The 56,937-nt window shown below is 70.5% G+C and carries 55 protein-coding genes and 1 pseudogene (1 of these 56 cut by a window edge); 27 read left to right on the top strand and 29 right to left on the bottom strand.

Annotated elements, in window-relative coordinates:
• Positions 1-146: 146 nt before the first annotated feature.
• From D1369_RS10030 to D1369_RS10040, 3 genes are all read right to left on the bottom strand, one after another.
• Positions 147-1,619 (bottom strand): FAD-dependent monooxygenase, encoded by a 1,473-nt coding sequence (locus D1369_RS10030; protein ID WP_007385270.1) that lies wholly within the window; start codon positions 1,617-1,619, stop codon positions 147-149.
• A 188-nt stretch (positions 1,620-1,807) separates the two neighbouring features.
• Complete coding sequence (locus D1369_RS10035; RefSeq protein ID WP_007385269.1) at positions 1,808-2,203, bottom strand: PPOX class F420-dependent oxidoreductase; 396 nt, start codon at positions 2,201-2,203, stop codon at positions 1,808-1,810.
• A 16-nt stretch (positions 2,204-2,219) separates the two neighbouring features.
• Positions 2,220-3,716 (bottom strand): MFS transporter, encoded by a 1,497-nt coding sequence (locus tag D1369_RS10040; RefSeq protein WP_007385268.1) that lies wholly within the window; start codon positions 3,714-3,716, stop codon positions 2,220-2,222.
• 189 nt (positions 3,717-3,905) lie between these two features.
• Here D1369_RS10040 and D1369_RS10045 point away from each other — a divergent pair, with 189 nt between their 5' ends.
• A complete protein-coding gene (locus tag D1369_RS10045) occupies positions 3,906-4,328 on the top strand; it encodes a helix-turn-helix domain-containing protein (RefSeq protein WP_007385267.1) in 423 nt (140 codons plus the stop codon).
• A gap of 19 nt (positions 4,329-4,347) precedes the next feature.
• Here the strand turns inward: D1369_RS10045 and D1369_RS10050 are convergent, their stop codons facing one another.
• Genes D1369_RS10050 through D1369_RS10060 form a run of 3 tightly spaced genes read right to left on the bottom strand, consistent with a single transcriptional unit; the run spans position 4,348 to position 6,663 of the window.
• Positions 4,348-4,899, bottom strand: a complete 552-nt coding sequence (locus D1369_RS10050) for a flavin reductase family protein (RefSeq protein WP_007385266.1) — start codon at positions 4,897-4,899, stop codon at positions 4,348-4,350.
• A 13-nt stretch (positions 4,900-4,912) separates the two neighbouring features.
• The gene (locus tag D1369_RS10055) at positions 4,913-6,223 is read right to left on the bottom strand and encodes a cation:proton antiporter (RefSeq protein WP_007385265.1); all 1,311 of its coding nucleotides are present in this window, start codon (positions 6,221-6,223) and stop codon (positions 4,913-4,915) included.
• Positions 6,220-6,663, bottom strand: a complete 444-nt coding sequence (locus tag D1369_RS10060) for a nuclear transport factor 2 family protein (protein WP_037901656.1) — start codon at positions 6,661-6,663, stop codon at positions 6,220-6,222. Before D1369_RS10060 ends, D1369_RS10055 begins: the two co-directional genes overlap by 4 nt.
• Before the next feature lie 231 nt (positions 6,664-6,894).
• Here D1369_RS10060 and D1369_RS10065 point away from each other — a divergent pair, with 231 nt between their 5' ends.
• Both D1369_RS10065 and D1369_RS10070 read left to right on the top strand, forming a co-directional pair.
• Positions 6,895-7,587, top strand: a complete 693-nt coding sequence (locus D1369_RS10065; RefSeq protein ID WP_007385263.1) for an antibiotic biosynthesis monooxygenase family protein — start codon at positions 6,895-6,897, stop codon at positions 7,585-7,587.
• A 63-nt stretch (positions 7,588-7,650) separates the two neighbouring features.
• Entirely contained in the window at positions 7,651-8,385 is a 735-nt protein-coding gene (locus tag D1369_RS10070) for a response regulator transcription factor (protein ID WP_106433539.1), read from the top strand.
• A gap of 1,060 nt (positions 8,386-9,445) precedes the next feature.
• Here D1369_RS10070 and D1369_RS10075 read toward each other — a convergent pair.
• Positions 9,446-10,252 carry a ScbR family autoregulator-binding transcription factor gene (locus D1369_RS10075; RefSeq protein ID WP_007385261.1) on the bottom strand — a complete coding sequence of 269 codons (807 nt, stop codon included), beginning with the start codon at positions 10,250-10,252 and terminating at the stop codon, positions 9,446-9,448.
• Positions 10,253-10,461: 209 nt separating this feature from the next.
• Here D1369_RS10075 and D1369_RS10080 point away from each other — a divergent pair, with 209 nt between their 5' ends.
• Both D1369_RS10080 and D1369_RS10085 read left to right on the top strand, forming a co-directional pair.
• On the top strand, positions 10,462-11,463 hold the full coding sequence (locus D1369_RS10080) for a ScbA/BarX family gamma-butyrolactone biosynthesis protein (RefSeq protein WP_240436065.1): 1,002 nt from the start codon (positions 10,462-10,464) through the stop codon (positions 11,461-11,463).
• Positions 11,460-12,500, top strand: a complete 1,041-nt coding sequence (locus D1369_RS10085) for an NAD-dependent epimerase/dehydratase family protein (protein ID WP_082319476.1) — start codon at positions 11,460-11,462, stop codon at positions 12,498-12,500. Before D1369_RS10080 ends, D1369_RS10085 begins: the two co-directional genes overlap by 4 nt.
• Here D1369_RS10085 and D1369_RS10090 read toward each other — a convergent pair.
• Positions 12,446-13,156: a ScbR family autoregulator-binding transcription factor gene (locus D1369_RS10090; RefSeq protein ID WP_158680167.1), complete on the bottom strand. Its 711-nt coding sequence runs from the start codon at positions 13,154-13,156 to the stop codon at positions 12,446-12,448. The two genes, D1369_RS10085 and D1369_RS10090, sit on opposite strands and share 55 nt — an antisense overlap.
• Positions 13,157-13,814: 658 nt before the next feature.
• Between D1369_RS10090 and D1369_RS10095 the strand changes: the two genes are divergently transcribed.
• From D1369_RS10095 to D1369_RS10165, 16 genes are all read left to right on the top strand, one after another.
• On the top strand, positions 13,815-14,459 hold the full coding sequence (locus tag D1369_RS10095) for a response regulator transcription factor (protein ID WP_276147336.1): 645 nt from the start codon (positions 13,815-13,817) through the stop codon (positions 14,457-14,459).
• Positions 14,460-14,826: 367 nt separating this feature from the next.
• A complete protein-coding gene (locus D1369_RS10100) occupies positions 14,827-16,599 on the top strand; it encodes a biotin carboxylase N-terminal domain-containing protein (protein ID WP_007385256.1) in 1,773 nt (590 codons plus the stop codon).
• 18 nt (positions 16,600-16,617) lie between these two features.
• Positions 16,618-16,761 carry a hypothetical protein gene (locus D1369_RS42855; protein ID WP_162951007.1) on the top strand — a complete coding sequence of 48 codons (144 nt, stop codon included), beginning with the start codon at positions 16,618-16,620 and terminating at the stop codon, positions 16,759-16,761.
• A gap of 66 nt (positions 16,762-16,827) precedes the next feature.
• A complete protein-coding gene (locus D1369_RS10105) occupies positions 16,828-17,157 on the top strand; it encodes a TcmI family type II polyketide cyclase (RefSeq protein ID WP_007385255.1) in 330 nt (109 codons plus the stop codon).
• Positions 17,154-18,425: a beta-ketoacyl-[acyl-carrier-protein] synthase family protein gene (locus D1369_RS10110; protein ID WP_007385254.1), complete on the top strand. Its 1,272-nt coding sequence runs from the start codon at positions 17,154-17,156 to the stop codon at positions 18,423-18,425. The genes D1369_RS10105 and D1369_RS10110 overlap by 4 nt, the downstream gene beginning before the upstream one ends.
• Positions 18,422-19,633 (top strand): ketosynthase chain-length factor, encoded by a 1,212-nt coding sequence (locus D1369_RS10115; RefSeq protein ID WP_007385253.1) that lies wholly within the window; start codon positions 18,422-18,424, stop codon positions 19,631-19,633. Before D1369_RS10110 ends, D1369_RS10115 begins: the two co-directional genes overlap by 4 nt.
• Before the next feature lie 58 nt (positions 19,634-19,691).
• The gene (locus tag D1369_RS10120; RefSeq protein WP_007385252.1) at positions 19,692-19,967 is read left to right on the top strand and encodes an acyl carrier protein; all 276 of its coding nucleotides are present in this window, start codon (positions 19,692-19,694) and stop codon (positions 19,965-19,967) included.
• A gap of 165 nt (positions 19,968-20,132) precedes the next feature.
• A complete protein-coding gene (gene fabG, locus D1369_RS10125; protein ID WP_007385251.1) occupies positions 20,133-20,921 on the top strand; it encodes a 3-oxoacyl-ACP reductase FabG in 789 nt (262 codons plus the stop codon).
• Between the two features lie 104 nt (positions 20,922-21,025).
• A complete protein-coding gene (locus tag D1369_RS10130; protein ID WP_118082416.1) occupies positions 21,026-21,976 on the top strand; it encodes an aromatase/cyclase in 951 nt (316 codons plus the stop codon).
• Between the two features lie 2 nt (positions 21,977-21,978).
• Positions 21,979-23,460 carry an FAD-dependent monooxygenase gene (locus tag D1369_RS10135; protein WP_118082417.1) on the top strand — a complete coding sequence of 494 codons (1,482 nt, stop codon included), beginning with the start codon at positions 21,979-21,981 and terminating at the stop codon, positions 23,458-23,460.
• A gap of 131 nt (positions 23,461-23,591) precedes the next feature.
• Positions 23,592-25,118: an FAD-dependent monooxygenase gene (locus D1369_RS10140; protein WP_240436176.1), complete on the top strand. Its 1,527-nt coding sequence runs from the start codon at positions 23,592-23,594 to the stop codon at positions 25,116-25,118.
• Between the two features lie 4 nt (positions 25,119-25,122).
• The gene (locus tag D1369_RS10145) at positions 25,123-26,001 is read left to right on the top strand and encodes an alpha/beta fold hydrolase (RefSeq protein ID WP_118082419.1); all 879 of its coding nucleotides are present in this window, start codon (positions 25,123-25,125) and stop codon (positions 25,999-26,001) included.
• Positions 25,998-27,314 (top strand): MFS transporter, encoded by a 1,317-nt coding sequence (locus D1369_RS10150; protein ID WP_118082420.1) that lies wholly within the window; start codon positions 25,998-26,000, stop codon positions 27,312-27,314. Before D1369_RS10145 ends, D1369_RS10150 begins: the two co-directional genes overlap by 4 nt.
• Positions 27,311-28,177 carry a 4'-phosphopantetheinyl transferase superfamily protein gene (locus D1369_RS10155; RefSeq protein ID WP_007385244.1) on the top strand — a complete coding sequence of 289 codons (867 nt, stop codon included), beginning with the start codon at positions 27,311-27,313 and terminating at the stop codon, positions 28,175-28,177. The genes D1369_RS10150 and D1369_RS10155 overlap by 4 nt, the downstream gene beginning before the upstream one ends.
• Positions 28,174-29,781: an acyl-CoA carboxylase subunit beta gene (locus tag D1369_RS10160; protein WP_082319473.1), complete on the top strand. Its 1,608-nt coding sequence runs from the start codon at positions 28,174-28,176 to the stop codon at positions 29,779-29,781. The genes D1369_RS10155 and D1369_RS10160 overlap by 4 nt, the downstream gene beginning before the upstream one ends.
• Before the next feature lie 8 nt (positions 29,782-29,789).
• On the top strand, positions 29,790-30,026 hold the full coding sequence (locus D1369_RS10165) for an acyl-CoA carboxylase subunit epsilon (RefSeq protein ID WP_007385242.1): 237 nt from the start codon (positions 29,790-29,792) through the stop codon (positions 30,024-30,026).
• Between the two features lie 4 nt (positions 30,027-30,030).
• On the opposite strand, the pseudogene D1369_RS10170 reads toward D1369_RS10165, so the two are convergent.
• The 4 genes and pseudogenes from D1369_RS10170 to D1369_RS10185 all read right to left on the bottom strand — a co-directional run bounded on the left by D1369_RS10170 (position 30,031) and on the right by D1369_RS10185 (position 33,365).
• Positions 30,031-30,599: pseudogene (locus D1369_RS10170) on the bottom strand (beta-ketoacyl synthase N-terminal-like domain-containing protein).
• Between the two features lie 88 nt (positions 30,600-30,687).
• Positions 30,688-31,251: an AfsR/SARP family transcriptional regulator gene (locus D1369_RS10175; RefSeq protein WP_082319472.1), complete on the bottom strand. Its 564-nt coding sequence runs from the start codon at positions 31,249-31,251 to the stop codon at positions 30,688-30,690.
• A 69-nt stretch (positions 31,252-31,320) separates the two neighbouring features.
• The gene (locus tag D1369_RS10180) at positions 31,321-32,601 is read right to left on the bottom strand and encodes an MFS transporter (protein ID WP_007385239.1); all 1,281 of its coding nucleotides are present in this window, start codon (positions 32,599-32,601) and stop codon (positions 31,321-31,323) included.
• 122 nt (positions 32,602-32,723) lie between these two features.
• A complete protein-coding gene (locus tag D1369_RS10185; protein ID WP_158680165.1) occupies positions 32,724-33,365 on the bottom strand; it encodes an alpha/beta fold hydrolase in 642 nt (213 codons plus the stop codon).
• 414 nt (positions 33,366-33,779) lie between these two features.
• On the opposite strand from D1369_RS10185, the gene D1369_RS10190 reads away from it, so the two are divergent.
• On the top strand, positions 33,780-35,030 hold the full coding sequence (locus D1369_RS10190; RefSeq protein ID WP_158680164.1) for a helix-turn-helix domain-containing protein: 1,251 nt from the start codon (positions 33,780-33,782) through the stop codon (positions 35,028-35,030).
• Positions 35,031-35,146: 116 nt separating this feature from the next.
• On the opposite strand, the gene D1369_RS10195 is transcribed toward D1369_RS10190, so the two are convergent.
• Both D1369_RS10195 and D1369_RS10200 read right to left on the bottom strand, forming a co-directional pair.
• On the bottom strand, positions 35,147-36,475 hold the full coding sequence (locus D1369_RS10195) for a class I SAM-dependent RNA methyltransferase (protein WP_007385235.1): 1,329 nt from the start codon (positions 36,473-36,475) through the stop codon (positions 35,147-35,149).
• Positions 36,476-36,544: 69 nt separating this feature from the next.
• On the bottom strand, positions 36,545-38,590 hold the full coding sequence (locus tag D1369_RS10200; RefSeq protein WP_007385234.1) for an APC family permease: 2,046 nt from the start codon (positions 38,588-38,590) through the stop codon (positions 36,545-36,547).
• Positions 38,591-38,971: 381 nt separating this feature from the next.
• On the opposite strand from D1369_RS10200, the gene D1369_RS10205 reads away from it, so the two are divergent.
• The gene (locus D1369_RS10205) at positions 38,972-39,643 is read left to right on the top strand and encodes a TrkA family potassium uptake protein (RefSeq protein WP_007385233.1); all 672 of its coding nucleotides are present in this window, start codon (positions 38,972-38,974) and stop codon (positions 39,641-39,643) included.
• The gene (locus D1369_RS10210) at positions 39,643-40,317 is read left to right on the top strand and encodes a TrkA family potassium uptake protein (RefSeq protein WP_037901645.1); all 675 of its coding nucleotides are present in this window, start codon (positions 39,643-39,645) and stop codon (positions 40,315-40,317) included. Before D1369_RS10205 ends, D1369_RS10210 begins: the two co-directional genes overlap by 1 nt.
• 62 nt (positions 40,318-40,379) lie before the next feature.
• Here D1369_RS10210 and D1369_RS10215 read toward each other — a convergent pair whose 3' ends face one another.
• The 9 genes from D1369_RS10215 to D1369_RS10260 form a co-directional block, all read right to left on the bottom strand.
• A complete protein-coding gene (locus D1369_RS10215; protein WP_007385231.1) occupies positions 40,380-41,144 on the bottom strand; it encodes a DUF3159 domain-containing protein in 765 nt (254 codons plus the stop codon).
• Positions 41,145-41,147: 3 nt separating this feature from the next.
• Positions 41,148-41,546, bottom strand: coding sequence for an OB-fold nucleic acid binding domain-containing protein (locus D1369_RS10220; protein ID WP_007385230.1), 399 nt, complete (start codon positions 41,544-41,546; stop codon positions 41,148-41,150).
• A 46-nt stretch (positions 41,547-41,592) separates the two neighbouring features.
• A complete protein-coding gene (locus D1369_RS10225) occupies positions 41,593-42,276 on the bottom strand; it encodes a response regulator (protein WP_007385229.1) in 684 nt (227 codons plus the stop codon).
• Positions 42,273-44,828: a sensor histidine kinase KdpD gene (locus D1369_RS10230; protein ID WP_007385228.1), complete on the bottom strand. Its 2,556-nt coding sequence runs from the start codon at positions 44,826-44,828 to the stop codon at positions 42,273-42,275. Before D1369_RS10230 ends, D1369_RS10225 begins: the two co-directional genes overlap by 4 nt.
• A gap of 710 nt (positions 44,829-45,538) precedes the next feature.
• Complete coding sequence (locus D1369_RS10240) at positions 45,539-46,231, bottom strand: ABC transporter ATP-binding protein (protein ID WP_007385227.1); 693 nt, start codon at positions 46,229-46,231, stop codon at positions 45,539-45,541.
• A gap of 92 nt (positions 46,232-46,323) precedes the next feature.
• Positions 46,324-47,490: an alginate lyase family protein gene (locus tag D1369_RS10245; protein ID WP_007385226.1), complete on the bottom strand. Its 1,167-nt coding sequence runs from the start codon at positions 47,488-47,490 to the stop codon at positions 46,324-46,326.
• A gap of 155 nt (positions 47,491-47,645) precedes the next feature.
• On the bottom strand, positions 47,646-48,404 hold the full coding sequence (locus D1369_RS10250; protein ID WP_007385225.1) for a DUF3710 domain-containing protein: 759 nt from the start codon (positions 48,402-48,404) through the stop codon (positions 47,646-47,648).
• A 1-nt stretch (position 48,405) separates the two neighbouring features.
• Positions 48,406-48,957 (bottom strand): dUTP diphosphatase, encoded by a 552-nt coding sequence (dut, locus tag D1369_RS10255; RefSeq protein ID WP_007385224.1) that lies wholly within the window; start codon positions 48,955-48,957, stop codon positions 48,406-48,408.
• Positions 48,954-49,538, bottom strand: a complete 585-nt coding sequence (locus D1369_RS10260; protein WP_007385223.1) for a PaaI family thioesterase — start codon at positions 49,536-49,538, stop codon at positions 48,954-48,956. Before D1369_RS10260 ends, dut begins: the two co-directional genes overlap by 4 nt.
• Positions 49,539-49,596: 58 nt before the next feature.
• Here D1369_RS10260 and D1369_RS10265 point away from each other — a divergent pair, with 58 nt between their 5' ends.
• A complete protein-coding gene (locus D1369_RS10265) occupies positions 49,597-50,061 on the top strand; it encodes a DUF3093 domain-containing protein (RefSeq protein ID WP_007385222.1) in 465 nt (154 codons plus the stop codon).
• A gap of 53 nt (positions 50,062-50,114) precedes the next feature.
• Here the strand turns inward: D1369_RS10265 and D1369_RS10270 are convergent, their stop codons facing one another.
• The 4 genes from D1369_RS10270 to D1369_RS10285 form a co-directional block, all read right to left on the bottom strand.
• Positions 50,115-51,011, bottom strand: coding sequence for a hypothetical protein (locus D1369_RS10270; RefSeq protein ID WP_007385221.1), 897 nt, complete (start codon positions 51,009-51,011; stop codon positions 50,115-50,117).
• Positions 51,012-51,024: 13 nt separating this feature from the next.
• Entirely contained in the window at positions 51,025-51,321 is a 297-nt protein-coding gene (locus D1369_RS10275; RefSeq protein ID WP_005481602.1) for a DUF4193 domain-containing protein, read from the bottom strand.
• Positions 51,322-51,725: 404 nt separating this feature from the next.
• Entirely contained in the window at positions 51,726-52,964 is a 1,239-nt protein-coding gene (locus tag D1369_RS10280; protein ID WP_007385220.1) for a HAMP domain-containing sensor histidine kinase, read from the bottom strand.
• Positions 52,965-52,968: 4 nt separating this feature from the next.
• Complete coding sequence (locus D1369_RS10285) at positions 52,969-53,622, bottom strand: response regulator transcription factor (protein WP_007385219.1); 654 nt, start codon at positions 53,620-53,622, stop codon at positions 52,969-52,971.
• Positions 53,623-54,036: 414 nt separating this feature from the next.
• Here D1369_RS10285 and D1369_RS42860 point away from each other — a divergent pair, with 414 nt between their 5' ends.
• Complete coding sequence (locus D1369_RS42860) at positions 54,037-54,207, top strand: hypothetical protein (RefSeq protein WP_162951008.1); 171 nt, start codon at positions 54,037-54,039, stop codon at positions 54,205-54,207.
• Positions 54,208-54,311: 104 nt separating this feature from the next.
• Here the strand turns inward: D1369_RS42860 and D1369_RS10290 are convergent, their stop codons facing one another.
• Complete coding sequence (locus D1369_RS10290; RefSeq protein WP_118082421.1) at positions 54,312-55,127, bottom strand: inositol monophosphatase family protein; 816 nt, start codon at positions 55,125-55,127, stop codon at positions 54,312-54,314.
• Positions 55,128-55,135: 8 nt separating this feature from the next.
• Positions 55,136-56,263, bottom strand: a complete 1,128-nt coding sequence (locus D1369_RS10295; protein WP_007385215.1) for a ferrochelatase — start codon at positions 56,261-56,263, stop codon at positions 55,136-55,138.
• 168 nt (positions 56,264-56,431) lie between these two features.
• On the opposite strand from D1369_RS10295, the gene D1369_RS10300 reads away from it, so the two are divergent.
• A protein-coding gene (locus tag D1369_RS10300; RefSeq protein WP_007385214.1) for an MFS transporter crosses the window boundary here: on the top strand, positions 56,432-56,937 show its start. Its footprint extends 733 nt past the window's final position; 506 of the gene's 1,239 nt are visible here — the first part of the coding sequence; the start codon lies at positions 56,432-56,434; its stop codon lies off the right edge, out of view.

Here is a 56,937-nt window from a genome sequence, read left to right on the forward strand (position 1 = left end):
CGGGCTGTGGTGCCGCGGCGCCCCCAAGGGGCGCGGCAGACAGTGCGACCAGCCACGACGGCCCCGTAGACACACGACGGACGGTCGCGGCACTTCCCCTCGCGGCCGCGGGGCGCAGTCGCACATCGACTCGGCCCGCGGAGCGCCTAGCTGCCCGCGGGGGCGCCGAACCAGCGCTGGAGTGCCTCGGCCAGTCCTTCGGCGGAGCCATCCGTTCCGATCCAGGCGATGTAGCCGTCGGGGCGCACCAGCAGGTCGGCGGCCGGGGCGTTGGGGTCGGGCCGGGAGGCGACGACGACGTCGACGCGGTCGGACCAGCCGGCCGCAGCCTCGGTGAGGGCCTCGCCGCCACGCAGGTTCAGCAGCAACGGACGGCCACGGGTGAGCAGTTCGTACGTGCTCGTCTTCTCGTCCCCGACCAGCAGCTCCTGGTCGGGCAGCCGACGGCCGAGCAGCGGGTGGCCGCCCTCGCCCATGTCGTAGGTGATGTCCAGGCCGGTGACCACACCGACCAGGTGGCGGCGGACCTCCTCGATGCCGACCAACTCGCCGAAGAGCTCACGCAGCGGCTGCATCTCGGGGCCGCCGAGGTACAGGGAGCGCTGCACGAGGGTGTTGGCGACGATGCGGCCGCCGACGGGGTGCCGCTCGGTGTGATAGGTGTCCAGCAGCCCCTCGGGCGCATACCCCTTGAGTTCGGCGGCCAGCTTCCAGCCGAGGTTGACCACGTCGCCGACGCCGGCGCTGATGCCCTGGGCGCCGATGGGCAGATGGATGTGGGCGGCGTCGCCCGCGAGGAAGACCCGGCCCTTGCGGTACTCGGCGGCCTGGCGGCTGGCGTCGGTGAAGTAGCTGGTCCACAGCGGCTTGTAGCCGGTGATGTCCTCGCCGGTGACGCGCTGGAAGGCGGCGGCGACCTCGGGGAAGGTGGGCGGCTCCTGGGTCGGGCGGACACCGGCGCCGCGTTCGAAGACGACGACGCGGGTGGCCTGCGGGCCGAGCGGGAGCACCACGACCATGCCGGACTCGCCGACCTCGCCGGTCGGGCGGATGCGCAGCTCGTTGGTGGCGACGTCGGTCATCAGCATCTCGATGGTGGCGCTGGTGCCGGGGAAGTCGACGCCGGCCAGACGGCGCACGGTGGAACGGGCGCCGTCACAGCCGACCAGGTAGGCGGCGCGCAGCGTCTCGACGCCGCCGGCGGAGGACACCTCCACCGTGACGCCGGTGTCGTCCTGGTCCATGCCGACGACCTCGTGCCCGCGGCGGACCTCGGCGCCCAGGCCGGTCGCCCACGCGTGGAGAATGGCCTCGGTCCGCGACTGCGGAACACCCCGGACACCGAAATTACCGCCCTCAATGATGCGATAATCGATGGGCAGTCCACCGAAATGCCCGAAGGGTATCGTCTCGAGTTCACCGAATTCGTCGAGAAGTCCGCGCTGACCGAACTCCTCGATCGTGCGAGCGGAAAATCCGAGTGCCCGGGACTGCTGCATGGGCTCGGTCAGGCGGTCGAGCACGATCACCGATTGCCCGGCCAGGCGGAGTTCACCGGCCAGCATCAGTCCGGAAGGGCCGGCCCCGGCGACAATCACATCGGCATGAAAACGGTCCATGTTTCCTCTCCCAGTGGATTTTTCACCAGTATTCCGGGGGAGCGCGGGAAGCTGAACGGCCTCAAGTACAGGTCTCTGACAAGTTTCGTCAGAGCTTCTGCAGTTGGGTCAGGCGGTGGAAATAAGCGAGGGTGCCGGAAGACTTCCGGCACCCTCGGATCGGTTCGGACCGGGATCGGCGGCCCGGGTCAGATCAGGCCCATCACCTTGTCGACCTGGATCTCGATCACGACCAGGCCCGGCGGCTCCGGCGGCGACGACCAGTACCGCTTGGCGTACCGCCGTACCCCCTCCTGGACCCGTAACGGGTCCTCATGGACGGTGGCGGTGCCCTCCAGAGTGAGCCAGCGGCCGCCCACGGTCTGGCAGAGGGAGGCCCGGCCGCCGGGAGTGGCCAGCACGTTCCTGGCCTTGCGCCGGGTCACCGCGGTCATGACCCGCGCCAGACCCGCCTCGCCGTCCCAGGTGAAACGCACGGGCGTCACATGGGGCGAGCCGTCGGGGCGGAGGGTGGTGAAGGTGCACAGCTGGTTCTCGGCGAGGAATCCCTCGGCCGCGGCGGACAGTTGCGGTGACGTCGGCATGGCGGCTCTTCCTGTCTCAGTCGTGGGCCGGAGCCGGAGCGGCGGCCGGCTGGTCCGATGCCTTGGTGAGGGGCAGCAGGATCAGCGCGAGCAGCAGACCCGCCAGGGCGAAGCAGGCGCCCGCGAGGAACGCGTCGTGGAAGACCTCGGTGCGCGCCTGGTTCACCCGCGCGGGCACCCCGTCCGCCCAGTCCGTCAGCTCCTCGACCCGGCGGAAGGCGTAGGTGGCGGCCACGGCGAGGCCCAGGGCGCCGCCGACCTCCTGCGCCGTGTTGATGAGACCGGCGGACAGGCCGGACTCGTCCTCCTCGGTGCCGGTGAACGCGGCGACCTGCACCGGGACGAACGACAGACCGAGACCGAGACCCGAGAGCAGGAACGCGGGCAGCAGGTCCACGAGGTAGGAGGCGTCGGACGGGGCCCGCCACAGCAGGAACATGCCCACGCTGGTCAGCGCCAGGCCGACCATCAGCACCGGCTTGGCGGCGACCTTGGTCACCAGCTGGGAGGCGATGCCCGCGCCGACCGCGACGATCACGGCGAGCGGGACGTAGGCCAGACCGGTCTTCAGGGCCGACCAGTCGAGGACCTGCTGCATGAAGAGGCTGGCGAAGAAGAACAGCGTGACGCAGGTGCCGAGCAGCAGGAGGGCGACGATGTTGGAGGCCCGCAGCGACTTGCGCTTGAACACGCCGAGCGGGATCAGCGGAGCCTGGGCGCGGCGCTCGATCAGCACGAACGCGATGAGCAGGATCGCGGAGAGGGCGAAGCCGCCGTAGACGCGGCCCATCGGCACGTCGGAGTCGTCGACGGTCTGGCCGAGGCTGAAGATCAGCAACACGAGACCGGCGGTCAGCGTCACGGCGCCGGCGACGTCGAAGGAGCTGCTGCGCTCGGCCGCACGGCTCTCGGCGACGACCTTCGGGGCGATCAGGGCGCAGACCAGACCGATCGGCACGTTGATGAAGAAGATCCAGCGCCAGCCCGGACCGTCGGTGAGCAGACCGCCCAGGGTGACACCGGCGACCGCGGCGATACCACTGAGCGCGCCCCAGGCACCAAGAGCCTTGTTGCGCTCGGCGCCCTCCTCGAAGTTGTTGGCGAGCAGGGACAGCGCGGCGGTCGCGATGAACGCGGCGCCGAGGCCCTGGGCGCCGCGCGCCACGATCAGCATGGCGGCACCCTGCCCGAACCCGGCGAACAGGGAGGCGAGGGCGAACAGGACCAGGCCGGTCTGGAGCATCCGGCGGCGGCCGAAGGCGTCGGCCAGCCGGCCGGTCAGCAGCAGGAAGCCGCCGAGGAGCATGCCGTACGTGGTGACGATGTACTGCAACGACGTCTGGGAGATGTGCAGTTCGTCCTCGATCGTCGGCAGGGCCACGTTGACGATCGACACGTCGAGGAAGGTCATGAAGCCGGCCAGGCACAGGAACGCCAGGATGAGTCCCGGCCGGCGCGGCGGCTCCGATTCGGCGGCGTGGTGGGGAAGTCGCATCGACTCTTGGGTCGACATGTCGCTCCTAAGGGATGTGACGGAAGGGTTCCGTAGGGACGGGAAGTACGGCTTCCGTGGGGACGGGACAGCCGGACGGAAGGACAAGGCGCGGGGCCGGGAGCGGGGGGCCGCTCACCGTCTTCCGGGAAGCTAGCATCCTGAGTAAAGTAGGTACCTAGAGGAAAGTGACTTCCTGGGAGGATCCGAATGGACGGCAGCACCGGCACCATGGGCAGCGCCATCACACATCGCAAGCAGGTCGACTCGGAGCTGGCGTGCCCGGTCTCCCCGGTGGTCGACATCGTCTTCAGCCGGTGGACGACGCCGATCCTGTGGACGCTGAACGAGTTCGGCCGACAGCGTTTCGTCGAGCTGCAGCGCAACATCCGCACCATCACGCCGAAGGTGCTCACCCAGCGGCTGCGCCAGATGGAGCGCGACGGCCTGGTGGTGCGCACGTACCACCCCGAGGTGCCGCCCCGGGTCGAGTACGAGATCAGCGAGCTCGGCCGCAGCCTGGCGCCGCTCTTCGCCCACCTCGCCGACTGGTCCGCCGTGAACCTCCAGAAGGTCGAGCAGGCCAGGCGGGCGTTCGACGAGGCCGACGAGCAGGCGTCGGCGCTGCGCTGACGTACGGCCGGCTCTGCCTCTAACCACGGGCGTGCGCCGGGACGTCACGGTCGAGGACGCGCATGGCGCCCTGGAAGAAGACCAGCGGGTCGGCCTCCTCACTGGAGGTGCCCAGGGCGGTGACCTCGCCCACCAGGATGGCGTGGTCGCCGCCGTCGTACTCCTCGGCGAGACGGCACTCCAGGAAGGCCAGCGCCTCGGTGAGGACGGGCAGTCCGTGCGCGGAGTGGTGGTACGGAACATCCGCCAGCCGCGCCGACTCGCGACCCGCGAACTTCCAGGCCAGCCCCGCCTGATCGCGCGTCAGGAAGTTCACCACGAAGCCCCGGGCCTTCTGCAGGACCGGGCGCAGCCGGGACTGCCGGTGCAGACAGAACAGCACCAGCGGCGGATCCAGCGAGACGGACGTGAAGGAGTTCACCGTGGTGGCGGCGCCGTCCTCGGGGCCGCCGGTGGTGATGACGGTGACGCCGGTGGCGAAGTTGCCGCACACCGTGCGCAACGCGCGACCGTCGACCGGCGGTTGCGGCAGATGTCGGCCGTGCTGGGACAACGGCTGGACGGGTATCATGTGAGCCCCCTCGTCAGGTGTGCGGCGCGGTCGCGTCCGCGGCGGTCGTACGAACCTTCTGGGTCTCGCCGGCCGTGAGGTGCTCGCGCCGGGACAGCAGCGGGGCCGCCATCGCCGTCGTCACGAGGGCCATGATCACCAGCATGGTGAACATCCGTCCGTCGAGCACTCCGAGGCTCACGGCGGCGTTGAGGATGATGAGTTCGGTCAGGCCACGGGTGTTCATCAGCACGCCCAGGTCCTTGGCCTCGCGCCAGGACATGCCGGACAGCCGGGCCGGGACGATCGCACCCAGCAGCTTGCCCGCGCAGGCCACGCCGATGACCAGGAACAGGGCCAGGTAGTCGGGCCCGGTCAGGGCGCCGAGGTCCACACCGAGGCCGGTGACGATGAAGAACACCGGCAGCAGCACGACGCTGACGTAGTCCAGCGGCTGGCGCAGGTGTGCCGCGAGTACCCGCCGGGGTTCGCGCGGCATGACGAAACCGAACAGGAACGCGCCGAAGATCTGGTGGATGCCGATCCACGAGGTCAGCCACGACGAGGCGAACACCCCGGCGCACAGCACCGCGAGCAGCACGTTCCAGCGCTCCATGGCGGCCCACCGCCACACCAGCCGGGACACCAGCGGCCGTACCACCAGGAACATCAGCGCCACATAGACGACGCTGAGCGCCCCGATCCGAGCCAGGCCCGCGTAGTCGCCGTCCGAGCTGACCAGCGCCGACACATATGCCAGCAGACACCAGGCCAGGACGTCGTCGATCGCGGCACTGGCCAGCGACAGGGCGCCGACCCGGGTGTCCATCAGCCGGTTCTCGGTCAGGATCCGCGCCAGCACGGGAAAAGCCGTCACGGACATCGCGGTGCCCATGAAGGTCGCGAACGCGGTGAAGGAGATGTGGTGCCCGGCCACCGTGTCGTGGCGCGGATACAGGACGACCGCCGCGGCCACGCCCAGGGCGAAGGCGAGCACGATGGACGACAGCGAGACGCTCGCCGCCAGACGTGCGTACGGCCGTATCAGTCGGCGTTCGAACTCCCAGCCGACCACGAACATGAACAGGACCAGGCCGACCTGGGAGACCGCCGACAGCAATGGCCGCACATCGACCGGGAACAGACGCCCCGTCAGGTCACCGGGCAGCAGACCGAGGAGGCTCGGGCCGAGGACGATACCGGCGGTGATCTCGCCGATCACCTTGGGCTGGCCCAGCTTCCGGGCGAGGGCCCCGAGCGCGGTGCCGACCAGCAGGATCACGCCGATACCGAGCAGCATGGCCGCGATCTGGTCCTCCTTGATCCCGGCCGCCAGCGTGTTCATCGGTCGTCCTGCGGCCGGGGCGGAGTGCCCGTCGACCACACCAGCCGGAACGACAGCTCCGTCAGCCGCCAGCCCCGCTCGGTGCGCCGGGCCTCGCCGTGCACGAGGGTGCCGGCGACGAACAGCGGGTCGCCGGGCGTGTCCGAGTGGTGTACGTGGGTGGAGACCAGGTTGGCGCGCAGGACCGCCCGCTCGTCGCCGGTGAGGTCCACCACCGCCGGGGAGTTGAGGTGCTGGGTGCGCGCGAAGGCCTCCAGCGCCTGCCGGTGCCAGTCGGCGAGTCCCTCGATGCCCTCGTGCCGGGCCATCGGGAACTCGACACGGGCGTCGTCGCTGAACAGCGCGCTCGCCCACGCGTCGTTGAGTTTGTCGTCGTCGAGACCTATGAGATAGCGATCCAGCAGAGTGCTGATTTCGGCTGCTGCAGTGACGGAATTCATTACCCGAGCATCGCGCGCGGGCCAATGGACGCCCAAGACCACTTGTCGAAGACCTGACGTAGCTGCCGAAGACCTGACGCCGGCGGCAAAGACCTGACAATCCGCGCGCAGTCTTGAACACACGGGTCTTCAGCCGGAGTTGATGGCTTGTCATGCTGGTCGGGAAGCACCGACCCAGCAATTTCGAGTTCTGCTTCTTTCACCAACCGATCGACCGGAAGAGAAGAGAGAATGCCGAAGATCGCAGCCGATGGTAAGAACCTGACCGTCCTCAACCTGTTCTCGACCGACTCCGCCGAGAGGCAGGACAGCCTGCTCGCCGCGATGCGTGAGATCGTCGACTCCGCGACCTACGAGGGCTGGAAGTCCAGCACCGTGCACAGCGGGCAGACCAAGTTCGGCACCGCCAACTTCATCCAGTGGCGTTCCACCGAGGACCTGGAGGCCCGGTACGCCGGCGAAGAGTTCAAGCACCGCACGCTGCCGCTGTTCGGTGAGATCACCACGGCGATCCGGCTGCTGCAGAACGAGGTGGTCTTCACCCAGCAGAAGCCGGGCGCCGGTGAGACCGAGATCGGGCCGGACCGCGACGACTACACGGTCATCGACCTGTACGGCGTCACCGAGAAGCACCAGGACGACCTGGTCGAGGCGCTCGGCGCGTCCCAGGACTGGCTCCAGAAGGTCCCGGGGTACCGCAGCCACACGGTGCTGCGCGGGCTGCGCGGGCGCGGCATCGAGGGCAAGTGGGTCGTCGTCTACTCGCAGTGGGACAGCAAAGAGGCCTACGACGCGTTCCGTGAGCAGCCGAGCGGGGAGCGTTCGGCGGAGCGGCAGAAGGTCGACGCCCGGGTGGACGCGCTGGCCATCTGGCGGGACTCCAACACCTACCGCGTGGTGCACACCCGGTCGGCGGGCGAGTGACGGCCCGGGCCGCTCGTCTCAGGTGCGTGATGCCGACGGGGCACGGCCCGGTGTGGAGTGCACATGCGCGTACTGGTGATCGATCCGGATGACGGGACCGCCGAACCGCTGGTCTGCCGCCTGGTGCGCAACGGCCATCAGGTCCGGCGGGCCCGCACCGGGCGGGCGGGGCTCCAGGCGTGCGAGCAGGCCGAAGTCGTCCTGCTCGACCTGGAGTTGCCGGACCTCGACGGTCTTCAGGTGTGCACCGAGATCCGGGCCCGGGGCAACACACCGCTGATCACCTTCACCAGCCGGGACACCGAGCTGGACCGGGTGCTCAGTCTGAGGTCGGGCGCGGACGACTGTCTGGTCAAGCCGTACGGGTTCCGGGAGCTGATCGCCCGGATGAACGCGGTGGCGCGGCGCGTCACCACGGGTGGTGGACCGGTCGGCGTGTCCTGCGGGGCGCTGCGTCTGGACCCCGGCGCACGGGAGGCGCGGCTCGGGGAGCGATCCCTGGAGCTGACCCGCAAGGAGTTCGACATTCTGCTGCTGCTGGCCTCGGCACCCGAGACGGTGATCTCACGCCGGGACCTGATCGCGGCGGTCTGGGCGGACGAGTGGGCCATCTCCACCCGCACGGTGGACACGCACGTCAGCGCCCTGCGCGCCAAACTGGGCGAGGGCTGGATCACCACGGTCCGGGGCGTCGGCTACCGCCTTGAGGACACCTCCCGTGCCGCACCGCCGCCGGGCCCTGCGGGGACCGGCGGGACGGGCGCCCGCCCGGAACCCGTCGACGGAATGGCGGGCTGAAGGGCGGGCGCTGCCGCGTGCGCCCGGCCGTGAACGAGACAGGGCACCGGGTTTCGGAACCGGGGTCACGGGGTCGACGGTGCGGGACGGGTCGCGTGGCCCGTGCCTGTACGCCCGTGACACCCGGCCGGCCCGATGCGTGCGTCTCCCCCGCGCCGCATTCCCGCGCCTGGCGAGCCGGTTTGCCGGCTCGGGATACGAACCGGGCGAGCCTGTGGAAAGAGCGAGCCCCGCGGGTACCGGGCCGGACCGCTCGGGTCGACGCGCGGGGCGCCGCCGGGCCCGCCCTGCCACGTCGGCGAGAGCCCGGCTGGACGCAGCGAACCCCGCCGGGACCCAGCCAGACGGCTCGGGTCCACGCGGGGGCGCCGCCGGGCCCGCCCTGCCACATCAGCGAAAGCCCGGCTGGACACAGCGAACCCCGCCAGGACCCGGCCGGACCGCTCGGGTCGACGCGCGGGGCGCCGCCGGGCCCGCCCTGCCACATCAGCGAAAGCCCGGCTGGACACAGCGAACCCCGCCAGGACCCGGCCGGACCGCTCGGGTCGACGCGCGGGGCGCCGCCGGGCCCGCCCTGCCACGTCGGCGAGAGCCCGGCTGGACGCAGCGAACCCCGCCAGGACCCGGCCAGACGGCTCGGGTCCACGCGGGGGCGCCGCCGGGCCCGCCCTGCCACATCAGCGAAAGCCCGGCTGGACACAGCGAACCCCGCCAGGACCGGGCCGGACGGCTCGGGTCGACGCGCGGGGCGCCGCCGGGCCGGCCCTGCCACATCAGCGAAAGCCCGGCTGGACACAGCGAACCCCGCCGGGACCCGGCCAGACGGCTCGGGTCCACGCAGGGGCGCCGCCGGGCCCGCCCTGCCACATCAGCGAAAGCCCGGCTGGACACAGCGAACCCCGCCGGGACCCGGCCGGACGGCTCGGGTCGACGCGCGGGGCGCCGCCGGGCCGGCCCTGCCACGTCGGCGTGCGCCCGGTGGGCGCAGGACGGGGTGCCGGTTTTCCGGTGCCGTGCCATGCCACCCACACGCCCTGCCACCCCGTGGCCGGCGGGTCGGTCAGGCGGCGCCGCCCTCCCCCGTCCGGGCAGCGCTCGTCTCCCCTTCCCGGGTGGCGGGGGTGTCGGCCTTCCTTGTCGTGCGGGCGTCCGAAGCGGCGTCGGCCTGAGCCGTGTCGTCGTCCTCCTCGTCGATCGGTGCGTCCTCCTCCTCCAGGGCCGCGTCGCGTGACGCGAGGAGGGACACCGCCCGGTCGGGCGTGAGCTCCAGCGTCGGGAGGATCTGCGGGATCGCGATGCTGGGCAGGAGATGGCGGAACATGGCGATCACCCGGCGCGTCAAGTCCTGGCGCTGGCACAGGACCTGGGACGTCCACTGGATGCCGGTGAAGGACCCGGAGAGCAACTCCGCCGTCTCCACCGGATCGACGTGCGGAAGCAACTCCCCGCGCTCGCGCGCCTCGACGAGCATCCGGGTCAGCCGGTCCACCCAGGACTCGAACGGTCTGCCGTGGAAGGGGCTGGCGCTCTCGGCGTTCTCGCTCCACTGGTCCATGGCGAGACCGACGCTGGCCCGGGTCAGCGGGTCGTGCTGCAACTGGTGCGCGAACAGCAGTCCCTGGTCGACGAGTTCCTGCAGACTCGTCCGCTGCGGAGGCAACGGTCCCAGCTCCAGCTGAGCCGCCAGCACCCCGTGGGCCAGATCCTCCTTGGAGGTGAAGTGGAAGTAGAGCGCCCCCTTGGTGACGCCGGCCCGCGCGATGATCTCCGTGATCGTGGCCGTGCTGTAGCCCCGTTCGTCGAACACCTCGGCCGCTGCCAGCAGGATCGACGTGCGGGTCTGGATCGCTCGTGCTTGACGTGCCATGCCACCGTGCCTGTTTCTATGTCAGAGCTTGGTCAGGTCCCCGCGCAAAGAGAACCGGACTGTCAGTCTTTTGTCGAGGGGAGAGCGCTCCCCGCATGTATCGACTCAGGGGGCAATCCATGCCTGATGGCGCGATATCCGTAGCCAAACGGTTTGATGAGGTTCGTTCCGTTCTGGACCCGGTCCAGGAACCATCTGACCGCACCACCGTGGCCCACCCTGCACGAGACACGGGTCTGCTTGCCGGGCAGCCCCCAGCGATCCCCTCCGACCACACTGCCGTACAGCCCGCGTACCAGACCGTCGCCCCGGTTCTTTTGCCGGCCGGCCGGGCCACGGGCGAGCTCTGCCACCGCCCGGATCCGGAGGATCGTTTCCCCGTCGACTGGCTGCGCCTTTCCGAGCACCGCTTCCTGGTCTCGGTGAACTGGCCCGCCGCACACCGCTTCTTCGCCCCGCTGCCCGACGGGCGTCAGGATCCGCTGCTCGTCGCCGAGACCACCCGGCAGGCGACGATGATGCTGGCTCACGCCGAGTTCGGAGTCCCGATCGGCGACCAGTTCGTGATGCGCGAGCTCGGATACCGCATCGAGACCCCGGACTTCACCGTGGACAACGCCTCAGGCGCGATCGAGGTCGTGGTCGAGTGCTCCGACGTCCAGCTGCGCGCCGGCCGTCTCGTCGGCATGCGGGTCGACCTGCGTTTCCAGCGCCTGGACCAGGTGCTCGCCACCAGCATGGGCATCCTGGTCTGCACCTCGGCCCGCGTCTACCGCAGACTCCGCGGCGAGCGGATGTCCGCCCCGAGCCGCCCGGTGCCGCTGCTCGCCGCCGTCACCCCGCACGAGACCGGTCGCGTCGACCGCAAGGACGTCGTCCTCGCCCTGTCCAAGCACCGCCCCGGCTGGCGGCTCCGCCTGGACACCACGCACCCCACTCTCTTCGCCCGCCCGAACGACCACGTCCCCGGCATGGTGCTCCTGGAAGCCGCACGGCAGGCGGCCACCGCACTCACGCCCGGGCACGACTTCCACCCCGTGTCGATGCGGATCTCCTTCGACAAGTACTGCGAACTGACAGAGCCCTGCTGGATCCTGGCGCGGCACGACGTATGCCCGGAGCAAGGAGCGGTGCTGCGTGTGCAGGGCGTGCAGCAGGAGGAGCCCGTCTTCACCGCGATCCTGGGCGGCGCCGTACGGGAAAGCAGATGAGCCGGCACGTCCTGGTGACGGGCGCCGGCGGTTTCGTCGGCGGACACGCGGTCGCCGCGGCCCGCGCCGCGGGGGACATCCGGTTGCGACTGCTGGTCCGCACACGGCCGCCCGCTGCTCCCCCGCCGGCAGCCGACGGTCCGCCGCTCCCGGGTGGTGTACCGATCGAGTACGTACGGGGCGATCTCACCGATCCCGACTCGCTGCGCGGTGTCTGCGACGGCGTCGACGCGGTCGTCCACTGCGCCGCCCAGGTCGGCGGCGACCCCCGGCTGCTGCTGCGGGTCAACGACCTGGGCACGGCCGCCCTGGTCGAGGAGGCCCGGCGGGCCGGGGTCGAACGGTTCGTGTACCTGAGCACCGCGGCGGTGCACGGCCGGGGCCCGTTCAGCGGGGTGCGGCCCGGCCAGGTGCCGATCGCGCCGGTGTCGGACACCAGCCGGACCAGGGCGGCGGCCGAGCGCCACGTCCTCGCGGTGGGCGGCACGGTCCTTCGCCCTCATCTGGTCTACGGGGCGGGGGACCGCTGGGTGGTACCCGGCGTCCTGACGTTGCTGCGTGCGCTCGGCGGCCGGCCGGAGGGGCGCCTCGGACGGCAGTCGATGATCGACGCCGCCACGTTGGGGAATGTACTGCTTTCGGCCGCGCTGGCACCGACGGTCGGCGCGGGGCGGGTCCACTTCGTCGCCCACCCCGATCCCGTGCCTGGTGACCAGCTGCTCACGGCGGTCGCCCACACATACGGTCTCCTTCCGGAGGCCGTACCCGGCATCGCGGTCGACACCGCCCGCGCCCGACTCCGCGAGCACGCGCTCGCCCGGCATCACCTCGAACTGCTGGCAGCGGACCACTGGTTCACGGACGACGCGGTCTGGGCCGACCTCGGCTGCGATCCCGGAGCGGGGTTCGCCGAGCGGTTCCCCCGCTACGCCGACCGGTACCGGAACGCGCGCCCGGTACCGGATCCGGCGACGGGTCCGACTCACCGCACCTCCGAGGCCGCCACCTTCGTGCCGACCGCGTCCTCCGGGTCGTAGGGCAGATAACGCGAGGCGGTCACCGCGTAGTCGACCACCTCGTCCGTTCCGCCGGGGTTCAGTCCGCCGAGTACGTCCGGCGCGGCGAGCCCCGGCAGGAAGCCCTGCCAGAACCCGGTGAAGGCCATCCGGATCCGGTCGCCCTCTCCCCCCTTGATCAGCACGCAGATGCCCGTCGTGGCGGCGACGATGGCGCAGGTCATCGCCTGGGACTGGACGTGCGCCGCGAGCCTGCCCTCCTGGCGTGCGCGGTCCAGCAGACGCTTGACGCAGGCGTGCCATGCCTGGATGAACTGCTCCCGCCCCTTGCGGGACCGGTCGTTGTCCAGTCGCAGCCCCGCCCTCGACACCACGTCCCAGGTCAGCAGCCGGCCCAGGGTGTGTGAGATGTCGGTGAGGGCCTGCAACGGCTCGGAGTTCTTCTCGTACGCGAGGCGTGCGGCGCGCCACAACGTGCCGCGCGCCTCGTGTACGACCGCCTGGGCCAGGTCCTCCTTGTTCGCGAAGTGAAAGTGCAGCGCGCCCGTGCTCATGTTGGCCCGCGCGCTGATGTCGAACAGCCTGGCGGAGGCGTAGTCGTCGCGGTCGAAGACCTCCGCCGCCGACTTGAGCATCAGCCGTCGGGTGCGCATCGCCCTGTCCTGCTGTAGTCCCACCTGCATGAATCCTTTCATCCCCAGCCGGGAAACAGACCTTACGTTCTGTTTGGGTGTCCCGGGTGTCCCTTCGGGGGAGAGCCGGTCCCACCGGCAGCCCTCGTTTGGTGTCGACACACCGTCAGTACCCCCCAGAAGACCACACTTTTCCCCCTCGTGACCAGGGAGGGAAAGAAGCGAGAACAGGGGGCCGGCCGTCCGGAAACATCCCGGGCCATGTACCACCGCCACAGAGGATGTGCAACGCATCGGACGAAACCGACCGTCGGCGTCCGATCTACTGGCCGGTATGACCAGCATGGAGACTCAAAACAAACCGCAGTGGCTGCCAGTGGTCCTTTGCGCTTGATTCACGATCGAAATTTACTCATTCGCGCGCCCGGCGACTTCGTGCCCGACCACGCTACGCGGCGGAATTGATCGTTCATGTCAGGGCAATCCCGGCAAACTCGACATCGGCTTTCACGGTAAGTAACTTTACCTAGTCTTTTTTTGACAAACCGATGAGTAGGTTTTTAGGCTCGACGAGCCAAGGTGCTCAAGCGGGAACTACGTGTTCAGGGGGAGAGCAGTGAGCCAACGCGCAACGAGCAGCACTCTGGAGCTCCGAAAGCCGGTTCCGCCGCAGGTCCGCAGGACGTCTACGAACTGGCGGGTTCTGGTCGTCGAGAACAACACCGGCGACATGGAAACTCTGGCTACCGGGCTGCGTCGGCACGGCCACCAAGTCGAGGGAGTGGGCACCGGCAACGCGGCACTGCAGGCCTACCAGGGGGCGGACATCGTCCTGCTGGATCTCGAACTGCCCGATCTGGACGGTCTGGACGTGTGCCGCTCCATCCGGTCCCTGAGCGACGTGCCCCTCATCGCTGTCACGGGCTGGGGCACGGAGCTGGACCGCGTCCTGGGCCTCCAGGCCGGCGCGGACGACTATCTCGTCAAGCCCTACGGCTTCCGGGAACTGGTGGCCCGTATGGACGCCGTCATGCGTCGCTCACGTCCGCAGGTGCACACGGAACAGGTCGTGCTGCGCGGGCCGTTGCGCATCGACGCCGCCTCGCGCGAGGTCAGCCTGCACGGCCGAGTCGTGGAGGTCACGCGCAAGGAGTTCGATCTGCTCTACCTGCTCGCCTGCCATCCGGAGACCGTGGTCTCCCGCAAGCGCATCATGCAGCAGGTCTGGGGCGGTTCCTGGTCCCGGCGCACCGTGGACACCCATGTCAGCAGTCTGCGCGGGAAGTTGGGGGGCAGCGACTGGATCGTCACCGTGCGCGGAGTGGGATTCCGCTTCGGCGGTGGCTGACACCTCACCCGGCGGCCCGTGACGGGCATCGCCGCCGGGCGCAGAAGAAAGGGCGGGCTCCCTGAGTGGAGCCCGCCCTTTCTTCTGCGCCCGCACCTTCGCACGTGCTCTCGATCAGCGGTCGGCTGTTCTTCTCCGGGGGACGGTTCGGCGGGGCTTCTGACCATTTCCTGACACTTGCCTGGCACTGCGCCAACAAAGCCGTAGCCCGTCTGAGGATCTGGTTCGAAGGCTTAATTGTCGGCTGTTGAAAGCGTCGAGGTCCTACTTGGAGGATGGACAGGTATTCAGGCGCCGCTCCAGAACGGAAATTCCCCGGCCGCGCTTGATCATCCCAGAATTCCTGCCGATTGAGGAGAGGGCCGTCGTGCGCAAGGTGCTCATCGCCAATCGTGGCGAAATCGCTGTCCGCGTTGCCCGGGCCTGCCGGGATGCCGGTATCGCGAGCGTGGCCGTGTACGCCGACCCGGACCGGGACGCTCTGCATGTCCGCGCCGCGGATGAGGCGTTCGCCCTGGGCGGTGACACCCCGGCCACCAGCTATCTCGACATCGAGAAGGTCCTGGGCGCCGCGCGGGAGTCGGGTGCGGACGCCGTCCATCCGGGGTACGGCTTCCTCTCGGAGAACGCCGAGTTCGCGCAGGCGGTCCTGGACGCGGGCCTGATCTGGATCGGCCCGCCGCCGCAGGCCATCCGCGACCTGGGCGACAAGGTGGCCGCCAGGCACATCGCCCAGCGCGCCGGTGCCCCGCTGGTGGCCGGCACCTCCGACCCGGTCTCCGGCGCGGACGAGGTCGTGGCCTTCGCCGAGGAACACGGCCTGCCGATCGCCATCAAGGCCGCCTTCGGCGGTGGCGGACGCGGCCTGAAGGTCGCCCGCACCCTCGAAGAGGTCCCCGAGCTGTACGACTCCGCGGTCCGCGAGGCCGTGGCCGCGTTCGGCCGCGGCGAGTGCTTCGTCGAGCGCTACCTCGACCGCCCCCGGCACGTGGAGACCCAGTGCCTGGCCGACAAGCACGGCAACGTGGTCGTCGTCTCCACCCGTGACTGCTCGCTCCAGCGCCGCCACCAAAAGCTCGTCGAGGAGGCGCCCGCGCCCTTCCTCTCCGACGAGCAGGTCGCCGAGCTGTACCGGGCCTCCAAGGCCATCCTCAAGGAGGCCGCCTACGAGGGTGCCGGGACCTGCGAGTTCCTCGTCGGCCAGGACGGCACCATCTCCTTCCTGGAGGTCAACACCCGCCTGCAGGTCGAGCACCCGGTCACCGAGGAGGTCGCCGGCATCGACCTGGTGCGCGAGATGTTCCGCATCGCCGACGGCGAGGAACTCGGCTACGGCGACCCCGAACTGCGCGGCCACTCCTTCGAGTTCCGCATCAACGGCGAGGACCCGGGCCGTAACTTCCTGCCCGCCCCCGGCACCGTCACCACGTTCGAGGCACCCTCCGGCCCCGGCGTGCGCCTGGACGCTGGCGTGGAGTCCGGCAGCGTGATCGGCCCGGCCTGGGACTCCCTGCTGGCCAAGCTGGTCGTCACCGGCGCCACCCGCGCACAGGCCCTCCAGCGCGCCGCGCGCGCCCTGGAGGAGTTCCAGGTCGAGGGCATGGCCACCGCCATCCCCTTCCACCGCAAGGTGGTCACCGACCCGGCCTTCGCCCCCGAACTGACCGGCACCAGCGACCCCTTCACGGTCCACACCCGCTGGATCGAGACCGAGTTCGTCAACGACATCAAGCCCTTCGCGGCCCCGACCGACACCGAGGCCGAGGACGACGCGGACCGCGAGACGATCGTCGTCGAGGTCGGCGGCAAGCGCCTGGAGGTCTCCCTGCCCTCCTCCCTCGGCATGTCCCTGGCCCGCACCGGCCTCGCCGCCGGCGCCAAACCCAAGCGCCGGGCCGCCAAGAAGTCCGGCCCCGCGGCCTCCGGCGACACCCTCGCCTCCCCGATGCAGGGCACCATCGTCAAGATCGCCGTCCAGGAAGGCCAAGAGGTCAAAGAAGGCGACCTCATCGTCGTCCTCGAGGCCATGAAGATGGAACAGCCCCTCAACGCCCACAAGTCCGGCACGGTCAAGGATCTGTCGGCCGAGGTCGGCGCCTCCCTCACCTCCGGCGCACCCATCTGCGAAATCAAGGACTGAGTACGTCCCCAGGGAGGTGTGACCCAGATGTACTCCGAGACCCATTCCGAGCCGTATGACGGGCACGACGTGCCCATGCCCCAGGCTCCCGCCTGGCTCCTGGCCGGCGAGGACGACGAGATCGACAGCGACCACCCGCACATCTGCCGGGGCATCGACTGACGGAATTCGACTTCCCTTTCCCGCTCCCCCACGTCCCACCCACCCTTTTCCAAGGAGAGAGCTCTCATGCACAGCACCTTGATTGTGGCTCGGATGGAACCGGGCTCGGCAGCCGATGTCGCCAAGTTGTTCGGCGCTTTCGACGAGTCCGAGATGCCGCACCTGATGGGCACTCGACGCCGCCAGCTCTTCCACTACCGAGGTCTCTATTTCCATCTCCAGGATTTCGACGCGGACAACGGTGGCGAGCTGATCGAGAAGGCCAAGTCGGACGAGCGTTTCGTGCGCATCAGTGAGGACCTGAAGCCGCACATACAGGCGTACGACCCGGCCACCTGGCGATCCCCGGCCGACGCGATGGCCACGCGCTTCTACTCCTGGGAGGCCTCCCGATGAGCGGCCGTCGAGTCGTCATCACCGGAATCGAGGTGCTCGCGCCCGGCGGCGTCGGCAAGGACCACTTCTGGGACCTGCTGAGCGAAGGCCGTACCGCCACGCGGGGGATCACCTTCTTCGACCCGAGCCCGTTCCGCTCACAGGTCGCCGCGGAGATGGACTTCGATCCGGAGCAGCACGGGCTCGCCCCGCAGGAGATCCGCCGGATGGACCGGGCCGCCCAGTTCGCGGTGGTCGCGGCGCGCGGCGCGGTCGCGGACAGCGGGATCGACCTCGCCGCCCACGACCCGCACCGGGTGGGTGTCACCATCGGCAGCGCGGTCGGCGCGACGATGGGTCTGGACGAGGAGTACCGGGTCGTCAGCGACGGTGGCCGGCTGCACCTGGTGGACCACGAGTACGCCGTACCGCATCTGTACAACTACTTCGTCCCCAGCTCCTTCTCCGCCGAGGTCGCCTGGACGGTCGGCGCCGAGGGTCCCAACACCGTGGTGTCCACCGGCTGCACCTCCGGCATCGACTCGGTCGGTTACGCGGTCGAGCTGATCCGCGAGGGATCGGCCGACGTGATGATCGCCGGCTCGTCCGACGCGCCGATCTCGCCGATCACCATGGCCTGCTTCGACGCGATCAAGGCGACGACCCCGCGCAGGGAGGACCCGGAACAGGCCTCACGCCCCTTCGACGGCACCCGCAACGGGTTCGTGCTCGGCGAGGGGTGCGCGGTGTTCGTCCTGGAGGAGCTGGAGAGCGCCCGGCGGCGCGGAGCGCACGTCTACGCCGAGATCGCCGGCTACGCCACCCGCAGCAACGCGTACCACATGACCGGTCTGAGGCCGGACGGCGCGGAGATGGCCGAGGCCATCACGGTGGCTCTGGACGAGGCCCGGATGAACGCGGACCGGATCGACTACATCAACGCCCACGGCTCCGGCACCAAGCAGAACGACCGGCACGAGACGGCCGCCTTCAAGAAGAGCCTGGGCGAGCACGCCTACCGCACTCCCGTGAGCTCCATCAAGTCGATGGTGGGGCACTCGCTCGGCGCGATCGGCTCGATCGAGATCGCCGCGTCCGCACTGGCCATGGAGCACCACGTGGTGCCGCCCACGGCGAACCTGCACACCCCCGACCCGGAGTGCGACCTCGACTACGTCCCGGTCACCGCCCGCGAGCAGCTGACCGACGCGGTGCTGACGGTGGGCAGTGGGTTCGGCGGCTTCCAGAGCGCGATGGTGCTCGCCCGTCCCGAGAGGAGCATGGCATGACCGCGGTGGTGGTGACGGGGCTGGGCGTCACGGCCCCCAACGGCCTGGGTGTCCGGGACTACTGGGAGGCGACGCTCGCCGGCAAGAGCGGCATCGGGCGGATCACCCGCTTCGACCCGTCGCGGTACCCGGCGCGGCTGGCCGGTGAGATCCCCGGCTTCGCGGCCGAGGAGCACCTGCCGAGCCGGCTGCTGCCGCAGACCGACCGGATGACCCGGCTGGCGCTGGTCGCCGCCGACTGGGCGCTCGAGGACGCCGGGATACGGCCGCAGGAGCTGCCCGAGTCCAGCATGGGCGTGGTCACGGCGAGTTCGTCGGGTGGTTTCGAGTTCGGCCAGGGCGAACTGCAGGCGCTGTGGAGCCGGGGCAGCCAGTACGTCAGCGCGTACCAGTCGTTCGCCTGGTTCTACGCGGTCAACAGCGGTCAGATCTCCATCCGGCACGGCATGAAGGGCCCCAGCAGCGTGGTCGTCAGCGACCAGGCCGGCGGTCTGGACGCGGTGGCGCAGGCACGCCGGCAGATCCGCAAGGGGACCGCGGTCGTGGTCTCCGGGGCCGTGGACGCCTCCATCTGCCCGTGGGGCTGGGTCGCCCAGCTCGCCGCGCAGCGGCTGACCACGCGCGACGAGCCCAGCCAGGCGTATCTGCCCTTCGACCGGGCGGCCGACGGATATGTTCCGGGTGAGGGCGGCGCGCTGCTCGTCATGGAATCCGAGGAGTCGGCGCGCTCGCGCGACGCGCGGATATACGGCGAGATCGCCGGGTACGCCGCGACCTTCGACCCCGCGCCGGGCAGCGGACGTCCGCCGGGCCTGCGCCGGGCGATCGAACTCGCTCTGGACGACGCCGGGGTGGGGCCCGAGCAGGTGGACGTCGTGTTCTGCGACGCGGCGGCCGATCCCGAGCTCGACCGGATCGAGGCGGAGGCGATCACGGCGCTGTTCGGACCGAGGGCCGTCCCGGTCACCGCGCCGAAGACGATGACGGGCCGCCTCTACTCGGGCGCGGCACCCCTGGACCTGGCCACCGCGTTCCTCGCGATGCGCGACGGCGTGATCCCGCCGACGGTGCATGTGACGCCGTCCCCCGACTACGCCCTCGACCTGGTCGTCGACCGGCCGCGCGAGGCCGCGCTGCGGACGGCGCTGGTGCTGGCCCGCGGCCACGGCGGCTTCAACTCCGCGGCGGTCGTAAGGGCGGTCGCCTGAGCACAGGTCACCGCCACCAACGCCCCCCGACACCCGAACAACCCGAAAGGAACTCCACGTGGAATCACAGCAGTTCACCCTCAACGACCTCAAGCGCATCCTGATCGAGGGAGCCGGTGCCGAGGAGACCGTCGACCTCGACGGCGAGATCCTCGACACGGACTTCGAGCACCTCGGCTACGAGTCGCTGGCGCTCCTTGAGACCGGCGGCCGCATCGAGCGCGAGTACGGCATCGTCCTGGACGACGACGTCCTGTCGGAGAGCAACACGCCGCGCGCCCTCATCGACGCGGTCAACGCCCAGATGGGGGACGGGACGCAGGCTGCCGCCTGACGCCTCATCACACCCGAGATATCGGGATCCCGGGTATCTGTGAGCCGCCGCCGGACGCCCCACCGGACCGGCGGCGGTACCCCCCACCCCGTCCCCACCCGCGTTCTTCCGTCCCCATCCCCCTCGCAGTCCACGCAGTCCTCCACCCAAGGGAGTTGAAAGAGCATGCCGCAGCAGCAGACGCAGCGGGTCGCACTGATCACGGGAGCAACCAGTGGCATCGGCCTCGCGGCCGCCCGCCAGTTGGGCTCCGCCGGGCACCGCGTGTTCATCGGCGCACGCGACGCCGACAACGTGGCCACGACGGTCAAGCAGCTCCAGGAGGAGGGCATAGAAGCGGACGGCGCGGTCCTGGACGTCCGGTCCCGGGACGGGGTCCGCGCTTTCGTACAGGCCGCCGTCGACCGCTTCGGTCCCGTCGACGTCCTCGTCAACAACGCCGGCCGCAGCGGCGGCGGAGTGACCGCGGACCTCGCGGACGAGCTGTGGGACGACGTCATCGACACCAACCTCAACAGCGTCTTCCGGATGACCCGCGAGGTGCTCAACACCGGCGGCATGCGCGACCGCGGCTGGGGCCGGATCGTCAACATCGCGTCCACCGCCGGCAAGCAGGGCGTGGTCCTGGGCGCCCCCTACTCCGCCTCCAAGCACGGCGTCGTCGGCTTCACCAAGGCTCTCGGCAACGAACTCGCGCCGACCGGCATCACCGTCAACGCCGTCTGCCCGGGCTATGTCGAGACCCCCATGGCCCAGCGGGTCCGCCAGGGCTACGCCGCCGCCTATGACACCACCGAGGACGCGATCCTCGAGAAGTTCCAGGCCAAGATCCCGCTCGGCCGCTACTCCACGCCTGAGGAGGTCGCCGGGATGGTCTGCTACCTCGCCTCCGACACCGCCGCCTCCGTCACCGCTCAGGCGATCAACGTGTGCGGCGGCCTGGGCAACTTCTGATCCTGCCCGGACGCCCGCTTCGGCCCTCCGCCTGATCCCCGCCCCGTCCCACCGGGGCCCGCCCCATCCGCCATGACAGACAACAGGAAGAAGAGGACGACGACGTGACCACGACGGAAGCAACGACCCGCGAGGTGGCGCACGAGATCACTGTCTCGGCTCCGGCCGGCGCCGTCTACCGCCTGATCGCGGAGGTGGAGAACTGGCCGCAGATCTTCCCGCCCACCATCCACGTGGACCACCTGGAGAAGGGCGAGCGTGAGGAGCGCATCCGCATCTGGGCCACCGCCAACGGTGCCGCCAAGAGCTGGACCTCGCGCCGCACCCTGGACCCCGACAACCGCCGGATCACCTTCCGCCAGGAGGTCTCCGCTCCCCCGGTCGCCGCGATGGGCGGCGCCTGGGTGATCGAGGAGCTGCCGGGCGGCGATTCACTGGTACGGCTGCTGCACGACTACCGCGCCGTCGACGACGATCCCGCGAGCCTCGCCTGGATCGACGAGGCCGTCGACCGCAACTCCCGTTCGGAGCTGGCCGCCCTGAAGGAGAACGTCGAGCGGGCCCACGCCACGCGCGAGCTGACCTTCTCCTTCGAGGACACCGTTCTGATCGAGGGCTCGGCCAAGGACGTCTACGACTTCATCAACGAGGCCGACCGCTGGGTGGAACGGCTGCCGCACGTGGCCCGCGTCCAGTTCGAGGAACCCACGCCCGGCCTGCAGGTGCTGGAGATGGACACCCGGGCCAAGGACGGCTCGACGCACACCACCAAGTCGTACCGGGTGGCGTTCCCGCACCGCGCGATCGCCTACAAGCAGGTCACCCTGCCGGCCCTGATGACCCTGCACACCGGCCTGTGGACGTTCGAGGAGTACCCGCGCGGGGTCGCCGCGACCTCGCAGCACACGGTCGTGCTCAACCCGGACAACATCCAGCGGATCCTCGGCCCCGAGGCGACCGTCGAGGACGCCCGCGAGTACGTCCAGGGCGCACTCAGCACCAACAGCCGCGCCACGCTGGGCCACGCCAGGGACCACGCGGAGAAGAGCCGCTGACCATGGCCACCGACACCTCCCGGGCCACCCGGGTCATCGTGGTGGGGGCGGGCCCCGTCGGCCTGTTCCTCGCCGGCGAGCTCCGCCTCGGCGGCGCCGACGTCGTCGTACTGGAACGGCTGCGCACCCCCACCACGGAGTCCCGCGCCTCCACGCTGCACGCCCGCACGGTGGAGCTGTTCGACTGCCGCGGGCTGCTGGACGCGCTCGGCGGCCCACCGCGTGAGCCCCGCGGCCACTTCGGCGGCGTACCGATGGACCTGACCATGCCCGGCCCGTACTCGGGCCAGTGGAAGGTGCCCCAGACCAGGACCGAGGAGCTGCTCCAGGACTGGTCCGGCGCCCTCGGCGCCGACGTCCGGCGTGGCTGGGAGGTACGCGAACTCGCCCAGGAGGACGGGTTCGTGGAGGTCACGGCCGACACCCCGGACGGCGTACGGCGGCTTCGGGCGGCGTACGTCGTGGCCTGCGACGGCGAGGACAGCACCGTGCGGCGGCTGACCGGGGCGGCTTTCCCCGGCACCCCGGCCGGGCGGGAGCTGTTGCGGGCGGACATCGCCGGGATCGACATCCCCAACCGGCGTTTCGAGCGCCGGGAGCACGGGCTGGCGATCGCGGCGCGGATGCCCGGCGGGGTCACCCGGGTGATGGTGCACGCGTTCGGTCGCCCGGCGCGGCGGCGCACGGGGCCGCCGGACTTCGCCGAGGTCGTCGACGTATGGCGACAGGTCACCGGCGAGGACCTCGGCGACGGACGCCCCGTGTGGCTCAACGCCTTCGGCGACGCCAACCGGCAGCTGGAGCACTATCGCCACGGGCGGGTGCTGTTCGCCGGGGACGCCGCCCACCGCCAGATGCCGAGCGGCGGACAGGCGCTCAACCTGGGGCTCCAGGACGCGGCCAATCTCGGTTGGAAGCTGGCCGCGGTGGTCTGCGGGCGGGCCTCGAAGGGCCTGCTCGACACCTATCACGACGAGCGGCACGAGGTCGGGCGCCGGGTGCTCGCCAACATCAGGGCCCAGGGGCTGCTGCTGCTCGGCGGCCCGGAGGTGGAGGCGGCGCGCACCCTGCTCGGCGAGCTCATCGCCGCGGGACCCGCGCGGGACCACCTCGCGGCGATGATCACCGGGCTCGACATCCGCTACCCCGTGGGCGGCGGCACCCATCCGCTGCTCGGCGCCCGGCTCCCGCTCGGCACCCTGCCCACGCCCAACGGCCCGGTCAGGACCGCGGAGTTGCTGCGGGACGGGCGCGGCCTGCTGCTCGTCTCCGACTCCGCCCGGGCCGAACTGCGCTGGCTCGGCAAGGTCTGGTCGGACCGGGTCACCCCGGTGGCGGTACGACCGGACACCGCCGAGCCGCTGTACGGCGCCGAGGGGCTGCTGGTCCGCCCCGACGGGCACGTCGCCTGGGCGGGCACGGACCCGTGGGGGGCGACGGCGGCGATCCGCCACTGGTTCGGGCGGCCCGACCCGGGGCTGTGACCGGGCACACATGCCAAAGCACCACAGGGCGGAACGTTCCGCCTTGGTTCTTCTCACTTTCAGCGAGGCTCGGAGAGGGAAACGTTGTGGAAACGGATGTGATCGTTGTCGGCGCTGGGCCGACGGGCCTCATGCTGGCCGGGGAACTGCGGCTGGGCGGGGCCCGGGTCGTCGTCGTGGAGAAGCTGGCGGAGCCGACCGGGCAGTCCCGGGGGCTCGGATTCACGGCCCGCGCGATGGAGGTGTTCGACCAGCGGGGGCTGCTGCCGCGGTTCGGCGCGCTGGAGAAGAGCCCGATGGGCCACTTCGGCGGTGTGCAGTTCGACTACACCGTCCTGGAGGACGCCCACTTCGGCGCGCGCGGCGTCCCGCAGTCGCAGACCGAGGCCGTCCTGGAGGGGTGGGCCGGCGAGCTGGGCGCGGACATACGGCGCGGCTGGGAGCTGACCAAGCTGGCCGACGACGGGGACGGCGTCGAGATCGTGGCGGCCACGCCCGAGGGCGAACAGCGGGTGCGCGGCGCGTACCTGGTGGGCTGCGACGGTGGCCAGAGCGTCGTACGCAACGCGGCCGGTTTCGACTTCCCCGGGCTGCCGGCCACGCGCCGCATGTACCTGGCCGACGTCACCGGCTGCGACATCCGGCCCCGCTTCCTGGGTGAGCGGCTGGAGAACGGCATGGTGATGGCCGCGCCGCTGGCACCCGGCGTCGACCGGATCATCGTGTGCGAGGACGGCACGCCCGCCGGGGACCGGCCGCAGGCGGTGGAGTTCGACGAGGTCGGGGCCGCCTGGGAGCGCATCACCGGCGAGTCGCTGGCCGGGGGCGGCGCGGACTGGGTCAGCTCCTTCACGGACGCCACCCGGCAGGTCTCCGCCTACCGCCGGGGCCGGGTGCTGCTCGCCGGGGATGCCGCGCACGTCCATCTCCCGGCCGGCGGCCAGGGGCTCAGCACGGGCGTGCAGGACGCGGTCAACCTCGGCTGGAAGCTGGCCGCGGTGGTCCGCGGGGACATGCCGGACGCCCTCCTCGACACCTACCACGACGAACGGCACCCGGTCGGCGCCCGGCTGCTGATGAACACCCGCGCGCAGGGCATGATCTTCCTCGGCGGCGCGGAGTCCGACCCGGTGCGCAAGGTCTTCGGCGAGTTGATGGAGCTGGAGGAGGTCCGCCGCCGACTGGCCGGCGTGGTCAGTCACCTCGACATCACCTACGACCTCGGCCCCGGCACCCACCCCCTCCTCGGCCGACGCCTGCCCCCCCGCCCCCTGAAGCTGGCCGACGGCACGCAGACCAGTACGACGGACCTGCTCCACCCGGCCCGGGGCGTCCTGCTCGACCTCGCCGACGACCCGGCCCTGCGGGCGAGCACGGCCCGTTGGAACGACCGGATCTCGGTCGTCACGGCCACCTGCGAGAGCCCCGAGGTCTTCGCCGGTGCGACCGCCCTGCTCGTACGCCCGGACGGCCACGTGGCCTGGGCCGCCGTAGGAAAGGACCCCCGCACGATGGCCGACCCGGACGACGCCGCCACCCGGACAACCGGTACGGCGACCCCCGACGCCCCCCGGATCACCGAAGCCGAGGTGGCCGCCGGCATCGACAGCCTCGTCACCGCCCTCCACCAATGGTTCGGCACCCCGGAGGTGGCGTAGCACCATGACCACCGCGTCCCTGTCCGTCGGCCCGCACGTACGGCGGATCACGCTGGATGCCGGCGGGCACACCCTGTCGGCCCTGCTGAGCGCACCCCAGGACACGCCGCCGCGTGCCACCGTCGTCGCGCTGCACGGGGCTGGGATGAGCGCGGGGTACTTCGACGGCGGGGCCCAACCGGACGGCTCCCTGTGCGCGTTGGGAGCGCATCTGGGGTTCGCCGTCCTCGCCGTCGACCGGCCCGGCTACGGCGACTCGGCCGCCGGGCTCCCCGAGGGCCTCGACCTCGCCGGGCAGGCCCGCGTCCTGCGGGCCGCGCTCGACCACTTCCACACCGAGTACCCCGTCGGCACGGGCACCTTCCTGCTCGCGCACTCCTTCGGGGGCAAGCTCGCCCTGACTGTGGCCGCCGAAGCCCCGCCGCCCGGTCTGCTGGGCCTGGACATCTCCGGCTGCGGTCACCGCTACGCCCCGCGCTCCGCGGAACTGCTCGCCGGACCCGACCGGGCCCGGTGGCGCCACAACTGGGGCCGGCTCGGCCTCTACCCGCCCGCCACCTTCCAGCGCAGCGCCAGCCTCGTGAAGCCCATCCCCGAACGGGAGCTGCGGGCCGCCTCGGACTGGCCGGAGGTGTTCGACGTGCTCGCCCCACGCGTGCGCGTCCCCGTGCGCCTGACGTTCGCCGAGCACGAACTGTGGTGGCGGCACGACACCGACGCCCTCGACGACCTGCGCGCGAGGCTGAGCGCCGCGCCGCGGGTGGTCGTCGACCGGCAGCCGGACGCCGGGCACAACATCAGCCTGGGCCGGACGGCCCGCGCCTACCACTTGCGTGCGCTCGCCTTCTTCGAGGAGTGCCTACCCGAGCGGGACGGTCCATGACCGCATCCGAATCCAAGACGCCAGGCTCCTCGGCCAGGTCCGGAGGGCTGCTGGCCATCGGCCTGCGCTCGCTGACCGTGCGCAACTTCCGGCTCTTCGCAGTCGGCCAGATCGCGTCCGCGACCGGCACCTGGATGATGGTCGTCGCCCAGGACTGGCTCGTCCTCGACCTGAGCGGCGATTCCGGCACCGCACTCGCCACCGTCACCGCGCTCCAGTTCACACCGATGCTGCTGCTGACCCTGTACGGCGGCCGTATGGCCGACCGCTACGACAAGCGCGCCCTGCTGACCGGGGCCAACGTCGTCTCCGGGGTGCTCGCGCTGCTGCTCGGCCTGCTGGTCACCGGCGACGCGGCCCGCCTGTCGCACGTCTACGTGTTCGCGCTCGCCCTCGGCGTCGCCAATGCCGTGGAGGTGCCGGCCCGGCTGTCCTTCATCGCCGAACTCGTCGGACAGGACCTGGTGCCCAACGCCTCCGCGCTCAGCGGCGCCTACTTCAACATCGCGCGGGTGCTCGGCCCGTCCCTGGCGGGGCTGCTGATCGAGGCGGCCGGCACCGGCACCGTGATGCTCCTGAACGCGGCGAGCTACGCGGCGACGGTGGCAGGACTGCGCGCCATACGGCCCGAGGAACTGCACCGCTCACCCCGACCCGCGGCGCGCGACGCACGCGTCGCCGAGGGCCTGGCCCATCTGCGGTCCCGGCCCGACCTGGTGGCGACCCTGGCCCTGCTCGCGGCGGTGTCGCTGTTCGGTCTGAACCTCCAGCTGACCCTGCCGCTCATGGCCCGCACGGTCTTCCACACCGACGCCGCCGCGTTCGGTCTGCTCACCGCCGCGCTCGCCGCGGGGTCGCTGCTGGCCGCCTTCACCGGCACCCTGCGCCGGGGCCGCCCCCCGGCCCGCCTGGTGATCGGCTGGGCCGGCTCCTTCGGCGCCCTGGCGGCGGCCACCGGATGGGCACCGAACCTGCCGGTCGCGCTGGCGCTGCTCGTACCGACCGGCTTCGCCTCCCTCTACTTCGCGCAGGCCGCCAACCACCGCGTCCAACTGGGCAGCGACCCCGCCCACCGCGGCCGGGTCATGGCCCTCTACACCCTCATCCTGCAAGGCAGCGCCCCGCTGGGCGCCCTCTTCGTCGGCACCGTCACCCAGTACCTCGGCACCCGCTCCGCGCTGTGGGCGGGCGGCCTGATCTCGCTGGCGGCCGCCCTCGTCGCTGCGGTCGCCGACCGCAGCGACGCGCGACGCGCGGCAGCTCCCGCCGAAGGCACGCAGACACACACAACCCGAACCGGGAGCCGCCCGTGAACCTCCCCCTCGTACCGAACGCCCCCCGCAGCACCCGGGAGTTGGGTCCGTCGGACCTGCACCTGTGGCTGCTGCCCGCCCCCGCCTCGCCGCGCGACGTACCGGTCGGCGAGCTCGACCAGGACGAGCGGCGGCGCGCCGCCGCCTACCGTCGGGACAGCGACCGGCAGATGTACGTCGCCGCCCATGTGGGCCTGCGCCGGGTGCTGTCGGTCTACACCGGCGTCGAGCCCCGGCGGCTGTCCATCGGCCGGGAGTGGTGCGAGGAGTGCGGGGAACGGCACGGCCGGCCGGTGCTGGTCGACCTTCCGGGCGCGCCGGAGTTCTCGCTCTCCCACAGCCGCGGTCTGGCCCTGGTCGCGGTGGCCCGCACCCGGGTCGGTGTCGACGTACAGGCGCTGCCGTCGCGGGAGACCGTCGACGCCTGCCTGCCCCTGCTGCACCCGGCCGAGTGCCAGGAGATCACCCGGCTCCCGGCCGACCGGCGGCAGACCGCCTTCGCTCGACTGTGGTCCCGCAAGGAGGCCTACCTGAAGGGCCTCGGCACCGGGCTCGCCCGCGCGACCGACCTCGACTACCTCGGCGAGGGCGCCGAGTCCTGGCGTCCGACCGGCTGGACAGTGCGCAACATGCCCCTGTGCGAGGGCCATGTCGGCGCGGCGGCGCTGGCCGGCGACAAGGACTGGCGCGCCGCGATGCACCCGGTGCCGCCCGAGTGGCTCTACGCCCGGGATGCCGTCGAGCACCTCTCCGAGGTCGAACCGGGCCTGCGCACGGTGCTGCGCGCCCACGATCCGTCCTCCGTCCGCACGCACGCCCTCATCGACACCAGGAACAGGAAGGAAAGGGCCCAGGCATCATGACCGTCACCGATCCGGAAGCTCCCGTGGCTCCCCTGCTCGACACCGTCCCGGACGCCCCCGAGGCGGACCGTCTCACCACGCTGCACACCATCAAGGAGCTCGCCCGCACGGGCCCCGACCCACGGGCCACCGAACGCCAGCACGCCAAGGGCAAGCTCACCGCCCGCGAACGCATCGAACTCCTCCTCGACCGCGGCTCGTTCACCGAGGTCGAGGCCCTCCGCCGGCACCGGGCCCAGGGTTTCGGCCTGGAGGCCAAGAGGCCGTACACCGACGGCGTCATCACCGGCTGGGGCACGGTGGAGGGCCGTACGGTCTTCGTCTACGCCCATGACTTCCGCATCTTCGGCGGTGCCCTCGGCGAGGCCCATGCCCAGAAGATCCACAAGCTGATGGACATGGCGATCGCGGCCGGCGCGCCCCTGGTCTCCCTGAACGACGGCGCGGGCGCCCGCATCCAGGAGGGCGTCTCCGCCCTCGCCGGCTACGGCGGCATCTTCCAGCGCAACACCAAAGCGAGCGGGGTGATCCCGCAGATCAGCGTGATGCTCGGCCCGTGCGCGGGCGGCGCGGCGTACTCGCCCGCCCTGACCGACTTCGTCTTCGCCGTGCGCGACATCTCCCAGATGTTCATCACCGGCCCGGACGTGGTGAAGGCCGTGACGGGCGAGGAGATCACCCAGAACGGCCTGGGCGGCGCCGACGTGCACGGCACCAGCTCGGGCGTCGCCCACTTCGTGTACGACGACGAGCGCACCTGCCTCGAAGAGGTCCGCTACCTGCTGTCCCTGCTCCCCTCCAACAACCGCGAACTGCCGCCCACTCACCCCACGGGCGACCCGGCGGACCGCCCCGGCGACGCCCTGCTCGACCTGGTCCCCGAGGACGGCAACCGCTCCTACGACATCCGCAAGGTGATCGAGGAGATCGTCGACGACGGTGACCACCTGGAGGTCCACGCCGGCTTCGCCACCAACATCGTCTGCGCGCTGGCCCGCCTCGACGGGCACGTCGTGGGTATCGTCGCCAACCAGCCAGCCTCCATGGCCGGTGTGCTCGACATCAGGGCGAGTGAAAAGGGCGCACGGTTCGTGCAGTTCTGCGACGCCTTCAACATCCCGCTGATCACCCTGGTGGACGTGCCCGGCTTCCTGCCCGGCGTCGACCAGGAGCACGAGGGCATCATCCGGCGTGGGGCGAAACTGCTGTACGCCTACTGCAACGCCACCGTGCCGCGCGTCTCGGTCGTCCTGCGCAAGGCCTACGGCGGCGCCTACATCGTCATGGACTCCCGTTCCATCGGCGCCGACGTGGCCCTGGCCTGGCCCACCAACGAGATCGCGGTGATGGGCGCTGAGGGCGCCGCCAACGTCGTCTTCCGCCGCGAGATCGCGGCCGCCGACGATCCCGAGGCGATGCGCCGGCAGAAGATCGAGGAGTACAAGAACGAACTGGTCCACCCCTACTACGCGGCCGAGCGCGGACTCGTCGACGACGTGATCGACCCCCGCGAGACTCGGCTGATCCTCAGCCGCGCCGTGGCGATGCTCGCCGCCAAGTCCGCCGCCCTGCCCACCCGCAAGCACGGCAACCCGCCCCAGTAGGAGGCCTCATGACAGCGACGTCCACTCCCACGCCGACCCCGACACCCTCCGACCTGCTCGCCGCCATGTCCTTCCGGGTCCTGCGGGGCGAGCCGAGCGCCGAGGAACTCGCGGCGATCACCACGGTCCTGACTCTGCGCCTGACCGCTCAGGACGAACCCACCCCGCAACGCCCCGCCACTGCTCGTTGGACCCGCCCGGAACGCCTCCGAGCGTACAACTGCCCGCGGGCCTGGCACGGTTGAGGTGTCAGCCGTGGACTTCCGCGTCCGTTGCCGCCCGACGGGGATCCGTGACCTCGGGGTCCGAGGGCGGCGGGCGGATGCGGAGTGCACGAGAGCCGCGCCTCCCGGAGTAGCCGGCGACGGAGCGCCTGCCGCACCAGCCGTTGCTCGCCCCGTCCTGGTTCACTACGGATCCGCGTACCACGGCGAGCACCGTGCGGCCGTTGCGCAGGGCCACAAGAGAGGACGAGCACGCGGTGTCGACAGTGATCGCGGGCCCTTGCAGGCCCAGGCTGTACGCCACTCGGCCCGAGGCCACGCTGCTCGCGTTGGCGGTGATGAGCCAGCTCTCGATCTCGGCCGGGTCCTCATGCGCACGCACGCCGTACTCGTGGCTCTTCATACCCACGAACACGCCGGTCTCAGTCCCCCGCAAGGCACTCGGGTCGATGCCCGCCCGCTCGAACGAGTGCCGGAAGCGGTGGGACCCGGGTCGAAGAGGCGGTCCAGATCCCAGCCCCGGTCGGTCGGGAAGGGCGTCAGGGCCTCGCCGCCGTTCACGACCAACTGCCAGAGCTCTTGAGAGGACGACACCTCGCCGGGAACCGGTAGCCGATTCCCACGATGGCGACGGGCTTGTCGTGGGGCGTCGGCCGTACCGGCTGCGCCTCGCCCGCATCCGTCAGGGCGAATTCGGCGCGCAGATGACCGACCAACAGCGTGCGAGTCGGATGGGCAGCGTGGGGTCCGTGCTCAGGATGCGCTGATGCACAGCCATGTGCAGTTCACAGAGCCTTTCGCGCAGAGGGTGGTCCGCGGTGAACGCCGAGAGCTCCGCGGCGGCCTGGTTGTAGGGGCGGAGGTCGATGGCACAGGCCAGACGTTCTTCCTCCGCGACCAGCCGCAGTTCGCTCATTCGTCTGCGCTGAGTGGTGGCGTAGGGTCCGCAGATGCCCGCGAGCGCGGGGCCGGTCCACAAGCCCAGGCCCTCGGTGTAGTGCGCCACCGCCGAAGCCGGGTCACCGTCCTGACGGCTACTGCGCGCCTGGGCGACCAGTTGGGTGAATCGTGCGAGGTCGCTCGTCTCGGGTCCGGATCTGGCGTGCCGAGGACCGGGGAGCCGCTTCTCCCCAGACGGTCCAGCTCTTGTCCCTGCCTCCAGGCGCGTACCGCGCCCAGGACGGTAAAGGCCACGTCCGTCACGTCGGGCCAGCGCGGCGGACTCGGCGGCCGTGCCGACCGGCAGGCGGGCCGGGGGTCCGACGGCGCCTCCGAGGCGCCGTCGGACCCGCCGATCTCCAACCTGTTTTCTCGTTCAGCTGGGATCACCCTCACGGGTCCTCTCCCCCCAGCCGATGGCGTACGGCATGACCAGGCCCACTGCCACGAAGACCCCTCCCATCACCAGCCAGCCGGGTGTCCCCCAGGTGATGCAGAGGAGGCCGAGGATGGAGGGTGCGGCGGCGTTCGTCAGGCCGTGGCCCATGCCGAAGAGTCCGGAGTACTGGCCCTGGGCATGCTCGGGCGCGAGTCCGAAACTCAGTTCGAACGACGACGCCGCCTGCCAGAGCTCTCCGACGGTGTGCAGTACGACACCTACGAGGATCAACACCGTGGCAGGCCCGGCGGCCATGTTCCCGGCGGCGGCGATCAAGGCCATGGCCACCAGGAATACCAGCCCGGACCGGCGCACGGCCCGGACCGCCCCGGCGTTGGAGTCGATTCCCTTGCTGGCCCTGACCTGGAAGGCCACCACCATCAGCGTGTTGATCACCGCACACACACCCACGAGCCAGCGTGGCGCGTCACTCTGTCCGACGATCCACAGCGGCAGAGCGAAGAGCAGTACCTGCCCTTGCATGGACATCACGCCGTCGAGCAGGGTGACCGTCATGTACGGCCTGTCCTTCAGCGCCATCCAGCGGTCGGCCAGCCGGGGCGCCCGCACCGGAGCCACGTGGGGCAGGCGGGTGATCACGACCGCACATGCCGCGAAGGTGAGGGCGTTGCCGAGGATCAGCGCCTCGTACGCGGCCCGCGTGTCCAGTTGTACGACGACACTGGCCGCCATCGCCCCGCAGCTTCCCGCGAGGTTGTTGGTCGCGCGCAGGTAGGAGCGGTACTTGGTGGGGTTCGGGCCGGCGATTCCCCGGATCAGCGGACCACGTGAGGCCACGCTGGCCGAGTTCGCCAGCTGGGTCACACAGATGACCGCGACGAACAGCCAGAAGGTGTGAACGAGCACGATGGCCGCCATGGCGAAGGCCTGCACCGCCAAGGTCACGCGATAGGTCTCCCGCGCGCCCCGCAGGTCGGCGAGTCGCCCGACCGGGATTCCCGCTGTCAGCCCGACCAGCGACGCGGCACCCATGCCGATGCCCACCTGCGCCACGGACAGGCCGACCGAGCGCGTGAAGAAGAGCGCGGCCCCGGTCATGTACAGCCCGTTGCCGATCATGTTGACGAAGGACGCCACGGCCAGGACGCGCCGAGGCCCCCGCTCGGGGATCAGTCCGCGCGTCACCACCCAGGGCTGATCGGCTCCGTCCGCCGTAGCACCGACCGTTTGTGTTCCCGGCTTCACGTTGTTGTCCATCCCGCCCTTCTCGTTATGTGCACGGACCAGCAAGCAGCCGGTCCGGGCACCACCCCTGCGGCGCCGGTCCGTCGAACGCGGACCGGCGCCGCAGGGGTGGTTTCACTGACCGACCGGACCTATCAGTGGTCGGGCTGACCGGGCAGCCCGTTCAAGAGCCGCCCGATCACCGGGCCGATCACGGCCAGGTGAGCGGGCAGGGTCATCTCGCCGTGCGTGCACCCGATTTCGTGGAACTCGACTTCCCCGTTGGCATGGGGCCGCCAGACCTCCGCGGTGGTGGGCACCGCTCTGCCCTTCCCCGCGGCGAAGAAGACGAGCCGGCCGTCGAAGACACCGGCCGCGGACCGTTTCAGGTTGGAGAGGTCGACGAACACTCGTGCCAGGGCATCAAGGCCGTCCTTCCCCAGCCCTGCCAGCGGGCTCTCCGGTGTCCTTGGATCATGTCCGATGGAGTCGCGGATCGCGGGCCAGACCTGCGGGTCGTCGTAGGCCCACCGCTTCCGCGGGCCGGCCACTGCTGGGAACCCGTCGAGGATCGCCAGGAGTTCGACCTGCTCGCCCTCCTTCTGGAGACGTACGGCCATGGCGTGGGCCACCGTACCGCCGAACGACCAGCCCAACAGGGCGTACGGGCCGTGCGGTTGGACCGCCCGGACCTCCGCGAGGTAGTCGGTGACGAGGTCGTCGACGTCGGCCGGACCCGCCCCGGTGCCGCTGAAGCCGCGCGCCTGGAGTCCACAGACGGGACGCTCGTGGTCCACGTACGGCAACGCTCAGCTGCATCACACCCCCGTGATCCATTGAACAAGCAAGGGTCTCAGACTAAGGATCATGCCCAACCTTGTCAATTAATTGACAAGAGTTGTCACGGTAGGCCTGCCGTGATTGAGTAAGGCCAGTTCACAGGCCCAAACGAATTGCCACGACAGGCACAGCAGTATCTCCAGGGGGAGTCATTCATGACGAGGACAATCGCGGCGCTTGCGGTATTGGTAATGATGCTGATAGGTGGCTTCGGAGACGTCGCGGCGTCAGCGGCGTGGAGCTCGACCACCTTGACCACGAAGGCAATCGGGACAGACGAAATCGACTGGCCGTAGTCGAATGTGCCAAGTGAAGTCAAAAAGATGACATAGGTTTGACAGGGCGCCCGACCGGATAACAGGATGTCCGACATGCCTAGCGGAATCGACCAGATCCTGCAGCAGCCTTCCTTCGGACATCACCTCCGGGCACTTCGTGTCGCCCAGGGCTTGTCGCAAGTGCAGCTTGCTGGCGGGGAATTCTCTCCCGCGTACCTGTCGAGGCTGGAATCCGGCACCCGGCCTCCCACCGACCGCGTGATGTCCCACCTCTGCAAGAAGCTCAAGGTGCCTCTCTCCGCCTTTCACACCACAGCGGGGAGCGCACTGACCCGAGCGCTCGCCACTGTCACCTCCGTCGGAGAGTCACTGGCCATGGCGGCGGCACTGGAGGAAGCCCTTCTGCAGGAGCCGGATGCCGACGCCGTGCTGCGCTGGCAGGCACAGTGGGTACTCGCCCGCTGCTACCAGCAGCAGGGAAGGGTGAGCGAGGAACTGGACCTGCTCCAGGAGATCACCGCGCTCGGCGACAGGACCGGCTTGCCGGATCTGCGCTGCCGTTCGAGGGTCAGGCTCGCGCGGCTCCTGCGCGCCGCGGGTGATTTCGCCCAAGCACGCACGCGCGTGGAGGAAAGCCTGGCTCTCGCCGAAGAGCACGACCTCCCTTACCGGGACGTCGTCGAGGCACTGCTCACCTTGATCTCCATCGACGCGGAGAGCGGGCAGACCGCCCAGGCACGGGCGAACGCGGACCGGCTGATCGGGACGCTCTCCGAAGAGCTCCCCTTGCGCCTCAAGGTCGAGGCGCTGTGGACGACCGCGTCCGTGTGCGCGCGCCAGGGAGACCACGAGGCGGCCATCGAGCCGATGACGCGCGCGCTGAAGATACTGCCCAGCAACGAGGACCCGGTGCTGTGGATGCGGCTGAGGATGGCCGCGGCATCGATGTACCTGCGCACCGTCCCGCGGGACACGGACGAGGCCCGGACCCTCCTCGACGAGGCCGCCACCGGGGCCAGGATTGTCGGGACGCCTGTCCATCACCGCGAACTGCTCCTCCTCCAGTGTCAACTCGCCTTCTATGAAGGGAGGTACCAAGAGGCTCGGGAGCTGTGCGACCGCCTCGGTGACCGCCCCGACGGCATCAGCGTGCGCGACCAGCTGCGTCTGGACGTTCTGCGGAACCAGATAGCGATCATCGAGGGCGATCACGCTGCCGCCGTGGTCGAGCTCGAACGCATCGCCAAGGAGGCGCAACAGTCCGCCAACACCGAGCTGTCAGCGGAAGTCTGGCGCGCGCTCGCCGAGGCCCTACGGCTGGCAGAAAAGGCCGGGCGCCACTGATTCTCTACGGGATCGTCCAGATCCTGCACGGACAGCGGACTGGTGCTTGAGCTGCCCAAAAGGCGCCTGACACCCCATCAGGACGAGCGCCGAATGAGCGTCACGAGAACCGCAGGTCAGGAGCCCTTCGCGGCCGGTTCGAGGATGGCGACACACTCGACATGATGCGTCATCGGAAACAGATCGAACACCCGAAGCGTCCGCACCCGGTACCCCCCGTCCCGGAAGTACCCCAAGTCCCGCGCCAGCGCAGCCGGATCGCAGGCGACGTACGCGATTCGCCGGGCCCCGAGCGACGACAGGTGCTGCACCGTCTTGCGGCCCGCTCCCGCGCGCGGGGGGTCGAGGACGATCAGGTCGACCTCGGTGATGCCGGTGCGCGGCAGTACCGCCTCCACCTTGCCCTGCTCGATGCGGACCCGGTCGAAGGCGGCGAGGTTGTGCCGGGCGTCCTCGACCGCGCGCTTGCCGGACTCGATGCCGAGGACCGCGCCCTGGTCGCCGAGGCGGTCGGCCAGCGCGCCGGCGAACAGCCCGACACCGCAGTACAGGTCGAGCGCCATCTCGCCCTTGCGGGGCAGCAGGCCCTGCATGACCGCCTTCACCAGGGTGTCGGCCGCCTGCGGGTGGACCTGCCAGAAGCCGCCGCTGCCCACCCGGTGGGTACGGCCGTCGGCCCGCTCGCGCACGAAGGCGCGACCGTGCACGCGGTGGATGCCGCCGTCCTTCTCCTCGACGCGCATCACGGAGACGGGCTTGTCGAGCTCCACGAGCGGCAGCCGGGCGCCCGGCCGGGGCTCCAGGATGACCATGCGGTCCTGGGATCCGGTCGCCGCGATCGCCTCCACGGACGCCATCCCGGACCAGTCGCGCTCCTCGATCCCCAGCTCGCTGACGCCCGGCGCCGCGATCATGCAGTGCTCGATCGGCTCGACCTCGTGCGAACGGTGGCGGCGCAGACCGGCATTGCCGTCGGCGTCCACCGCGTACTGCACGCGGGTCCGCCAGGCAGGCACCTCTCCGGCCGGCAGCTTGTCGCCCTCGGCCGGCATCACCGTGCCGTCCCAGCCGGCCTCCTCGGGGGTGAGACCGGCGAGCCGCTGCAACTGCTCGGCGACGACCTCGCCCTTGAGGCGCCGTTGCGCGCCCGGCTTCGCGTGCTGCCAGTCGCAGCCGCCGCAGCGGCCGGGACCGGCGTAGGGGCAGGGCGCCTCGATGCGGTCCTTGGAGGCCGAAAGGATCTCCACGGCATCGGCACGCAGGAAGCGCGCGCCCTCCTCGCCCTCGGTGACCCGGGCCACGACCCGCTCACCGGGCAGCGTGTGCCGGACGAAGAGCACCTGGCCGTCGTCCGTGCGGGCGATGCAGTGTCCGCCGTGGGCGACGGGGCCGACCTCGACTTCGAACTCCATCCCCACCAGCGATTTCTTCGGTTCTGCCTGCATGGCGGGGTGACTCCACAACGTCAAGGGAAGAGGCGGGACGAGAACCCGCCAGGACAACAGCCGACCAGTCTACTTCGGCCCCGACGACTCCTTCGCCCGCTCGGCCGGACCGCGCCGCACCGAACCCGGTGCGTTCCACTCCTGCCGCCTGCGGGCCCGCAGCTTCGCCGCCTCCGAGGACTGGAGCTGGTAGGGCACCGAGGTCACCATGACCCCCGGTGTGAACAGCAGCCGGCCCTTGAGCCGGAGCGCGCTCTGGTTGTGCAGCAGATGCTCGTACCAGTGGCCGACCACGTACTCGGGGATGATCACGGACACCGCGTCGCGCGGCGACTCCTTGCGGAGCCCCTTGACGTAGTCGATGATCGGCCGCGTGATCTCGCGGTACGGCGAGTCCAGCACCTTCAGCGGTACGTCGATCCCGCGCCGCTCCCACTCGGCGCGCAGTGCCTTGGTCTCGGCCGGGTCGACGTTGACGCTCAGGGCCTCCAGGGAGTCCGAGCGCATCAGCTTGGCGTACGCCAGTGCCCGCAGCGCCGGGCGGTGGATCTTGGAGATCAGGACGACGGAGTGGACGCGGGACGGCCGGAGGCTGTCGTCGCTGGGGCCCTCGGGCGCCGCGAGCTCCTCGGAGACCCGGTCGTAGTGCTTGCGGATCGCCGTCATCGTCGCGTAGAAGATGCACATCCCGAGCAGGGCCACCCAGGCACCGTGGGTGAACTTGGTGACCAGGACGACGACCAGGACGAGCCCGGTGAAGAAGGCGCCGAAGGTGTTGATCGCGCGGGAGCGGATCATGTGGCTGCGCTTGGCGGCGTCCTTCTCGGTGGCCAGGTGGCGGTTCCAGTGCCGGACCATGCCGGTCTGGCTGAGCGTGAAGGACACGAACACGCCGACGATGTAGAGCTGGATCAGCCGGGTCGAGTCGGCGCCGTAGATCCAGACCAGGAGTCCGGCCGCGCCGGCCAGCAGCACGATGCCGTTGGAGAAGGCGAGACGGTCACCGCGGGTGTGCAGCTGACGCGGCAGGTAGCGGTCCTGGGCGAGGATCGAGCCCAGCAGCGGGAAGCCGTTGTAGGCGGTGTTCGCGGCGAGGAACAGCACCAGTGCGGTGGCCGCGGCCAGCACGATGAACAGGAAGCTGCCCTTGCCGAAGACAGCCTCGGCGACCTGCGAGATCACCGGGTTCTGGACGTAGTCGGAGCCGAGTGCGACACCGTTGTGGATCAGGTCGGTGGCCGGGTTCTCGGCCATGCGGACCTTGGTGACCATGGCCAGCGCGATGATCCCGCAGAACATGGTGACGGCCAGCAGGCCCATCGCAGCGAGGGTGGTCGCCGCGTTCTTCGACTTGGGCTTGCGGAAGGCCGGCACGCCGTTGGAGATCGCCTCGACACCGGTGAGCGCGGCACAGCCCGAGGAGAAGGCGCGCAGCAGCAGGAAGACCAGCGCGAAACCGGCCAGACCCTGGTGTTCGGCCTTGATGTGGTACTCCGCCGTCGGTGCCCGCATGGTGTCGCCGAGGACCAGCCCGCGGAACGATCCCCACGCGATCATGACAAAGACGCCCGCGACGAAGACGTAGGTCGGGATCGCGAAGAGCGAGCCGGACTCCTTCACCCCCCGCAGGTTCATCAGGGTCAGCAGGATGATCACGGCGATCGCGCAGAGCACCTTGTGCTGGACCACGAAGGGGACCGCGGAGCCGAGGTTCTCGATGCCCGAGGCGATGGAGACGGCGACCGTGAGGACATAGTCGACGAGCAGGGCGCTGGCGACCGTGAGACCGGCCTTGGGGCCGAGGTTGGTGTTGGCCACCTCGTAGTCGCCGCCGCCGCTCGGGTACGCGTGCACGTTCTGCCGATAGGAGGCGACCACGGTGAACATCAGCACGACGACCGCCACGGCGATCCAGGGGCTGAAGTGGTACGCCGACACGCCCGCGATGGACAGGACCAGCAGCACCTCGCCGGGCGCGTACGCCACGGAGGACAGCGGGTCGGAGGCGAACACGGGTAGGGCGATGCGCTTCGGCAGGAGCGTTTCCCCCAGCCGGTCACTGCGCAGTGCGCGCCCGATCAGGATCCGTTTGGGCACGTCGGTCAGTTTGGACACAACAGTGAAGCGTAAGCGTTCGAACGGGCACACAACCACCCGGCACCCCGCATCTGCTCTCCGGGTGAAATCCGGACACACCCCGGCTACGGATTCCGCAGGTGAGCGAGGCGGCATGCCTATATGACAGGACCCCGCCCGTTACTGCTCCCGGAGGTCCCATGCACGCGACCGCAGAGCTCGTCGGTGCCACGGTCACCCTCGTCGGCCTCGGAATCCTGACTCTCGCGAGCGTCCGCAGCATCAGCCGCCGCTGACCGACCCGAAGTCGGGGCAACCGTGCACAGGGGTGCCGTCGTCCTACCGCGCGTGTGTAGCTTGGGCCTCGGTCTGAGACCCTGATGTGGCTGAGCAGTACTTATTGACACCGGAAGGACGGTCGTGCACATCGTCATCATGGGCTGCGGGAGAGTGGGTTCCGCTCTCGCCCAGACCCTGGAGCAACAGGGGCACACGGTCGCCGTGATCGACCAGGACCCCACCGCCTTCCGACGACTGGGCTCCGGTTTCGGCGGTCGTCGTGTCACCGGAGTCGGCTTCGACCAGGACACCCTGCGCGAGGCGGGCATCGAGGAGGCCGGCGCCTTCGCCGCGGTCTCCAGCGGCGACAACTCCAACATCATCGCCGCGCGGGTGGCCCGCGAGATGTTCGGCATCGAGAACGTCGCGGCCCGGATCTACGACCCCCGGCGCGCCGAGGTCTACCAGCGCCTGGGCATCCCGACGGTGGCCACGGTCCGGTGGACGGCCGACCAGATGCTGCGCCGGCTGCTGCCTTCGGGCGCGGAGCCGTTGTGGCGCGATCCCACCGGTGGGGTGCAGCTGGCCGAGGTGCACGCCTCGACCGCCTGGGTCGGCCACAAGATCAGCAAGATGCAGGAGGAGACGGGCGTCCGCGTGGCGTTCCTGACCCGCCTCGGCGAGGCCATCCTGCCCACCTCGCAGACGGTGCTGCAGGAGGGCGACCTGGTGCACGTGATGATGCGCACGGACGACATCGAGAAGGTCGAGGCGTCCTTCGCCGAGGGCCCCGAAGAGGAGGGCGGTCACTGATGAGGGTCGCCATTGCCGGTGCCGGCGCGGTCGGTCGCTCGATCGCGGGCGAACTGCTGGAGAACGGCCACGAGGTCCTTCTCATCGACAAGGCGCCGACCGCCATCTCGGTCGAGCGCGTCCCGCAGGCGGAGTGGCTGCTCGCCGACGCCTGCGAGATCACTTCCCTGGACGAGGCCGCGCTCCAGCGCTGCAACGTCGCGATCGCCGCGACGGGCGACGACAAGGTCAACCTGGTCGTCTCCCTGCTGGCGAAGACGGAGTACGGCGTGCCGCGGGTCGTGGCCCGCGTGAACAACCCGAAGAACGAGTGGCTGTTCAACGAGTCCTGGGGCGTGGACGTCGCCGTCTCCACCCCGCGTCTCATGTCCGCCCTGGTCGAGGAGGCGGTGAGCGTCGGCGACCTGGTCCGGCTTCTCCGCTTCAGCCACGGCGACGCGAACCTGGTCGAGCTGACCCTGCCGGAGGAGTCGGCGCTGGCCGGTACGACGGTGGGCGACGTGGAGTGGCCCGAGGACACCTCCCTGGTCACCATCATCCGCGGCACCCGCGTCCTGACCCCGTCCCAGGAGGACTCCCTGGAGGCAGGCGACGAACTCCTGTTCGTGGCCGCCCAGGCGAGGGAGGAACAGCTGGAGGACCTGCTCTCGGTCCGCCGGGAAGAAGCCTCCTGAGGATTACGACGACGGAGGGCGCCCTGCATCACGCAGGGCGCCCTCCGTCGTCGTGGCGCGATCTAGGCTCGCTTGTGCCGTCCGCCCGCGGCCTCGCCCTGCTCCGCACGCTCCGCCGCCTGCGCCGCCTTGCGCTCCTCCTCGGCCTTCTCCTCCGCCTCCATCTCCGCGAACACGTCGATGGGTGCCGGGGCCTTCGCGAGGAAGACCCAGGTCAGCCAGACGGCCAGCAGGAACGGCGGGATCTTCAGGGCGACCAGGACCCAGCCGAGCTGGGCGGTGTCGGCCCACCAGTACAGCGGGAAGAGGATCGCGCACTTGGCGAGCAGGATGCCGCCCCAGGCGTAACTGGCCTTGGCGTACGCCTTCTTGCGGCCGGGGTTGCGGGTCCGCCAGGAGAGGTTCTCCTTGAAGACCGGGCCGAGGATGAGCCCCATCAGCGGCACACCCGCGAGCGTGGTGATGACGTACGCCAGGCCCAGGCCGAGCGTGTACAGCATGCCCGGCAGGTAGAAGTTCTTGGCGTTGCCCGTCATCATCGCGAAGACGACGCCGAAGGCGACGCCGAAGACCCCGCTGAAGGCGTGCTTGACGGTGTCCCGCATGACCAGACGGACCACGACCAGCAGCAGCGACACCACGAGCGCGGCGATGGCCGACAGGTGCAGGTCCTTGTTGATCGTGAAGATCGTGACGAAGAGCAGGCCCGGCAGAACCGTCTCGACCATGCCGCGGACGCCGCCGAACGCCTCGAACAGGGCGGCCTCGGTCACCGCCCGTGCGTCGTCGGCCTGAGTGTCTTCGGTCGGCTTGTCGAGAGACGTCACCGGCTACTCCCGTCCGAGGGGTCGGAGTTCGTATTTCGGATTGAACAGCACCCGGCGGCCCCGGCTCATCGAGACCCGCCCGGAGGCGATCAGCTTGCGCCCGGGCTCTATCCCGACGATGGAGCGCCGGCCGAGCCACACCACGTCCAGGGCGGCGGAGCCGTCGAACAGCTCGGCCTCCAGGGCCGGGACGCCCGCGCGCGGCCGCAGGGTGACCGTGCGCAAGGTACCAGTAACGGTCACGATCTGGCGGTCGTGACAGTCGCCGATCCGGGTGCATCCGGTGGTCGCGGTGTCCTCCCGCAGCTCCTCGGACTCCAGATCCTCCTGCGACGAGGAGAGCCGGTCGAGCATGCGCCGGAACCGGCCCACCGGCTTCTCGGAACGAGGAACAGCACTCATATCCGAAAGCGTACCGGGGTGCGCCGACAGCGTTGTACCCGCAGCACTAGCGTTCGAACCGGTATCCCATGCCCGGTTCGGTGACGAAGTGCTTCGGATGCGAGGGGTCCGCCTCCAGCTTCCGCCGCAGCTGGGCCATGTAGACCCGCAGGTAGTTCGTCTCCGTCCCGTACGACGGCCCCCAGACCTCCTGGAGGAGCTGTCGCTGGCCGACGAGCCGGCCGGTGTTGCGGACCAGTACCTCCAGCAGGTGCCACTCGGTGGGGGTGAGACGTACGTCTCTGCCGTGCTTGCGGACCTTCTTGGCGGCCAGGTCGACGGTGAACTCGTCGGTCTCCACCAGGACGTCGTCCTCACCGCCCCCGGTGGGCTCGGCGCGCCGCACGGCGGCCCGCAGGCGGGCCAGCAGCTCGTCCATGCCGAAGGGCTTGGTGACGTAGTCGTCGGCGCCCGCGTCCAGCGCCTCGACCTTCTCGTCGGAGGAGTGCCGGGCGGACAGCACGAGGATCGGCACCCGGGTCCAGCCGCGCAGCCCCCTGATCACCTCGACGCCGTCCATGTCGGGCAGGCCCAGGTCGAGGACGACCACGTCGGGGTGGCGGGCGGCGGCGAGCCGGAGCGCGCCGGCGCCGTCGTGCGCCGTGTCGACCTCGTACTTGCGCGCCTTGAGGTTGATCACGAGGGCGCGCACGATCTGCGGCTCGTCCTCGATGACCAGCACTCTGGTCATGTGGCCTGCCTTTCGGGTTCTGCCTCTTCGAAGGGGTCTACGAGGAGCTGTGCGTGCGTGTCGGCCGCGCGGAGCGTCAGCACCATGGTGAGGCCGCCGCCGGGCGTGTCCTCGGCGTTGAGGGTGCCGTTCATGGCCTCCGCGAAACCCCGGGCCACCGCGAGCCCGAGCCCCACCCCGGCGCCGCGCGGGGCGTCGCCGTAGCGCTGGAAGGGCGCGAAGATGCGCTCCTTGGCCTCGTCGGGGACGCCGGGGCCGCGATCCACGACCCGTACCTCGACCCGGTCGGCGATGGCGCTCGCGGAGACCCGGACCGGGGTGCCGGGCGGGCTGTACTTGACGGCGTTCTCGACCAGGTTGGCCACCGACCGCTCCAGCAACCCAGGATCCACGGCGACCATCGGCAGGGTCTCCGGCACGTCCAGTTCCACGCTCCCGTCGGGCACCCCGCCGAGCGCCATCGGCACCACCTCGTCGAGGTCGATCTCCCTGACGATCGCGGTGACCGTGCCGGTCTGGAGGCGGGACATGTCGAGCAGGTTGCCCACGAGATGGTCCAGCCGGTCGGCGCCCTCCTCGATGCCCTCCAGGAGCTCGGCCTGGTCCTCCTCGGACCACGCCACGTCGTGAGACCTGAGCGAGGAGACGGCCGCCTTGATTCCGGCGAGCGGGGTCCGCAGATCATGCGAGACGGCCGCGAGGAGCGCCGTACGGATGCGGTTGCCCTCGGCCAGCGCGCGGGACTGGTCGGCCTCCTCCTGGAGCCTGCGGCGGTCCAGGACGACGGCGGCCTGAGCGGCGAAGGCGGCGAGCACCCGGCGGTCCTCGGCGGGCAGCACCCGGCCGGTGAGCGCGAGCGCCATGTGGTCCCCCACCGGCATGTCGACGTCGGCGTCCTCCGGTCGCTCCACGGCCGGTCCGAGGCCCGCCCGGCCCGCGCAGGTCCACGGCTCGACGTCGCCCGCCCGTTCCAGCAGGGCCGCCGACTCCATGCCGAAGGTCTCCCGGACGCGTTCCAGGAGCTCCTCCAGACGGGTCTCGCCGCGCAGCACGTTCCCGGCGAGGAAGGACAGGATCTCCGACTCGGCGCGCAGCCGGGCGGCCTGATGGGTCCTCCTGGCCGCCAGGTCGACGACGGAGGCGACCGAGATGCCGACGCCCACGAAGATCACGATGGCGACGATGTTCTTGGGGTCGGCGATGGTCCAGCGGTGCAGGGGCGGTGTGTAGAAGTAGTTCAGCAGCAGCGAGCCGACCGCGGCCGACGCGAGCGCGGGAAAGAGCCCGCCGAGCAGGGCCGCCGCGACCACGACCGCCAGGAACAGCAGCATGTCGTTGGCGAGACCGAGGTCGACGGTGGTGAGGAGGAGCGTCAGGAGCACCGGGGCGGCGAGGCCGACCAGCCAGCCCCACAGGATCCGGGCCCGCCCGAGCCGCGCGCTGCGGGCGACGGGCAGTCCGCGCCCCTTGGCGACCTCGTCGTGGGTGACGATGTGCACGTCCAGGTCGGGCCCGGACTCGCGGGCCACGGTCGCGCCGACGCCGGGCCCGAAGACGTACTGCCAGGTCTTGCGGCGGGACGAACCGAGGACGACCTGGGTGGCGTTGACCCCGCGCGCGAAGTCGAGCAGCGCGGCCGGTATGTCGTCGCCCACCACGTGGTGAAAGGTTCCGCCAAGGTCCTCGACGAGGGTCCTTTGAACGGCGAGTTCCTTGGGCGATGCGGAGGTCAGACCGTCGCTGCGGGCTATGTAGACGGCGAGCACCTCACCGCCTGCGCCCTTCTCGGCGAGGCGCGCGGCCCGCCTTATCAGCGTCCGCCCCTCCGGCCCCCCGGTCAGCCCGACGACGATCCGCTCCCTGGACCCCCAGATCTTCGAGACCCGGTGCTCGCTGCGGTACTGCTTGAGGTACTCGTCGACCCGGTCGGCCACCCACAGCAGGGCGAGCTCCCGCAGGGCGGTGAGGTTGCCGGGCCGGAAGTAGTTCGACAGAGCCGCGTCGACCTTGTCCGGCTGGTAGATGTTGCCGTGCGCCATCCGCCGTCGCAGTGCCTGGGGCGACATGTCGACAAGCTCGATCTGATCGGCCCTGCGTACGACCTCGTCAGGCACGGTCTCGCGCTGCCGCACCCCGGTGATCGCCTCGACGACGTCGCCGAGCGACTCCAGATGCTGGATGTTCACGGTCGAGACCACGTCGATCCCGGCCGCGAGCAGTTCCTCGACGTCCTGCCAGCGCCTGGCGTTGCGCGAACCCGGGATGTTGGTGTGGGCGAGTTCGTCCACGAGGGCGACGGCCGGGGCTCTGCGCAGTACGGCATCGACGTCCATCTCGGTGAAGACGGAGTCCCGGTACTCGATCTCCCGGCGCGGCATCTCTTCGAGCCCGCGCAGCATCACCTCGGTGCGCGGCCGCCCGTGATGCTCCACGAACCCCACGACACAGTCGGTGCCCCGCTCGACCCTGCGGTGCGCCTCGGAAAGCATCGCGTACGTCTTGCCGACGCCCGGTGCCGCACCGAGATAGATCCGAAGCCTGCCGCGTCCCATGAGCCCATTGTCTTCCGGTCAACCGTGCCTACGCAGCGTCGACCTTACGTCCGGTGATCCGGGCGAAGGGGGCCTGGAGCGGGCGGGGGGCTGTCTTTGACGCAACTCTGACGCGGGGGTTCGGGTGTGCGGCGACGGGGGTGTCGGGGCGAGCTTGGTTGGCCCGGACGTCGTGGCGCCGACCCGGAAACGGCCCCGGCGGCCCCACCGGAACTGCGGCTCACCCCTGGATGTCGAGGCGGAACCCGGGGAAGGCTTCGCGCCAAGCGCGTCAAGCGACGGAACCCTGGCCCCCTCACGTCGTGACGGGGTCTCGGGCCCAGGCCGGGCCCTCCGGACCTCACGGCGGAGATCCACAAGCCACCCGGCAACCCCGCCCCTCCTGACGGCGCCGGAAGCACACCTCGTCGCCCTGGCCGTCGAGGCCGCCCCGTTGAACACGAACTCCCACGGCCGGGCGGCGAGTCCCGGAAGCGAGACCGCAGCCCCGAGATTCAGCCCCTCGGAGACACCGCCTGGATCCGCAAGGCACCCGGCACCCACGCCCCTCCTGACGCCACCGGGAGCACACCTCCGCGCCCTGGCCGTCGAGGCCAACCCTGGAGAACCCCGCTCACGTCGTGACAGGGTCGCCACGCGGCCCGGAACGCACACCACTCGCGGCCGCGACACTCCCGTCCCAGCCCGGACGCGCGTTCCGAGGACGCCCCTCAGTGCCCCACGATCTCCCCGTCCCCCAGCTCCAGCACCCGGTCCGCCAGGTCCAGCAGGGTCGCGTCGTGGGTGGCCACCAACGCGGTGACGTTCTCACTGCGGACGACCGCCCGCAGCAGTTCCATCACCGCGTGACCGGTCTCCGCGTCCAGCTGGCCGGTCGGCTCGTCGGCGACGAGGAGGGAGGGTTCGTTGGCGAGCGCGCGGGCGATGGCGACACGCTGCTGCTGGCCGCCGGAGAGCTCACCGGGCCGCTGCTTCGCGTGGTCCGCGAGGCCGACCAGGGCCAGCAGCAGCTCGACGCGCTCCTCACGCGCGCGTGCGTCCATCCGGCGCAGCCGCATCGGCACGCCGACGTTCTCGGCGGCGGTGAGGATCGGGATGAGCCCGAAGGACTGGAACACGAAGCCGATACGGTCCCGGCGCAGGGCCAGCAGCCCGTCCTCGTCCAGCCCCGCGATGTCGACCCCGTCGAGCTCGACCCGTCCCCGGTCGGGCCGGTCGAGCCCGCCGACGATGTTGAGCAGGGTGGTCTTCCCGGAGCCCGAGCGCCCCTTGAGCGCGACCAGTTCACCGCGCGGCACCTCGAAGGAGACCCCGCGCAGCGCGTGCACCGCGGCGGCCCCCTCACCGAACGACCTGTGGATGTCCTCGACCCGCACCATGGTCTCGGTGACCACCTGAGTCATGCGTCCTCCCCCGTGAAACCGCGAACCGTGAAACCGCGAACCGCGAAACCGGGCGCCAGTATCAACCGCGCGGCGCCCGGCCTACAACGGTTTCAGCTCGGGTTGTCCCCGTGGGTGAGCGTCTCCCAGGCCACGAAGAGGTTGTTGCTGCCCGCCGGACGGTTCCGCTCGGTCAGCGTCTGCGTGTTAGTCATGCCCATGCCAAGCCTGTTGTGCAGCGCGTTGTACCCGACCTCGGTGACCGGCCCGAGCCCCAGCTTCAGGGACCCGCCGCACAGCCAGCTCGGCACGGCCGTCCCCAGCTCGTACTTCGCCTGGAACCCCAGTGCCTGCCGCAGCCGCTCGCCCACGTCCGTGCCGTACAGGTCCTGCCCCTGGATCCGGCTCGTCTCGGCGACGTGCGAGATCGCGGAGATGCCGTACCCGGTGTGCGTGAGGTCCCGGCAGGTCTCCTGGGTGAGCCCGGTGACGAAGGTGGACTGTCCCTGCCAGTAACCGACGATCTTGTCCCGGGTGTTGAGGTTCTGGCTCGGCACGGTCTTCGGCAGCTCACCGTCGGAGTCGAGGTAGACATAGGCCGCGGTACGGGTGCGGAACTTCGCCATGGCCTTGTCGTACGACGCCTTGTCCTCCAGGAAGACGGAGATGCCGACGGCCGCCTCCATCATCGACAGCTCCCAGTTGCCGTTGGAGTTCGAGCCGTTGATGATCTCCGGCAGATAGACGCTGCGAAGCATGGTGGCGAAGCGTCCGGAGTTCGCCCAGCTCCCGCTGTACGTGTACTTGATGATCTCGGCGGCCCGGGGCCACGAGGAGCCGGCCCAGCCGGTCTGGAGGGGCGCGTTGCTGTTGGTGTGGTCCGTGATCACCGCCGACCAGGCGTCCATGAGCTGGATGGCCTTCTTGGCGTACCGCTCGTCCCGGGTGATGTACCAGGCGAGGGCGTCGGTATAGGCGGCGATCGCGTCCTCGCGCTCGTCGGTGCAGCCGTAGTTGGGGTTCGAGTACGACCCGCATTCGACCACCGCCCGCGGCTTGGGCGTGCGGTTCAGGTCGGCGTACTTGCTCGCCAGCATCTGGTCGAAGGCACCCTTCCAGGGCTGGGCACCTGCGTCGACCTTGCTGCGAGCGAAGTCCAACTGCCCCCGGGAGACGGTGACTCCGGGATGGACGAAGGTGGTGGGGGCGGCTTCGGCGGGACTCGCGAGCAGCCCCAGGACGAACCCGGCGACGATCACTAGCGGTACTGGACCACGCACAGCGACTCCGTTCTCGTATATGAACGCAAGGCACCTTTATGAACACAGGCGTTGGCGGACGACCGTAGGTCCAGACCAATGCGCCGTCAAGGTTCCGCGCACGAAAATGGGCCGCACCCCGCGTGGGGGTACGGCCCTTCGCTCTGCTGTTCGCCCTACCGGACCTCGGTGATCTCCGGTCCGCGCTGGAGCTGGCCCATCCCGCCGGAGAAGCGGGAGCCCTCGTCCTGCTGCTGGACGCCCTCGGGGACCATCTGGGCGTCGTTCGGCAGCTTGAGGACGATCGGGTCGCGGGGCGCCATCGGGCCCTCCCCGCGGACCACGACGGTGTCCCGGAAGATCTGCTCCAGGAGCCCGGCCGCCTGCGGCTGCACCGCGCCCTGACCCGAGATCACACCGCGCAGGAACCAGCGCGGGCCGTCCACACCCACGAACCGCACGACCTGGAAGCCGCCCGTCCCGTCCGGCAGCTGCACCGGCACCTGGGCGCGCAGCTCCCAGCCCAGCGGACCCTCGACCTCGTCGACGATGCCGCCCTGCTGGGTGATGCCGGAGCCGATCTCCTCGCGCACCTCGCCCCAGATGCCCTCGCGCTTGGGAGCGGCGAAGGCCTGGAGCTGGATGGCGCTGTCGCGCAGCACGACGGTGGCCGCGACGATCGCGTCGCCCGCGACCTCGACCCGCAGCTCCATGCCGTCGACACCCGGGACGAACAGACCGCCCAGGTCCACACGGCCCTCGGCGGGGTCGCGGACCTCGGTGTCGTCCCAGGGCCCGTCGGGGCGCGGCTCCGGCTCCAGCCGTACGCGCTCGCGCTCTACGTCGTCCGCCTCCGTGCCGACGCTGTCGACGACCTGCTCGGCCTCGCCGGCCGCGTCCTCGGCGGCACCCTTCTTCTTGCGACGTCCGAACACGTCACTGTCCTTCCCGGTCGGATACGACCGATGCGTATCGATTCCCACCCGTTGCGCCGCCCACGGCGGCCTCAGCGCTTGTATCGCCCCCGTCGCCCACGGCGGCGTGACCGCCGGTGGACCCGAAGCCCCCCTCGGCCCGCGCCGACTCGGGAAGCTCCGCGACCTCCTGGAAGCGGACCCTCTCGACCTGCTGGACGACGAGTTGGGCGATCCGGTCGAACCGCTCGAACCGCACCGGCTCGTGCGGGTCGAGATTCACCACGATCACCTTGATCTCCCCACGGTACCCGGCATCAACCGTCCCCGGGGCATTCACGAGAGCGACACCGCAGCGGGCGGCGAGACCGGATCGTGGGTGCACGAAGGCCGCGTACCCCTCCGGGAGCGCCACAGACACCCCCGTGGGGAGCACGGCCCGCTCCCCCGGCTTGAGTTCACGGCTCTCGGTGGTCCGCAGATCGGCCCCCGCGTCACCGGGGTGCGCGTACGACGGAAGCGGTACGTCGGGGTCGACGCGCCGGATCAGCACGTTCAGGGGGTCACGGCTCACGGGTTCACCTCGAAGGCACGGGCACGCCGGACCTGGTCCGGGTCGTCCATGGCGGCCCGGATCTCCTCCGGGCGGCCGTTGTCGATGAAGTGGTCGACCTTGACCTCGATGAACAGGGCGTCCGCGCGGACCGCGACGGGCCCTTCGGGGCCGCCGATCCGGCCGGTGGCGCTCGAGTAGATCTTTCGCCCGGCCACCGCGGTCACCTCGGCCTCCAGGTACAGCACCGTGCCGACGGGCACCGGTCGTACGAAGTCGGTCTCCAGGCGTCCGGTCACGGCGATCGTGCGCAGCAGCCAGTTGAGCGAGCCCAGGGTCTCGTCGAGGGCCGTCGCGAGCACTCCGCCGTGCGCGAGTCCGGGAGCGCCCTGGTGGGCGGGGCGCACGGTGAACTCGGCGGTGACCGCGACCCCCTCGCCGGCCCGCGCCTCCAGGTGCAGCCCGTGAGGCTGCTCGCCGCCACAGCCGAAACACTGGCCGTAGTGCGCACCGAGCAGCTCACCGGGCGCGGGAGCGTCCGGGTGGCGCACAGGTCGCGCGGCGTCGGCGGGAGGCTTCAGAGCCGGGGAAGTACCACTCACAGGCGCAGACCTTACCCGCGCGTCGGCTCTGTCAGGACACCGTGCCAAGCTTGGTTTCATGCAGCCCTCCGCCGTCCCGTACGACGAACGCCTCACCGCCCCCCGCTCCTGGTGGCTGGTCTCCTTCCTGGTCGGGGTCGCCTTCGCCCTGATCCTGCTCCCCTTCGGGACGCTTCCACTGCTCGGCGGCCTGGTCGGCGGCACCGCCGCGGCGGCGGTCATGGCCAGCTCCTACGGCTCGCTGCGCATCCGGATCGTGGGCGACTCGCTGATCGCGGGCGAGGCGAAGATCCCTGTGTCGGCGCTGGGCGAGGCCGAGATCCTGGACCCGGAGGAGGCCCGCGCCTGGCGGACCTACAAGGCCGACACCCGCGCCTTCCTGCTGCTGCGCTCCTACATCCCCCGGGCGCTGAAGGTGGAGGTCGTCGACCCGGCCGACCCGACGCCGTACCTCTACCTGTCGACGCGCGAGCCGGAGCGGCTGGCCGAGGCGTTGAAGACGGCCCGCACCGCCGCCGCCTAGAACGTTCGTGCAGGGCTTCACCCGAAGGCGAGCTCCGAAGTCACACGAAAGTCTTACCCCTCCAGCTCCAGCGGATTCTCGGGCGTCTCCAGAGCGGGGAGTTGAGGCAGGGCGTCCCACGCCACCTGGATCTTCCGCAGGTCCCTGCGGACGTGCTCGGCGAGTCTCCTGGTGTCACGGCGGTTCATGACCGCCCCCACGGCCGCGCCCACCATGAACGGCATCAGGTTGGGCAGGTCCCGGATCATCCGCTTCATGATCTGCTGCCGCAGCTGCTGTTTCATCGGGCCGTTGAGCGCGCCGCTCACCGTCGACGGCTTCTTCACGTCGATCCCGCGCTCCCCCGACCAGGAGTTCAGGTACGCGGCGCTGCGCTGCTTGAGATTTCCGGGCGGCCGTACGCCGTAGACCTCGTGGAGTTCGGCGATCAGCTTCAGTTCGATCGCGGCGACGCCGGTGATCTCGGCGGCCAGTTCGGTCGGCATCGCGGGCGGGACGGGGAGCATCGCCGCCGCACCGATCCCCGCTCCGACCGTCGCCGTGGCGCTCGCGGCGCCCGCGACGAGCTTGTCGGCGAGCTGCTCGGGGCCAAGGCCGGGGAACTGGCGGCGGAGGGTCGCGAGGTCCCGTACGGGGACACGCGGGGCGTTCTCGATGATCCGGTCGGTGAGGTACGCCAGGCCCGCCCTGGCCCGGCTACCGCCCTTGCGGGCCCCTTCCCGGGCCTTGTCCCGGATCGCCGCCACCCGTCGTTTCGCGACGGGCGCGGGCGTCCTGGTCGAATCGGTCGGCGCCGGATGGTCGGTCCGGTCGGCCACCGGTTCGAGCGAGGCTCCCGGGTCGAAAGAGCCCCGCTCGTCGTCACGCGCGCGGTGGGGGCCGTCGGACGGCCCCTGCCCCGCTCCCTGTCGGAGAGAGCGGCGCTTCCAAGGAGGGGTCGAGCCAGTCATGCCCGACCCGCCCTCAGTCGCAGTCGCGGCAGATCGGCTGGCCGTTCTTCTCCCGGGCCAGCTGGCTGCGGTGGTGCACCAGGAAGCAGCTCATGCAGGTGAACTCGTCCTGCTGCTTGGGCAGCACCCGGACGGCCAGCTCCTCGTTCGAGAGGTCCGCTCCGGGCAGTTCCAGGCCTTCGGCGGCCTCGAACTCGTCGACGTCCACTGCGGACGTCGACTTGTCGTTCCTACGCGCCTTGAGCTCTTCAAGGCTGTCCGAGTCGACGTCGTCGTCGGTCTTGCGCGGGGTGTCGTAATCCGTTGCCATGTCGCTCTCCCCCTCTGGGTGTCTGCGGTGTCTCCAGCGCACGTAACGCGTGAGAGGCCGGACTTGTGCCCGACCCGAGGCGGAGATTTTGCCTCACATCAAGGTCTGTTACTCAATCGACACCCAACCGGACCCCTCTTGAGTGATCGGGTTGGATGGCGATCGGGACCGTACACGGTCCGAATCCCGCACTTCAAAGGCGTCTCACCGTGTACTTCCCGTGATCAGGACCCCTGAAAACCCGGAGTTTCCCGGCTTTCCGACAGAGTGCATGATCACGGAGAGTGGATGGTGGGAAAACCTCCCTTGTGATCGATCACACATGCGGCAGTCTTTACACTGCCCAGGAAATTCCGCGCAAAGCGAACATCCCTGTGTATCGATCCCGGTGCGGGGCCATGGTCTCAGACCGGAAGGGTGACTCGCATCACCAGTCCACCCCCTTCGCGTGGCTGAGCGGCGATGTGCCCGCCGTGCGCCCGTGCCACGGACCGCACGATGGACAGTCCGAGGCCGACCCCCTTGTCGCTGCCGGTGCGGTCGGCGCCGCGCAGCCGCTTGAAGGGCTCGAAGAGATTGTCGACCTCGTACGCCGGCACGACGGGACCCGTGTTGGACACCGTGAGGACCGCCTGGCCGTGCTCGACCGCCGTGGTCACCTCGACCCAGCCGCCCTCGGGCACGTTGTAGCGCACGGCATTCTGCACGAGGTTCAGGGCGACGCGTTCCAGCAGGACACCGTTGCCCTGGACCACCGCCGACTTCTGTTCGCCGCGGATCGCCACGCCCTTGGCCGCCGCCTCGCCGTGCACCTGGTCGACCGCCTGCTCGGCGACCTCGGCGAGGTCCACGGGCTTGCGCTCGACGATCTGGTTGTCGCTGCGCGCGAGCAGCAGCAGACCCTCCACCAGCTGTTCGCTGCGCTCGTTGGTGGCCAGCAGCGTCTTGCCGAGCTGCTGGAGCTCCACCGGTGCGCCCGGATCGGACAGGTGCACCTCCAGGAGCGTGCGGTTGATCGCCAGCGGTGTCCGCAGTTCGTGCGAGGCGTTGCCGACGAAGCGCTGCTGGGCCGTGAAGGCCCGCTCCAGGCGCTCCAGCATGTCGTCGAACGTGTCGGCCAGTTCCTTGAGCTCGTCGTCCGGGCCGTCCAGCTCGATACGGCGGGAGAGGTCGGAGCCGGCCACCGCGCGTGCGGTGCGCAGGATCCGGCCGAGCGGGGACAGGACGCGGCCCGCCATGGCGTAGCCGAAGGCGAAGGCGATGATCGCGAGGCCGAGCAGGGCCAGCAGCGAGCGGCTGAGGAGGTCGTCGAGGGCGTGCTGGCGCTGGTCGTTGACGCACTTGTCCATCGCCTTGTTCATGACCTCGGAGGTGCCGCTCGAGGGCAGGTTGCTGCAGATGTCGCTGGTGACATTGCCCGTGGTGATCTTGAAGGGCAGTTCGCTGCCGACGTTCAGCGCCTGGGCGGCGATCAGGTAGATGATCGACAGCAACAGGATGCCCGCGATCAGGAACATGCCGCCGTACAGCAGCGTGAGCCTTATGCGGATGGTCGGGCGCAGCCAGGGCAGCGGCGGGGCCGGCTTCCTGGGGTCCCAGGTGGGCTTGGGGGGCGCCTGGGGAGGCGCGGGAGTCGAGGCCACGGGATCAGATCCGGTAGCCCGAGCCGGGGACCGTGACGATCACCGGGGGTTCGCCCAGCTTGCGGCGCAGGGTCATGACGGTCACCCGCACGACGTTGGTGAAGGGGTCGGTGTTCTCGTCCCAGGCCTTCTCCAGGAGCTGCTCCGCGGAGACGACGGCGCCCTCGGAGCGCATCAGGACCTCCAGGACGGCGAACTCCTTCGGGGCGAGCTGGACTTCCTTGCCGTCGCGGAAGACCTCGCGGCGGTTGGGGTCGAGCTTGATCCCGGCGCGCTCCAGGACCGGCGGCAGCGGCACGCTGGTGCGCCGGCCGAGGGCACGCACGCGTGCCGTCAGCTCGCTGAACGCGAAGGGCTTGGGCAGATAGTCGTCGGCGCCGATCTCCAGGCCCTCGACGCGGTCGCTGACGTCACCGGAGGCCGTGAGCATCAGCACGCGCGTGGGCATGCCGAGTTCGACGATCTTGCGGCAGACGTCGTCGCCGTGCACCAGGGGGAGGTCACGGTCGAGGACGACCACGTCGTAGTCGTTGACGCCGATGCGCTCCAGGGCGGCCGCGCCGTCGTACACGACGTCGACGGCCATGGCCTCCCGGCGCAGTCCGGTGGCCACCGCATCGGCGAGCAGCTGCTCGTCCTCGACGACGAGTACGCGCACGTCGCTTGTCCTTCCTGTGTCCACCCGCGTAGCGCGCCTCAGGAACGCGCGGGCAGGGGTCCGGGTGAGTGTTGGCCTCCATCCTGCCCTTTTCGGTCATAAGTCGGCTGTAAGGCGGGTGAGGGGCGGCTGAAAGACGGGTCGGAGAGCGGGAATGCGGGATTTTCTCTCGCGGTTGAGGTTTCCGTCGGAGGGAGCGGGGGGAGGACGGCTTTACACCCCGCGATCACGCTCTGCATGTGCCGTACCACCATGCGGCACGGCTCCGTCCGCTTCCGCAGAGCGGGCGTGGGTGTCCGGCACCGTCGCCGCCCGGCCTGGGCAGCGCTGGGCACCCGCAAGAGACGTGATCGCCCCTTCCGAACGGCACACCCCCGTGCCACCGACCCACGACCCAGGACGAGGGGGCGCAGCATGGACGCATTCACCGCAGGACTTCTGCAGCGCATAAGGGCGACCGAGACCGACCTGACGCGGGCTCGTGACGAGGGCGACGACTTCCTCGTCGAGGTGGAGCAGGGCGAGCTCGACGACCTGCGCCGCCTCGCCGCCGAGCACGGTGTGGAGGTCAGTGTCGCCGTCTGATCGGCTTCGCGGCACGACAGCGGGCCCCCGGCGAATCCAGCGCCGGGGGCCCGCTGCGTCGGTGTACGGGCCTGTTCACCTGGTGTTCGCCCGCAGTCGACCGGTCAGTCGTGCCAGGCCCCGAAGTCCTCCAGGAGCTGCTGGAGGGGCTCGAAGACCCCCGGGGTACCGGCGACGGTCAGGGCGGGGTTGGGGCGCTCTCCGGGGCGGCCGCCGGTCAGGGCGCCCGCTTCTCGGGCGATGAGGTCGCCCGCCCCGTAGTCCCAGGCGTTCAGGCCCCGCTCGTAGTAGCCGTCCAGGCGGCCCGCGGCCAGGTCGCACAGGTCGACCGCCGCCGAGCCGCCGCGGCGGATGTCGCGCAACAGGGGGATCATCTTCCGGGCCACCTCGGCCTGGTGGGTGCGGACCTCGGTGACGTAGTTGAAGCCGGTCGACACCAGGGCCTGCTCCAGGGGCGGCGCCGGGCGGCAGGCCAGCCTGCGCTCGCCCTCCCACGCGCCGGTGGCCCAGGCGCCCTCGCCGCGGACCGCGTGGTACGTCTCGCCGCGCATCGGCGCCGCGACGACCCCGACGACGGTCTCGCCGTCCTGCTCGGCGGCGATGGAGACGGACCAAGTCGGCAGCCCGTAAAGGTAGTTGACCGTCCCGTCGAGTGGGTCGACGACCCAGCGGACGCCGCTGGTGCCCTCGGTGGCGGCCCCCTCCTCGCCGAGGAAGCCGTCGTCCGGGCGGTGCTCGGAGATCAGGCCGGTGATCAGCTTCTCCGCCGCGATGTCCATCTCGGTCACCACGTCGATGGGGCTGGACTTGGTCCTGGCGACCGCGAGGTCGGCCGGGCGGCCGTCGCGCAGCAGGGCGCCGGCGCGCCGGGCGGCCTCCTGGGCCAGCCGAAGCAGTTCCGCGTGCAGGGGGTCGGTCACGGGGCTCCTCACGCGTACGGGCTGTCGACGCCCGCGGCGGCGGGCTTGGGGGCGCGGGCCGGGCAGCAGCCGACCGGGCAGACGTTGTGGCCGGCGCCCAGCGCGCCGAGGGCGCAGGGCGTGACCTCCTGACCGCGCTCCACCGCGGCCCGCTCCAGGACCAGGTCGCGGACAGCGGCGGCGAAGCGGGGGTCGTCGCCGACGGTCGCCGAGCGGCGCATCGGCAGGCCGAGCTCCTCGGCCTTGGCCTTGGCCTCCGTGTCGAGGTCGTAGAGGACCTCCATGTGGTCGGAGACGAAGCCGATGGGCGCGATCACCACGGCCGGGACGCCGGACGCGTGGCGCTCCTCCAGGTGGTCGCAGATGTCGGGCTCCAGCCACGGGATGTGCGGGGCGCCGGAGCGCGACTGGTACACGAGCTGCCAGGGGTGGTCGACGCCGGTGCGCTCCCGGACGGCGTCGGCGATCAGCCGGGAGACCTCCAGGTGCTGCGCGACGTACGCGCCGCCCTCGCCGTGGCCCTCCACCGGTCCGGAAGTGTCCGCGGACGCGTTCGGGATCGAGTGGGTCGAGAAGGCGATGTGGGCGCCGTCGCGGACGTCCTCGGGGAGCTCGGCGAGGGACGCGATCACCCCGTCGATCATGGGCTCCAGGAAGCCGGGGTGGTTGAAGTAGTGCCGCAGCTTGTCGATCCGCGGCGGCTCCAGGCCCTCGGCCTGAAGGGCCGCCAGTGACTCGGCGAGGTTCTCGCGGTACTGGCGGCAGCCCGAGTAGGAGGCGTAGGCGCTGGTGGCGAGGACCAGGACGCGGCGGTGGCCGTCGGCGACCATTTCGCGCAGGGTGTCCGTGAGGTAGGGCGCCCAGTTGCGGTTGCCCCAGTAGATCGGCAGGTCCAGGCCGTGCTCCGCGAAGTCCTTGCGCAGGGCGTCCAGCAGGGCGCGGTTCTGGTCGTTGATGGGGCTGACCCCGCCGAACAGGAAGTAGTGCTGACCGACTTCCTTCAGGCGTTCCTTGGGGATGCCACGCCCGCGCGTCACGTTCTCCAGGAACGGGACCACGTCGTCCGGGCCCTCCGGGCCTCCGAACGAGAGCAGGAGCAGGGCGTCGTAGGGGGTGGCGTCGAGCGCGTCTCGCATGGGTCGATCCTGTCATCCGGTACTGACAGGCGGGAAACGGCGGGGTGACCGGCTGGGTTCCCGTCCGTCCCGCAGGGTGCGCCGGAGCCCCGCGCCCGTAAGCTGTATGAGTCGCATTCGCGCCTTACCGCCACCCGAGCCGCTGCTCACCGGCCGACCGGAGACCCTGTGCCCAGCCCTTACCGCGCCCTGTTCGCCGCCCCCGGCTCCAGGACTTTCTCCGCCGCGGGCTTCGTCGGCCGGATGCCGCTGTCGATGATGGGCATCGGCGTGGTCACGATGATCTCCCAGCTCACCGGCAGGTACGGCCTGGCGGGCTCGCTGTCGGCCACCATCGCGCTGGCGGCCGCGGTGATCGGGCCGCAGGTCTCCCGGCTGGTGGACCTGCACGGTCAGCGGCGGGTGCTGCGCCCGGCGACCCTCGTCGCGCTGGTGGCGTCCGCCGGGATACTGCTCGCCGCGCACTTCCGCTGGCCGGACTGGGTGCTGTTCGTGTGCGCCGTCGGCATCGGCTCGGTGCCGAGCCTCGGCGCGATGATCCGCGCGCGGTGGGCGGCCCTGTACAGCGGCACCCCGCAACTGCACACCGCGTACTCCTTCGAGTCGGTGATCGACGAGGTCTGCTTCATCTTCGGGCCGATCCTCTCCATCGGGTTGTCCACTGCCTGGTTCCC

The sequence above is a fragment of the Streptomyces sp. CC0208 genome (assembly GCF_003443735.1).
In the GTDB taxonomy this organism is placed as follows: Bacteria; Actinomycetota; Actinomycetes; order Streptomycetales; family Streptomycetaceae; genus Streptomyces; species Streptomyces sviceus.

Coding starts and splice junctions, on each gene's coding strand:
- D1369_RS10030 (WP_007385270.1), bottom strand. CDS start 1,619: ATGGACCGTTTTCATGCCGATGTGATTGTCGCCGGGGCCGGCCCTTCC.
- D1369_RS10035 (WP_007385269.1), bottom strand. CDS start 2,203: ATGCCGACGTCACCGCAACTGTCCGCCGCGGCCGAGGGATTCCTCGCC.
- D1369_RS10040 (WP_007385268.1), bottom strand. CDS start 3,716: ATGTCGACCCAAGAGTCGATGCGACTTCCCCACCACGCCGCCGAATCG.
- D1369_RS10045 (WP_007385267.1), top strand. CDS start 3,906: ATGGACGGCAGCACCGGCACCATGGGCAGCGCCATCACACATCGCAAG.
- D1369_RS10050 (WP_007385266.1), bottom strand. CDS start 4,899: ATGATACCCGTCCAGCCGTTGTCCCAGCACGGCCGACATCTGCCGCAA.
- D1369_RS10055 (WP_007385265.1), bottom strand. CDS start 6,223: ATGAACACGCTGGCGGCCGGGATCAAGGAGGACCAGATCGCGGCCATG.
- D1369_RS10060 (WP_037901656.1), bottom strand. CDS start 6,663: ATGAATTCCGTCACTGCAGCAGCCGAAATCAGCACTCTGCTGGATCGC.
- D1369_RS10065 (WP_007385263.1), top strand. CDS start 6,895: ATGCCGAAGATCGCAGCCGATGGTAAGAACCTGACCGTCCTCAACCTG.
- D1369_RS10070 (WP_106433539.1), top strand. CDS start 7,651: ATGCGCGTACTGGTGATCGATCCGGATGACGGGACCGCCGAACCGCTG.
- D1369_RS10075 (WP_007385261.1), bottom strand. CDS start 10,252: ATGGCACGTCAAGCACGAGCGATCCAGACCCGCACGTCGATCCTGCTG.
- D1369_RS10085 (WP_082319476.1), top strand. CDS start 11,460: ATGAGCCGGCACGTCCTGGTGACGGGCGCCGGCGGTTTCGTCGGCGGA.
- D1369_RS10105 (WP_007385255.1), top strand. CDS start 16,828: ATGCACAGCACCTTGATTGTGGCTCGGATGGAACCGGGCTCGGCAGCC.
- D1369_RS10110 (WP_007385254.1), top strand. CDS start 17,154: ATGAGCGGCCGTCGAGTCGTCATCACCGGAATCGAGGTGCTCGCGCCC.
- D1369_RS10115 (WP_007385253.1), top strand. CDS start 18,422: ATGACCGCGGTGGTGGTGACGGGGCTGGGCGTCACGGCCCCCAACGGC.
- fabG (WP_007385251.1), top strand. CDS start 20,133: ATGCCGCAGCAGCAGACGCAGCGGGTCGCACTGATCACGGGAGCAACC.
- D1369_RS10135 (WP_118082417.1), top strand. CDS start 21,979: ATGGCCACCGACACCTCCCGGGCCACCCGGGTCATCGTGGTGGGGGCG.
- D1369_RS10140 (WP_240436176.1), top strand. CDS start 23,592: ATGCTGGCCGGGGAACTGCGGCTGGGCGGGGCCCGGGTCGTCGTCGTG.
- D1369_RS10145 (WP_118082419.1), top strand. CDS start 25,123: ATGACCACCGCGTCCCTGTCCGTCGGCCCGCACGTACGGCGGATCACG.
- D1369_RS10150 (WP_118082420.1), top strand. CDS start 25,998: ATGACCGCATCCGAATCCAAGACGCCAGGCTCCTCGGCCAGGTCCGGA.
- D1369_RS10160 (WP_082319473.1), top strand. CDS start 28,174: ATGACCGTCACCGATCCGGAAGCTCCCGTGGCTCCCCTGCTCGACACC.
- D1369_RS10165 (WP_007385242.1), top strand. CDS start 29,790: ATGACAGCGACGTCCACTCCCACGCCGACCCCGACACCCTCCGACCTG.
- D1369_RS10180 (WP_007385239.1), bottom strand. CDS start 32,601: ATGGACAACAACGTGAAGCCGGGAACACAAACGGTCGGTGCTACGGCG.
- D1369_RS10190 (WP_158680164.1), top strand. CDS start 33,780: ATGCCTAGCGGAATCGACCAGATCCTGCAGCAGCCTTCCTTCGGACAT.
- D1369_RS10195 (WP_007385235.1), bottom strand. CDS start 36,475: ATGCAGGCAGAACCGAAGAAATCGCTGGTGGGGATGGAGTTCGAAGTC.
- D1369_RS10210 (WP_037901645.1), top strand. CDS start 39,643: ATGAGGGTCGCCATTGCCGGTGCCGGCGCGGTCGGTCGCTCGATCGCG.
- D1369_RS10220 (WP_007385230.1), bottom strand. CDS start 41,546: ATGAGTGCTGTTCCTCGTTCCGAGAAGCCGGTGGGCCGGTTCCGGCGC.
- D1369_RS10225 (WP_007385229.1), bottom strand. CDS start 42,276: ATGACCAGAGTGCTGGTCATCGAGGACGAGCCGCAGATCGTGCGCGCC.
- D1369_RS10230 (WP_007385228.1), bottom strand. CDS start 44,828: ATGGGACGCGGCAGGCTTCGGATCTATCTCGGTGCGGCACCGGGCGTC.
- D1369_RS10240 (WP_007385227.1), bottom strand. CDS start 46,231: ATGACTCAGGTGGTCACCGAGACCATGGTGCGGGTCGAGGACATCCAC.
- D1369_RS10265 (WP_007385222.1), top strand. CDS start 49,597: ATGCAGCCCTCCGCCGTCCCGTACGACGAACGCCTCACCGCCCCCCGC.
- D1369_RS10270 (WP_007385221.1), bottom strand. CDS start 51,011: ATGACTGGCTCGACCCCTCCTTGGAAGCGCCGCTCTCTCCGACAGGGA.
- D1369_RS10275 (WP_005481602.1), bottom strand. CDS start 51,321: ATGGCAACGGATTACGACACCCCGCGCAAGACCGACGACGACGTCGAC.
- D1369_RS42860 (WP_162951008.1), top strand. CDS start 54,037: ATGGACGCATTCACCGCAGGACTTCTGCAGCGCATAAGGGCGACCGAG.
- D1369_RS10295 (WP_007385215.1), bottom strand. CDS start 56,263: ATGCGAGACGCGCTCGACGCCACCCCCTACGACGCCCTGCTCCTGCTC.